50 protein-coding genes, 1 tRNA gene and 4 pseudogenes (2 of these 55 running past the window's edge) are annotated in these 57,325 nt (G+C 64.6%); 36 read left to right on the top strand and 19 right to left on the bottom strand.

Features of this window, described 5'->3' with window-relative positions; genetic code table 11:
- Together ACVWWN_RS30565 and ACVWWN_RS30560 are read left to right on the top strand one after the other, a co-directional pair.
- Positions 1–587: the end of a sensor histidine kinase gene (locus ACVWWN_RS30565; protein ID WP_457147193.1), read on the top strand. Its footprint begins 769 nt before the window's first position; 587 of the gene's 1,356 nt are visible here — the last part of the coding sequence; its start codon lies off the left edge, out of view; its stop codon occupies positions 585–587.
- A gap of 90 nt (positions 588–677) precedes the next feature.
- Positions 678–1,859, top strand: coding sequence for a DUF2235 domain-containing protein (locus ACVWWN_RS30560; protein ID WP_457147192.1), 1,182 nt, complete (start codon positions 678–680; stop codon positions 1,857–1,859).
- 16 nt (positions 1,860–1,875) lie between these two features.
- Here ACVWWN_RS30560 and ACVWWN_RS30555 read toward each other — a convergent pair whose 3' ends face one another.
- The gene (locus ACVWWN_RS30555) at positions 1,876–2,421 is read right to left on the bottom strand and encodes a YbaK/EbsC family protein (RefSeq protein WP_457147191.1); all 546 of its coding nucleotides are present in this window, start codon (positions 2,419–2,421) and stop codon (positions 1,876–1,878) included.
- A 9-nt stretch (positions 2,422–2,430) separates the two neighbouring features.
- Positions 2,431–2,625 (bottom strand): hypothetical protein, encoded by a 195-nt coding sequence (locus ACVWWN_RS30550; RefSeq protein WP_457147190.1) that lies wholly within the window; start codon positions 2,623–2,625, stop codon positions 2,431–2,433.
- Positions 2,626–2,644: 19 nt separating this feature from the next.
- Between ACVWWN_RS30550 and ACVWWN_RS30545 the strand changes: the two genes are divergently transcribed.
- The 3 genes from ACVWWN_RS30545 to ACVWWN_RS30535 all read left to right on the top strand — a co-directional run bounded on the left by ACVWWN_RS30545 (position 2,645) and on the right by ACVWWN_RS30535 (position 4,325).
- Positions 2,645–3,004, top strand: a complete 360-nt coding sequence (locus tag ACVWWN_RS30545; protein ID WP_457147189.1) for a DUF488 domain-containing protein — start codon at positions 2,645–2,647, stop codon at positions 3,002–3,004.
- Between the two features lie 61 nt (positions 3,005–3,065).
- Entirely contained in the window at positions 3,066–3,440 is a 375-nt protein-coding gene (locus ACVWWN_RS30540; protein ID WP_457149341.1) for a hypothetical protein, read from the top strand.
- A gap of 12 nt (positions 3,441–3,452) precedes the next feature.
- A complete protein-coding gene (locus tag ACVWWN_RS30535; protein WP_457147188.1) occupies positions 3,453–4,325 on the top strand; it encodes an LLM class F420-dependent oxidoreductase in 873 nt (290 codons plus the stop codon).
- Here the strand turns inward: ACVWWN_RS30535 and ACVWWN_RS30530 are convergent, their stop codons facing one another.
- The 4 genes from ACVWWN_RS30530 to crcB (ACVWWN_RS30515) form a co-directional block, all read right to left on the bottom strand.
- Positions 4,326–5,747 carry a CYTH and CHAD domain-containing protein gene (locus tag ACVWWN_RS30530; protein WP_457147187.1) on the bottom strand — a complete coding sequence of 474 codons (1,422 nt, stop codon included), beginning with the start codon at positions 5,745–5,747 and terminating at the stop codon, positions 4,326–4,328.
- 305 nt (positions 5,748–6,052) lie between these two features.
- Complete coding sequence (locus ACVWWN_RS30525) at positions 6,053–7,114, bottom strand: DUF190 domain-containing protein (protein ID WP_457147186.1); 1,062 nt, start codon at positions 7,112–7,114, stop codon at positions 6,053–6,055.
- Entirely contained in the window at positions 7,111–7,476 is a 366-nt protein-coding gene (crcB, locus tag ACVWWN_RS30520; RefSeq protein ID WP_457147185.1) for a fluoride efflux transporter CrcB, read from the bottom strand. The genes ACVWWN_RS30525 and crcB (ACVWWN_RS30520) overlap by 4 nt, the downstream gene beginning before the upstream one ends.
- Positions 7,473–7,871, bottom strand: a complete 399-nt coding sequence (gene crcB / locus ACVWWN_RS30515; protein ID WP_457147184.1) for a fluoride efflux transporter CrcB — start codon at positions 7,869–7,871, stop codon at positions 7,473–7,475. The genes crcB (ACVWWN_RS30520) and crcB (ACVWWN_RS30515) overlap by 4 nt, the downstream gene beginning before the upstream one ends.
- A gap of 71 nt (positions 7,872–7,942) precedes the next feature.
- Between crcB (ACVWWN_RS30515) and pgm the strand changes: the two genes are divergently transcribed.
- From pgm to ACVWWN_RS30500, 3 genes are all read left to right on the top strand, one after another.
- Positions 7,943–9,577 (top strand): phosphoglucomutase (alpha-D-glucose-1,6-bisphosphate-dependent), encoded by a 1,635-nt coding sequence (pgm, locus tag ACVWWN_RS30510; RefSeq protein ID WP_457147183.1) that lies wholly within the window; start codon positions 7,943–7,945, stop codon positions 9,575–9,577.
- Between the two features lie 71 nt (positions 9,578–9,648).
- Positions 9,649–10,866, top strand: coding sequence for an MFS transporter (locus ACVWWN_RS30505; RefSeq protein ID WP_457149340.1), 1,218 nt, complete (start codon positions 9,649–9,651; stop codon positions 10,864–10,866).
- A gap of 56 nt (positions 10,867–10,922) precedes the next feature.
- Positions 10,923–10,995 (top strand) — tRNA-Ala (locus ACVWWN_RS30500).
- A gap of 78 nt (positions 10,996–11,073) precedes the next feature.
- Here ACVWWN_RS30500 and ACVWWN_RS30495 read toward each other — a convergent pair.
- The gene (locus ACVWWN_RS30495) at positions 11,074–12,255 is read right to left on the bottom strand and encodes a tyrosine-type recombinase/integrase (protein ID WP_457147182.1); all 1,182 of its coding nucleotides are present in this window, start codon (positions 12,253–12,255) and stop codon (positions 11,074–11,076) included.
- Complete coding sequence (locus ACVWWN_RS30490; RefSeq protein ID WP_457147181.1) at positions 12,252–12,929, bottom strand: hypothetical protein; 678 nt, start codon at positions 12,927–12,929, stop codon at positions 12,252–12,254. The genes ACVWWN_RS30495 and ACVWWN_RS30490 overlap by 4 nt, the downstream gene beginning before the upstream one ends.
- A 48-nt stretch (positions 12,930–12,977) precedes the next feature.
- Between ACVWWN_RS30490 and ACVWWN_RS30485 the strand changes: the two genes are divergently transcribed.
- From ACVWWN_RS30485 to ACVWWN_RS30465, 5 genes are all read left to right on the top strand, one after another.
- Positions 12,978–13,199, top strand: coding sequence for a helix-turn-helix domain-containing protein (locus ACVWWN_RS30485; protein ID WP_457147180.1), 222 nt, complete (start codon positions 12,978–12,980; stop codon positions 13,197–13,199).
- Between the two features lie 46 nt (positions 13,200–13,245).
- Complete coding sequence (locus ACVWWN_RS30480) at positions 13,246–13,530, top strand: hypothetical protein (RefSeq protein ID WP_457147179.1); 285 nt, start codon at positions 13,246–13,248, stop codon at positions 13,528–13,530.
- Between the two features lie 114 nt (positions 13,531–13,644).
- Positions 13,645–15,207 (top strand): hypothetical protein, encoded by a 1,563-nt coding sequence (locus ACVWWN_RS30475; RefSeq protein ID WP_457147178.1) that lies wholly within the window; start codon positions 13,645–13,647, stop codon positions 15,205–15,207.
- Between the two features lie 435 nt (positions 15,208–15,642).
- A complete protein-coding gene (locus ACVWWN_RS30470; protein WP_457147177.1) occupies positions 15,643–15,918 on the top strand; it encodes a hypothetical protein in 276 nt (91 codons plus the stop codon).
- Between the two features lie 52 nt (positions 15,919–15,970).
- Positions 15,971–16,771, top strand: coding sequence for a hypothetical protein (locus tag ACVWWN_RS30465; protein ID WP_457147176.1), 801 nt, complete (start codon positions 15,971–15,973; stop codon positions 16,769–16,771).
- Between the two features lie 338 nt (positions 16,772–17,109).
- Here ACVWWN_RS30465 and ACVWWN_RS30460 read toward each other — a convergent pair whose 3' ends face one another.
- The 3 genes from ACVWWN_RS30460 to ACVWWN_RS30450 all read right to left on the bottom strand — a co-directional run bounded on the left by ACVWWN_RS30460 (position 17,110) and on the right by ACVWWN_RS30450 (position 23,409).
- Positions 17,110–20,253 (bottom strand): DEAD/DEAH box helicase family protein, encoded by a 3,144-nt coding sequence (locus ACVWWN_RS30460; RefSeq protein WP_457147175.1) that lies wholly within the window; start codon positions 20,251–20,253, stop codon positions 17,110–17,112.
- A 92-nt stretch (positions 20,254–20,345) separates the two neighbouring features.
- Positions 20,346–22,541, bottom strand: coding sequence for a site-specific DNA-methyltransferase (locus ACVWWN_RS30455; protein ID WP_457147174.1), 2,196 nt, complete (start codon positions 22,539–22,541; stop codon positions 20,346–20,348).
- Positions 22,477–23,409: a hypothetical protein gene (locus ACVWWN_RS30450; RefSeq protein WP_457147173.1), complete on the bottom strand. Its 933-nt coding sequence runs from the start codon at positions 23,407–23,409 to the stop codon at positions 22,477–22,479. Before ACVWWN_RS30450 ends, ACVWWN_RS30455 begins: the two co-directional genes overlap by 65 nt.
- A 409-nt stretch (positions 23,410–23,818) precedes the next feature.
- On the opposite strand from ACVWWN_RS30450, the gene ACVWWN_RS30445 reads away from it, so the two are divergent.
- Positions 23,819–25,498 (top strand): hypothetical protein, encoded by a 1,680-nt coding sequence (locus tag ACVWWN_RS30445; protein WP_457147172.1) that lies wholly within the window; start codon positions 23,819–23,821, stop codon positions 25,496–25,498.
- Here ACVWWN_RS30445 and ACVWWN_RS30440 read toward each other — a convergent pair.
- Positions 25,492–26,565: a hypothetical protein gene (locus tag ACVWWN_RS30440; protein ID WP_457147171.1), complete on the bottom strand. Its 1,074-nt coding sequence runs from the start codon at positions 26,563–26,565 to the stop codon at positions 25,492–25,494. The genes ACVWWN_RS30445 and ACVWWN_RS30440 overlap by 7 nt on opposite strands.
- A gap of 686 nt (positions 26,566–27,251) precedes the next feature.
- Between ACVWWN_RS30440 and ACVWWN_RS30435 the strand changes: the two genes are divergently transcribed.
- The 7 genes and pseudogenes from ACVWWN_RS30435 to ACVWWN_RS30405 all read left to right on the top strand — a co-directional run bounded on the left by ACVWWN_RS30435 (position 27,252) and on the right by ACVWWN_RS30405 (position 33,593).
- The gene (locus tag ACVWWN_RS30435) at positions 27,252–27,395 is read left to right on the top strand and encodes a hypothetical protein (RefSeq protein WP_457147170.1); all 144 of its coding nucleotides are present in this window, start codon (positions 27,252–27,254) and stop codon (positions 27,393–27,395) included.
- Between the two features lie 225 nt (positions 27,396–27,620).
- Entirely contained in the window at positions 27,621–27,818 is a 198-nt protein-coding gene (locus ACVWWN_RS30430) for a DUF433 domain-containing protein (RefSeq protein WP_457149339.1), read from the top strand.
- A 61-nt stretch (positions 27,819–27,879) separates the two neighbouring features.
- A pseudogene (locus ACVWWN_RS30425) lies at positions 27,880–27,972 on the top strand (hypothetical protein); the annotation flags it as partial.
- Between the two features lie 588 nt (positions 27,973–28,560).
- Positions 28,561–29,805, top strand: a pseudogene (locus ACVWWN_RS30420) (acyltransferase family protein); the annotation flags it as partial.
- Between the two features lie 129 nt (positions 29,806–29,934).
- Positions 29,935–31,446: pseudogene (locus ACVWWN_RS30415) on the top strand (adenylate/guanylate cyclase domain-containing protein); the annotation flags it as partial.
- A 929-nt stretch (positions 31,447–32,375) separates the two neighbouring features.
- Positions 32,376–32,846, top strand: a pseudogene (locus ACVWWN_RS30410) (DUF222 domain-containing protein); the annotation flags it as partial.
- Positions 32,847–33,311: 465 nt separating this feature from the next.
- A complete protein-coding gene (locus tag ACVWWN_RS30405) occupies positions 33,312–33,593 on the top strand; it encodes a GlsB/YeaQ/YmgE family stress response membrane protein (RefSeq protein ID WP_457147169.1) in 282 nt (93 codons plus the stop codon).
- A gap of 407 nt (positions 33,594–34,000) precedes the next feature.
- On the opposite strand, the gene ACVWWN_RS30400 is transcribed toward ACVWWN_RS30405, so the two are convergent.
- Positions 34,001–34,369 (bottom strand): hypothetical protein, encoded by a 369-nt coding sequence (locus ACVWWN_RS30400; RefSeq protein ID WP_457147168.1) that lies wholly within the window; start codon positions 34,367–34,369, stop codon positions 34,001–34,003.
- A 726-nt stretch (positions 34,370–35,095) separates the two neighbouring features.
- Positions 35,096–35,854, bottom strand: a complete 759-nt coding sequence (locus ACVWWN_RS30395) for an ANTAR domain-containing response regulator (RefSeq protein WP_457147167.1) — start codon at positions 35,852–35,854, stop codon at positions 35,096–35,098.
- A gap of 98 nt (positions 35,855–35,952) precedes the next feature.
- Between ACVWWN_RS30395 and ACVWWN_RS30390 the strand changes: the two genes are divergently transcribed.
- Positions 35,953–36,483, top strand: a complete 531-nt coding sequence (locus tag ACVWWN_RS30390) for a MarR family winged helix-turn-helix transcriptional regulator (protein WP_457147166.1) — start codon at positions 35,953–35,955, stop codon at positions 36,481–36,483.
- Positions 36,484–37,233: 750 nt separating this feature from the next.
- On the opposite strand, the gene malQ is transcribed toward ACVWWN_RS30390, so the two are convergent.
- The 3 genes from malQ to ACVWWN_RS30375 form a co-directional block, all read right to left on the bottom strand.
- On the bottom strand, positions 37,234–39,246 hold the full coding sequence (gene malQ, locus ACVWWN_RS30385; protein WP_457149338.1) for a 4-alpha-glucanotransferase: 2,013 nt from the start codon (positions 39,244–39,246) through the stop codon (positions 37,234–37,236).
- A 182-nt stretch (positions 39,247–39,428) separates the two neighbouring features.
- Entirely contained in the window at positions 39,429–39,998 is a 570-nt protein-coding gene (locus tag ACVWWN_RS30380; protein WP_457147165.1) for a DUF2231 domain-containing protein, read from the bottom strand.
- Between the two features lie 100 nt (positions 39,999–40,098).
- Entirely contained in the window at positions 40,099–40,878 is a 780-nt protein-coding gene (locus ACVWWN_RS30375) for a methyltransferase domain-containing protein (protein ID WP_457147164.1), read from the bottom strand.
- Positions 40,879–41,134: 256 nt separating this feature from the next.
- Here ACVWWN_RS30375 and ACVWWN_RS30370 point away from each other — a divergent pair, with 256 nt between their 5' ends.
- The gene (locus ACVWWN_RS30370; protein WP_457147163.1) at positions 41,135–42,379 is read left to right on the top strand and encodes a glycosyltransferase; all 1,245 of its coding nucleotides are present in this window, start codon (positions 41,135–41,137) and stop codon (positions 42,377–42,379) included.
- Positions 42,380–42,581: 202 nt separating this feature from the next.
- Here ACVWWN_RS30370 and ACVWWN_RS30365 read toward each other — a convergent pair whose 3' ends face one another.
- Positions 42,582–42,836: a hypothetical protein gene (locus ACVWWN_RS30365; RefSeq protein ID WP_457147162.1), complete on the bottom strand. Its 255-nt coding sequence runs from the start codon at positions 42,834–42,836 to the stop codon at positions 42,582–42,584.
- A gap of 47 nt (positions 42,837–42,883) precedes the next feature.
- Positions 42,884–44,362 carry an FUSC family protein gene (locus ACVWWN_RS30360; RefSeq protein WP_457147161.1) on the bottom strand — a complete coding sequence of 493 codons (1,479 nt, stop codon included), beginning with the start codon at positions 44,360–44,362 and terminating at the stop codon, positions 42,884–42,886.
- Between the two features lie 177 nt (positions 44,363–44,539).
- Here ACVWWN_RS30360 and ACVWWN_RS30355 point away from each other — a divergent pair, with 177 nt between their 5' ends.
- From ACVWWN_RS30355 to ACVWWN_RS30295, 13 genes are all read left to right on the top strand, one after another.
- On the top strand, positions 44,540–45,631 hold the full coding sequence (locus ACVWWN_RS30355; protein WP_457147160.1) for a dipeptidase: 1,092 nt from the start codon (positions 44,540–44,542) through the stop codon (positions 45,629–45,631).
- Between the two features lie 236 nt (positions 45,632–45,867).
- Positions 45,868–47,238, top strand: a complete 1,371-nt coding sequence (locus ACVWWN_RS30350; protein ID WP_457147159.1) for a LytTR family transcriptional regulator DNA-binding domain-containing protein — start codon at positions 45,868–45,870, stop codon at positions 47,236–47,238.
- 114 nt (positions 47,239–47,352) lie between these two features.
- Positions 47,353–49,503 carry a catalase/peroxidase HPI gene (katG, locus tag ACVWWN_RS30345; RefSeq protein WP_457147158.1) on the top strand — a complete coding sequence of 717 codons (2,151 nt, stop codon included), beginning with the start codon at positions 47,353–47,355 and terminating at the stop codon, positions 49,501–49,503.
- A gap of 431 nt (positions 49,504–49,934) precedes the next feature.
- Positions 49,935–50,396, top strand: a complete 462-nt coding sequence (locus ACVWWN_RS30340) for an MSMEG_3727 family PQQ-associated protein (protein ID WP_457147157.1) — start codon at positions 49,935–49,937, stop codon at positions 50,394–50,396.
- Between the two features lie 12 nt (positions 50,397–50,408).
- Positions 50,409–52,094, top strand: a complete 1,686-nt coding sequence (locus tag ACVWWN_RS30335; protein ID WP_457147156.1) for a PQQ-dependent dehydrogenase, methanol/ethanol family — start codon at positions 50,409–50,411, stop codon at positions 52,092–52,094.
- 49 nt (positions 52,095–52,143) lie between these two features.
- Positions 52,144–52,251, top strand: coding sequence for a pyrroloquinoline quinone precursor peptide PqqA (pqqA, locus tag ACVWWN_RS30330; RefSeq protein WP_457147155.1), 108 nt, complete (start codon positions 52,144–52,146; stop codon positions 52,249–52,251).
- 72 nt (positions 52,252–52,323) lie between these two features.
- Positions 52,324–53,226 (top strand): pyrroloquinoline quinone biosynthesis protein PqqB, encoded by a 903-nt coding sequence (gene pqqB, locus ACVWWN_RS30325; protein WP_457147154.1) that lies wholly within the window; start codon positions 52,324–52,326, stop codon positions 53,224–53,226.
- Positions 53,227–53,235: 9 nt separating this feature from the next.
- Positions 53,236–53,955 carry a pyrroloquinoline-quinone synthase PqqC gene (pqqC, locus tag ACVWWN_RS30320; protein ID WP_457147153.1) on the top strand — a complete coding sequence of 240 codons (720 nt, stop codon included), beginning with the start codon at positions 53,236–53,238 and terminating at the stop codon, positions 53,953–53,955.
- The gene (gene pqqD, locus ACVWWN_RS30315) at positions 53,942–54,220 is read left to right on the top strand and encodes a pyrroloquinoline quinone biosynthesis peptide chaperone PqqD (RefSeq protein ID WP_457147152.1); all 279 of its coding nucleotides are present in this window, start codon (positions 53,942–53,944) and stop codon (positions 54,218–54,220) included. Before pqqC ends, pqqD begins: the two co-directional genes overlap by 14 nt.
- Entirely contained in the window at positions 54,213–55,349 is a 1,137-nt protein-coding gene (gene pqqE, locus ACVWWN_RS30310) for a pyrroloquinoline quinone biosynthesis protein PqqE (RefSeq protein ID WP_457147151.1), read from the top strand. Before pqqD ends, pqqE begins: the two co-directional genes overlap by 8 nt.
- Positions 55,346–55,885, top strand: coding sequence for a manganese efflux pump MntP (locus tag ACVWWN_RS30305; RefSeq protein WP_457147150.1), 540 nt, complete (start codon positions 55,346–55,348; stop codon positions 55,883–55,885). Before pqqE ends, ACVWWN_RS30305 begins: the two co-directional genes overlap by 4 nt.
- A 291-nt stretch (positions 55,886–56,176) precedes the next feature.
- Complete coding sequence (locus ACVWWN_RS30300; protein WP_457147149.1) at positions 56,177–56,686, top strand: VOC family protein; 510 nt, start codon at positions 56,177–56,179, stop codon at positions 56,684–56,686.
- A 122-nt stretch (positions 56,687–56,808) separates the two neighbouring features.
- A protein-coding gene (locus tag ACVWWN_RS30295) for a mandelate racemase/muconate lactonizing enzyme family protein (protein ID WP_457147148.1) crosses the window boundary here: on the top strand, positions 56,809–57,325 show its 5' portion. It continues 644 nt past the right edge of the window; the window shows 517 of its 1,161 coding nt (coding positions 1–517); the start codon lies at positions 56,809–56,811; its stop codon lies beyond the right edge, outside the window.

Below are 57,325 nucleotides of genomic sequence, written 5' to 3'. Positions count from 1 at the left end.
ACCTCGAGGTGCTGTCCACCCTGGAGCTGCCGGACGAGCAGCGCAAGGAGTTGCTCGGCGACGTCATGCGCACCCAGAGCAGGATCGAGGCAACGCTGACGGCGCTGGAACGGTTGGCGCAGGGAGAACTGAGCACCGCAGATGACTTCGTTCCCGTCGATATCACCGAGTTGCTCGACCGCGCCGCGCACGACGCGTTGCGCAGCTACCCCCAGGTCCATGTGGCTCTGCTGCCCTCGCCCACGGTGCTCATGGTCGGTCAGCCGGCCGGGCTGCGGCTGGTCATCGACAACGCCATCGCCAACGCGGTCAAGCACGGGGGCGCCACGGAGATACGTTTGAGCGCAGTCAGTTCCGCTTTCGGCGTGGAGATCACCGTCGACGACAACGGCTCCGGCGTGCCGGAGGGCGAACGCGCGGCGGTCTTCGAGCGCTTCTCCCGGGGTTCGACCGCATCGCGTTCGGGATCCGGGCTGGGCCTGGCGTTGGTGGCCCAGCAGGCCGAGTTGCATGGCGGAACCGCATCGTTGGAGACCAGTCCGATTGGTGGAGCGCGGCTGATGCTGCGTCTTCCCGGCCCAAGCTGAGTGCCGAGTACCGCAGCACCGAATTCGAGTAGGCCACTACTCAAGACGTCGTCAGGCAATCGGGCGAAACTTGTCGCCAAGGGGGAAGCGATGTCGAAGCGTCTAGTGGTCTGCTGCGATGGCACATGGAACACACCGGATCAGCGCAGTGCAGGCAAGTTGTCATCGACCAACGTGACCAAGGTTGCGCTGGCAGTCGCACCCGAGGATGGTCGGGGTCGCGAACAGCGGACCTTCTACCATCGCGGGGTCGGCACCAGCAGGCGCGAGCGCATCCGTGGCGGCGCCTTCGGCGCCGGCTTGTCGCGTGACATCTGCGACGCCTACCGGTTTCTTGTGCGCAATTTCGAACCGGGCGATGAGCTGTTCTTCTTCGGCTTCAGCCGCGGCGCGTTCACTGCCCGCAGCACCGCCGGTTTCGTCCGCAACTGTGGCATTCTGCGGCCGTCCGAGATCGACCGCGTCGACGAGGCGTACGCCTTGTACCGCAGCCGACGAAGTACCACGCATCCGCGCAGCGTCGAATCGACCTTGTTCAGGCAGTCGTACTCGCATGAAACGCGCATTCGATTCATCGGGGTGTGGGATACCGTGGGCGCGTTGGGTATTCCTTTCGAGGGTGTACGTTTGGTGAATCTGCTCAACCGGCGGTGGCAGTTTCACGACGCCAGCTTGAGCGCGATCGTCGACTCGGCGTTTCAGGCGTTGGCGATCGATGAGAAGCGCGGCCCCTTCCGCCCGTCGCTGTGGACTCAAGAATCCGCGTCGCGCACGGGGCCGCGGGTAGAGCAGGTGTGGTTTCCGGGCGTGCATTGTGACGTCGGTGGCGGATACCCCGATCACGGGGTGAGCGATATACCGCTGTTGTGGATGGTGGATCGGGCGCAGCGTTGCGGTCTGGCGTTCGACCCTGAGGCGTTCATGCGCCAGTCTGGTGCGGACGGCTCGTCATGCGCCGACGATGCGACCGTGCGTTCACGCACGTATGTCGACCCCGATCCGCTGGCCGACATCCACGAGTCCCGCAAGGGCTTCTATCGATTGATTCCTTCCTGCCCGCGGCCGCTCGGCGTCGGCACAGGAAGTCGCGAAAGCGTGGCATCAACTGCGGTACAGCGGTACCGGGACAGTGTGGCGTATGCGCCGCCGGGACTCCTTACCTACCTAGACGGCAAGCCCGAAATAGTCGATGTCGATTACGGCCGGACGGGCACTGGGGCGTCGGTCCGCCATAAGGCGGCGTACGCGCTGGGTGGCGGGCCGTTGCAATAGCACGACGAGTCGCCGGTCAGCCGGGTTTCGTGAGGTCCATGACCTCGGCGCCGGTCAGCGTAGCCAGGAGTGCGGTTTCGGCCAACAGCTTCGAGCCGCGGACCCCGCTTCCGATGATGACCCGCGGCTGATCGATCACCTGGCGGTCGATCAGAATCGGCCAGCCTTGCGGCAGGCCGATCGGCGTGATCCCACCGTATTCCATTTCGGTGTGCGATACGGCGGCCTCCATTGCGGCGAATGAGATTTTGCGGGCGTCAAGGTGTTTGCGGACCACCCCGTTGATATCGGCACGTGTGGTGGCGAGAACAAGGCACGCGGCGTACCAGGTTCGCTCAGCCCGCCTCGCCTCGACGACCACGCAGTTGGCCGAAACGTCCAGGCCGATGCCGTACTGCTGGCAGAACGCCGCCGTATCGGCCAGCCCGGGATCGATGTCACTGACCCACAGTCCGTCCGGGGCGCCGTCTGCGAGCAGACGCCGCACAGGCTCGCCCACCAGATCGGGGGCACCGGCAACCGGGACGAACGTCAGCTTGCCTAGTTCCACGGTGGAGTTCACGATCACCCTTCAGTCGCTGTTGTCGGACCGGTCGCCGATGAAGTCGAGTAGCCGCGGATCGTCGGAGGTGAACCTGTCCATCTCCTCGCCGCCGTCGCAGCGCAGCAGCGCCACGGTGATGCCACGATCTGTCCGCGCAAGCACCTGCCAGACGGCGCCGGCATCCTGCCAGCGTTGAAGTTCGGCGACCCGATCGATGTCCATTCTTCTACGATTGCACCGTATGAGCACCCGTGCGCGCATCACGCTCGCGCGCGTCTATACCGACCCGGAGCCTCAGGGCGGTGAGCGGGTGCTGGTGGATCGACTGTGGCCGCGGGGCTTCCGCAGGGGTGATCCGCGGGTAGGTCGCTGGCTACCGAAGGTCGCCCCATCCACGGACCTGCGGCACTGGTATTCACATCAGCCCGAGCGATTCGACGAGTTCGCCGCACGCTATACCACCGAACTCGACGAGGGGGAAGCGGCGGCGGCGCTGGCAGAATTGCGCGCCATGGTGGACGACGGCCCCGTCACGCTGGTCACCGCGACCCGTGACCTCGACGGCAGCCACGCCGCGGTTCTGGCCAAGCTGCTGTCGTAGGCTGATGGCCGTGGAAGCAGCCCCGGCTGTCGCCGCCGCCGCGATTTTTCTGTGGCTGGGCATGGTGCTGGCGATCTCCTTCGTCGAGGCCCCACTGAAGTTCCGTGCCCCCGGCGTCACCCTTCAGATCGGGCTCGGCATCGGCCGCCTGGTGTTTCGTGTGCTCAACGGCTGCGAACTCGCGCTCGCGGTGGTCGTCGCCGCGTCATTCGCGATTCGACCACCGGGCATCACAATCGGCGTTGCCGCCGCCGTCGCCGCCGTGACCCTGCTCGCGCAAGTGCTGCTGGTGCGCCCGCGGTTGGCCCGGCGATCCGATGCCGTCCTGGCGGGTGACGGCGGTCCACGATCGCACGCGCACTGGGCATATATCGGCCTGGAAGCCGTCAAGGTGATCGGGCTGCTTATCGCGGGCATCTCGTTGCTCGCCACGTGAGACGATCGCTCGATGCGGCTGGGTTTGCACGCGTTGGGCATCGGCGCAGGCGCCAGGCGGGCGGTGATCGACGCGGTCGCCTCCGCCGCCGAGCGGTGCGGATTCGCCACGCTGTGGTCCGGCGAGCACGTCGTGATGGTGGACCGATCGACGTCTCGCTATCCGTATGCCGATGACGGGCAGATCGCCGTCCCGGCCACCGCCGACTGGATCGATCCGATGATCGGGTTGAGCTTCGCCGCCGCGTCCACTTCGGCGATCGGCATCGCGACCGGGGTGCTGCTGCTGCCGGAGCACAATCCGGTGCTGGTCGCCAAGCAGGCGGCGAGCCTGCACTCGCTGTCCGGCGGCCGGTTCACGCTCGGCGTCGGCATCGGCTGGTCGCGCGAGGAATTCGACGCACTCGGCATCCCCTTCGAGCGGCGGGCCCAGCGCACCGAGGAGTATGTCGCGGCGATGCGGACGCTGTGGCGCGACGACGTCGCGTCGTTCAACGGTCAGTTCGTGAACTTCGACTCGGTGCGGGTCAACCCGAAGCCTCATCAGCGGCGCAGTGTCCCGGTCGTCCTCGGGGGTAACAGCGATGCGGCGTTGCGCCGCGTGGCAGGGTGGGGCGACGGTTGGTACGGGTTCAATCTTGACGACGTGCGCTTCGCGGCCGAACGCGTCGAATTCCTCCGCGCGCGATGCACTGACCGAGGCCGTGATCCGGGCGAACTGCGGTTGGCTCTCGCCCTGCGCGATCTGCACATCCGCGACGTCGGTGCATTGTCCGATCTCGGAGTCGATGAACTGGTCATCGTCGACGCCCCGCCCGAGGACGCCCGGGTGGCCGCCGAATGGGTGTCGGCGCTCGCCGATCACTGGATGCCCGCGTTGCGCTAGTTATCCGAGACCGCGGACCTTGCGGCGTGCCTCCTGGGCCAACTGCTGTTCTCTGGCGTAGAGCAGACCGTAGGTGAACCCGTTCTCCCCGTCGGTGGTTCCGGCCGTCCTGGCCAACCGCATCAACGTCGCGGAGGCCACCACGCTGTCTTGATGGTCGCCGAGAACCGTCTGGATCTTCTTGTAGCTCTTGACCGTCTTCTTGGCCTTCTTCTCCAGGGGCTGACGGAGTTCGGCCGCGTATCGGGCCCGCTTGGCCGCCTTGCGTGCACGGTGCAGGAAGGCGGCGTCGTCGGCGTGGGTGTCGAGCGCTTCGGCGAGCCGCTCGTCGGCCTTGCGCTCCGCGCGGCGGGCCCGCTTTTCGAGCGCGGAGGCGGTCGGCGAATCGATCATCGGGGGAGTAAGACGCCACTGCTGCAGGGCGGCGAGCAGGTCGAGGTATCGCTGGGACGTCATGGCCTCGGCGACCAATCGGCGGGCAGGCAACTCGATGGACCGCAGATCGGTGGTGATGCGGTTGGCCACCGGCCCGAGCACGAGTTCGGCCGGCCACTCGGTGAGTGCCTGCCGGAACCGGCGGCGCTGGACGTGACAATCGCGGACCTCGCCCAGCAACCCGGCGAACCACTTGAGTTCGGCGTCGATATCACCGACCGCGGTCGGGTCCAGCAGCTTGCCGAACACGCGGACGGTGCTGCGCAGGCGGCGGATGGCCACCCGCGTGTCGTGAATGGGGTCGCTGCCCCTGCGCAGCGCAAGATCTCCGGCGAAGACCGCATCGATCTGCGTGGTCATGTAGTCGACCAAGCCCCGGCCGGCCGGGGTGTCGACGGCAGTCGTCGACATCGGGGCGGGGCGGACCCTGGCGAGCTTGTTGGGATGACGGGACGGCCGAGCGCCGGCGTCGGAAAGCCGTTTGACGAGGCGGCGCGCGATCGCCGGTGTTTCGTCGCCGAATTCGATTTCGATCTCTCGCCAGGCGAGGAGCCGATCATCCATCGACGCGCGGACGTGATCGTCGTCCACCTCGGTCACCAGCCGGTCCTGCGTCGGTCCGACGACGCGGTGCCGGTCGCGCACAGTGCGGATCGTCGCGACGTTCGTCAGCGGCTTGCCCAACGTGATGCCGGTGAGCAACTCGACCAATTCCGCGGGCGGGGTGTCCGACAGCGCGGTATGGATCTCGGTGCGCCCATCGGCGCCGGGGACCTTCAGCTGCCAGCCGTTGTCGTCCTCGCCGTCGCGGCGCCGCAGCGTCATCCCGTGGGACTGCAGGTCGCCGTCGGCGGTGTCGTAATAGGCGCTGCTGAGCTCGACGGTCGTCGGAACGACTTGGGTATCCGGGAGGATGTCATCGAGGCGGGGGAGAGTGAAGCGCTCGTCGACCTCGAACTTCAATTCGCGTTCCAGAAGTACCTTCATGCTCGACAGGTTTTCCGGTCGGGGCGCGGGCGAAACCTGCCAGACCAGCGTGAGGAGCCGAAGCGGGCCCCGTTCGCGCACGTAGGCTCGTCGCAAGGTGGGCCAAACCGACGGTGTCGCAAGATGGTTTGCATTTCGGCCGAGCCCCACTGCCGACGCATCGTGTTCGACCCGGATCACCGTAATGCGGTTGCCCGCCGGGTCTGTGAACTCGCCGGCTGTATTTCCTCGGCGAAGCGGGAGCTGGCGAACCGACGAATCACCCTCTACGCCTTACCCCGACGCCCCGGCGATCAGTAGCGCGATCAGTAGCGGTAGTCGGCCGGTGACAGCGTGCCGAGGCGCCTGCCATCGTCGATCGAGACCAGCGCGGGTACCAGTTCGCTCGTCACCAAGCCGTGCCGGCCGGTCAGTTGGTCGACGACGCCGAAAATCCCGGCGATCCGCTCCGGGGTATCGATGACGATCGTGGTCACTGGAACCCGGCGGCTCACCTGAATCAGCTTGTCGCCGTGAGGTTTATGATCGCCGTAAAATCCCCAGACTCCTCGCAGGACGGTCACGCCTTGGGCGGCTTGCGAATCGAACAGCCGCCGGACGATGGCGCGGTGAACTGGGACACTGTCATGCAGCGTGGCTTCGGACGTGTAGATCATCAGCTTCTGCCACAGCCCCCGCCCCGCGGCGTCGGTGGCAGGCAGGGCAGCCGGGGGCGCCAGGATCCGGCCGTCACGCTTGCACAGTTGTGTGCGCTCGATCGTGATCAGGGCCGCGGGCAGCTGTGCCCGGAGTTCGGCCACGGCGGAGTCCACCTGTGTGCCGACGCCGATGGCGATGACCATCATCGGAACATCGATGTTGCGACTGAAGAATCGCGCGCGTCGGCGCGCTCCCAGCGTGGTGCCGTCGACGCCGAGAAACGCTGCGGCGCCGGCGAATCCATGTCGGTAGAGCAGATCGCAGGCCACCACGTGAGCCGGTTGGCCGGCTATCCGATCCTGCCTTCCCAGGTACACGGTGAGCTTGGCCGTGGCTGGAGCCGCCGGTGTCGACGCTTGGACGAGCCGGACGCGTTCGAGCGCGACCAGTCCGCGGGGTGTCATCGCCGCGACTTCGTCGGCGAGGGACGCCATCTTCTCGGCGGTGTCGAGTGCGATGACCGTGTTCGGTGGATCCTCCGAAAGGCTGAGCGTTCGGTCGCTGCGCAGGGCGTGGTGCGGGCCGTAGCTCGCCGTCCCGCGCAGCACGATGCTGGTCGCGACCGCATCGGCGGCATAGCGGCTCATCAGCGCGTCGGCGAGAAAGCGGCCGTGGGCACGCGATCGTTCCGCGAAGTACGCCGTCAGCTTCAGGTGGTCGGCGGTCATGCGCGGCCGCCCAGCCACAGGCCGAACGCCGCTGCCGCCAGTCCGAGTGCGACGCTGACGACGACATTGGCGACCGCCGGCCAAATCTGGCGCTCTTCGCTCAGCCGCTGGGTTTCCAGCATCCACGTCGAGAAGGTCGTGTAGGAACCAACCAGGGCGGTGCCGGCCAGCAGGGCGAGGTGGGGGCTGAGGGCGAGTCCCGAGATGGCGCCCAGCACCAGCGCGCCGCTCAGGTTGACCGCGAGCGTGCCGAACGGGAAGGACGCGACGATGCGTGACGACACCGCGCGGTCGACCAGGAAGCGCAGCACCGCCCCGACGCCGCCCAGCACGATCACGCCTGCCCATACGGCTACCGTCATCGGCGGATCCGCACTCGCCGCACGAGCGCCGTCGATGTGTAGAGCGCGACCAGGCCGGCGGCGATGCTGGCGGCGGTGTAGCCGGCGGCCAGACCGTAGTGATGGTGCTCGATCATCGTGATCGTCTCGACCTGCATGGTGGAAAACGTCGTCAGCCCGCCGCACAGCCCGGTGCCGAGCAGCGGACGCCGATAGCTCGACACCGGCAAACGCTCGAGTAGGCGGGTGACGAAGTAGCCGAGCAGGAAAGCGCCCACGATGTTGACGGTGAAGGTGGGCCACGGCCAGCGGCCGGGGTCGGATCCGGCGAACTCCTCCAGAGCCGCCCGGGCCAGGGTGCCGAGCGCACCGCCGGCGAACACCGCGGCCAGTTCTCGGCCGTCGAAACTGAACATGAGTCAAAGTATCGCCATCAAGCTTGGAGACCGGCGTACGGCGCGAATGTCGGTGGAGCAGAATCGGCACCATGGCCGCCAACCCCCGCGCCGGTCAACCGGCGCAACCCGAAGACCTCATCGACGTAGCCCAGGTAGTGACGGCGTACTACACCGTCCAACCAGACCCGGACAACGTGGACCAGCAGGTGATGTTCGGCACCTCCGGACATCGGGGGTCCAGTCTCGATGCGGCGTTCAACGAGGCGCACATCGTCGCGACCACTCAGGCGATCGTGGAGTACCGGGCCGGGCAGGGCACCACCGGTCCGCTGTTCATCGGGCGCGACACCCACGCGCTGTCCGAGCCGGCGTGGGTATCGGCGCTCGAGGTGCTGGCCGCCAACGATGTTGTCGCCATGATCGATTCGGCCGACCGCTACACCCCGACGCCCGCCGTCAGCCACGCGATTCTGGCGTTCAACCGCGGCCGCGAGGGTGATCTCGCCGACGGCATCGTCGTCACCCCGTCCCACAACCCGCCGCGCGACGGCGGCTTCAAGTACAACCCGCCCAACGGCGGCCCGGCCGACACCGATGCCACCTCGGTGATCGCCAAACGGGCCAATGAAATTCTGCGCGACGGGCTCAAGGCGGTGAAGCGAGTGCCACTGGCACGCGCCTTGCAGCGGGCGCAGCGCCACGACTACATGGACGCCTACATCGCGGATCTGCCCAACGTCGTCGACCTGCACGCCATCCGTGCCGAGGGCATCCGAATCGGCGCCGACCCGCTCGGCGGGGCCAGCGTCGACTACTGGGGCGCGATCGCCGAGCGGCACGACCTGAACCTGACGGTGGTCAACCCGCTCGTGGACGCGACGTGGCGGTTCATGACGCTGGACACCGACGGCAAGATCCGGATGGACTGCAGTTCGCCCAATGCGATGGCCTCGCTGATCGCCAACCGCGACCTCTATCAGATCGCCACGGGTAACGACGCCGACTCCGATCGGCACGGCATCGTCACACCCGACGGTGGGCTGCTCAACCCGAACCATTACCTGGCGGTGGCCATCGACTACCTTTATGCGCACCGCCCGGAGTGGCCCGGTTCGATCGCGGTGGGCAAGACCGCGGTGAGTTCGTCGATCATCGACCGGGTGGTCGCGGGACTGGGACGCAAGCTGCTCGAGGTACCCGTCGGCTTCAAGTGGTTCGTCGACGGATTGATCAGTGGCACCATCGGTTTCGGTGGCGAGGAGAGCGCGGGCGCGTCATTCCTGCGCCGCGACGGGTCGACGTGGACCACCGACAAGGACGGCATCATCCTGGCGCTGCTGGCGTCGGAGATTCTGGCGGTCACCGGCACCTCACCGTCGCAGCGCTACGATGCGCTGGCCGAAAAGTACGGTGCGCCAACGTACTCCCGAATCGATGCGCCGGCCAACCGCGAACAGAAGGCGAGGCTGGCCAAGCTCTCGCCCGAAGAGGTCAACGCGACCGAGCTGGCCGGGGAGCCGATCACCGCCAAGCTGACGACGGCGCCCGGCAACGGCGCACCGTTGGGTGGCCTCAAGGTGACCACCGAGAACGCGTGGTTCGCGGCGCGCCCCTCGGGCACCGAAGACGTCTACAAGATCTACGCCGAGTCGTTCCGTGGCCCGGATCACCTGGCCGAGGTTCAGGACGCCGCGCGCGAAGTGGTGAATAAGGTCATAGCGTGAGTCCGCCCTCCGCGGAGGGCGACTGTCAGGAGCGAGAGAACTCCAGCGCCACTAGAGAATCCAAGGAGCGGCTGCCACGCGAAGTTTGGCTGCTGATCGCGGCGAACGTGGTGGTCGCGCTGGGCTACGGCGTGGTGGCGCCGGTCCTGCCGCAGTATGCGCGCCACTTCGGTGTCAGCATCAGCGCGGCGACCTTCGTCATCACCGCCTTCGCGATCATGCGGTTGTGCGCCGCGCCGCCCGCCGGCGTGCTGGTTCAGCACATGGGGGAGCGGCGCGTCTACATCAGCGGACTGCTGATCGTGGCGTTGTCGACCGGGGCGTGCGCGTTCGCGGCAACGTATTGGCAACTGCTGCTGTTTCGTTCACTCGGTGGGCTGGGATCGGCGATGTTCACCGTGTCGTCACTGGGCCTGATGATCCGCATCTCACCACCGGGTGCGCGGGGTCGTGTCGCCGGCATGTTCTCCTCGGGTTTTCTGGTCGGCTCGGTCGGCGGCCCGGTACTCGGGAGCCTGACCGTGGGCCTGGGATTGGCGGCGCCCTTCCTGATCTACGGCGCCGCGCTGTTGATCGCGGCGGCCGTGGTGTTCGTGAGTTTGCGTCATTCGGCGGTGGCGGCACCCGAACTGAACACCCAACCCGCTGTCTCGGTGCGCGCGGTATTTCGTCACCGGGCCTACCGCGCGGCCCTGTTCTCGAACTTCGCGACGGGGTGGGCCGCGTTCGGGCTGCGGATCGCGCTGGTGCCGTTGTTCGTCGTCGAGGTGCTCGACCGCGGCGCCGGCATCGCAGGGTTGGCGCTGGCGACGTTCGCCATCGGGAACGTCTCCGCGGTCATCCCCAGCGGCTACCTGTCGGACCGCATCGGACGCCGTAAGCTGCTCATCATCGGACTCACGGTGTCGGCGGTCGCGACAATCCTGGTGGGCTACACGTCGTCGCTTCCGGTGTTCCTGGCGGCGGCGTATGTCACGGGGGCGGCGACCGGCGTCTTCGTCGCTCCACAGCAGGCCGCGGTGGCCGACATCGTCGGGAACAAGGCTCGGGGCGGTACGGCCGTCGCGACCTTCCAAATGATGGCCGACCTGGGATCCATCATCGGCTCGCTGGTCGTGGGTCAGATCGCGCAGCACCTGTCGTTCGACTGGGCATTCGTCGTCAGCGGTGTCGTTCTGCTGCTGGCCGCTGCGGGGTGGATATTCGCCCCGGAAACCCGAGGCCACACCCCCGCCGAGCACACCCCCGCCCGTGCGCTGGGTCCGGAGGCTGGCGGAGAAGTACCGTGAGCAGCGGTTTTGAAGGCCAACCGCAGGTGGTGTAACTTCGATGAGCACGACTTCACGGGGCTATGGCGCAGCTGGTAGCGCACCACACTGGCAGTGTGGGGGTCAGGGGTTCGAATCCCCTTAGCTCCACAAATAGAAACCCGCTCCGACCATTGGCCGGGGCGGGTTTTTTGTTTGCGGGGCGGCGTCCTATCCCGCCCGATTGTCCTAACTCTGTCCTACGGCTGCCGAGAACACCGCCGACGCGGCGGTCAGCCGGTCGTCGGTCACGCGCCCGTAGACGGCCTGAGTCATCCTCTCGGTGTGGCCGTGCCACGCGGCCACGACGTCGGCGGCGACGCCCGCCGCGCGCATCCGAGAGATATTGGAGTGCCGCAGCTTTCCGAGCGTGATCGCCTTGAGGCCAGCCGCCTTGCGCTGGGCGGCGAACTCACGGCTGTAGTCGCGCACCGGCAGCGGCGTGCCGTCGGCCCGTGAGAGCAACAGGTCGGCGTCGGCCAGTGGTCGGCCCACGGCTAGGCGCTCGCGCAGGTGCGCCGAGCGCATGGCCTTGATCATTGCCAGCTCGCGCTGAGGCACCGGCAGATCGCGGGCGCTGCGGTCGGTCTTGGTGGGCACGATCATGTCGCGCCCGTTGACGTCCACGCGGGCCTGTCGGATGCGCAGCGCCCCGGTCTCAAGGTCGAGGTCCGACCATCGCAGACCGCCGACCTCCTCGCGGCGCAGCCCGAGCAGCGTGAGCGCGTAGCACCCGGCCAGGCGGTGGGCGGCGACGTGATCGAGGAACTTTCCCATCTGCTCGGGCGTCCAAATGTCGTCGGCGGCGGTCGCGGTGACGGCCTTTTGCTCAGGCGCGGCGAGGTCAGCCGAGGGGTCATAGGTCAGCCAGCGCATCCGTTTGGCGTGCATCATCACCGACTTGAGCCGGACAATCGCGCGGCGCTTGGTGGCCGGTGCCAGCGCCTTGCCGCCCTTGCCGGTCAGCGTGGCCGACCAGTCGGCGAGCGCGGCGGGCGTGAGCTTCTGGACCGGCACCGCCCCGAACGCGCGGCGGGCGTAGGCCAGTGACTCGCGGTCGGCCCGAACCGTATTCGGCCCGATGGACGGGTCAGCCTCGCGCAGCTTGAGCCAGTGGTCGGCGACCTCATCGAACGTCTGGCTCGACTTGGGTGCCCACGTCGCCGCGCCCCACTGCTGGCGCTGCTCGGTGACCCACTGCGCGGCCTCGCCCTTGGTGCGAAACACCTTGGTAGGCCGGACTTGCTTGCCGATCACAGGATCGGTACCCAGCGTCGGGCGAGCGCGCCATCCCTTACCGCCGGGTAGGCGCTTGATCGAGCTATCGGTGCGCTCGCCACGCTGGCGGGCCTGGCTGTCGTCGGTGCTCACCGGTCAGTCTCCTGATCGCGTCGGGGTTTGCGGGGCTGGCGTAGTTCGTCGCGGGCGAGTAGCGGCGGGTCGGCGTCCTTGCATCGCTTGATCCACCCCTTGACCGTTTCGTCGGACACGTCGTGACCGAGGGCCGTGGTCGCCCGGTCGGCGACGCGGCGATACACGCCGCCGCCCTGCACGCTTTCCTCGCGCGCCCATGCCGCGACCTGTGCGAGGAACTGGCGCGGCAACGCGGGCCGACCCGCTCGGCGCGGTTTGGCTAGCGCGGTTCCCGTCGGGGCGTGCTTGGCCATCGCGTCGATGACGCCGTCGGTGAACCGAAACCGCTCGATCCAATCGTGGCCCTTAGTCGTGCCGGTCGCGGCGTCGAGTGTTTGACGTAATTTCTTCGCGGCGTCTGCCGACTGAGGGTTGTCGTGCATCGCCGCCGTCCGTGCGAGCCTGTCGGTGTTGATTCGCTTGAGGCTGTTCGAGGTGATCGGCACGTCGTCGAGCGAGGTCACGCGCAGGTCGGTGATGACCGGACCGTCGGCAGTTTCGCGCCACGCGACCTCATAGGTGTGCGCGTGATCGTGGCACGTAATCGTCACTGGCCGCGGGTCGTCAGCGTTGACCTCGACCCCGACCACCTCGCCCGCTCGGCGCGGTGAATAACTAGGTTTGGTCGCCATAAATTCTAACCCTAGACGAATCTTCACTACGGTTCAATACTCAAAGGCATGGAGATAACCGCAACCGCCCCGAACTTAACCACATTGGACGAATTGCGCGGTGGTCCACCGACTCTCAGCATCGAGCAGGCCGCTCAGTACCTCGGCGTGAGCCGGGGCTACGGCTACACGATGGCCCGTGAGGGTCGGCTACCCACGATCAAGCTCGGCGCGCGCCGGGTCCGGGTGCCCGCCCTGGCGCTGCTCAAGATGCTCGGCGGCGAGGACTGATCGGGCGCGCGGAGACGCCCGGCAGCAGAACTAAGGAGGAAACACCGTGACTATTACCGACAGAGATGATGCGGTCTCGGACGCCGAAGAGATCCTGATGCGGATCAACGATGTAGGCGAGACCCCGCTGTTAAGCCTGCTCGATTGGACGGCTAAGCATCACGTCCTCGACCCGACGATCGTTGCGCGATTGGAGGCCGGGGCGCAGGCGATTGGGACCCTGACTTACGAGACCGCCGACGCGGTGCACGACCTGATCGAGGTTACGGGACTGCAGTTGCCCCAGCGGCCCGAGCGGGACACCAGGTGGCCGTCGGGCCGCACCCGATAGAGCCAATGAGGCTGCCGCGCACGGGACTGACGCCCGACGCCCAGACATGCGAGCGCCCCGCCAGATTAACCAGTCCGACGGGGCGACTTACCGAGATGAAAGGCAGCCCAGCCAGTGACCGCCAGGTCTCAGACTACCGCGCACAACGGCAGTCCCTATCCGAACGAACCCGCCTCATATAAGCGGGCCAAGGCCGCGCAGGCGCGTGATGACAAAGACCAGTGCGCGGCGGACCAGTACCGGGCGCGCAACGCCGCCAACGTGCCGGACAGCGCGACCGAGGCAGCTGACGCGCTAGCCGACTTGCGGCGCGTGATGGCCGACAACGCCGACGTTTTGAGGTCGAGCGGTGTGCTGGCCCATATCGCCCGATTCGCCGAGGCGCGGGGCGCTGAACGGTACGGCGTGCTGTTCGGCGTCGCCATGCGCGCCGTGCTGGCCGTGCCGCCACAGGTGGTACTGCCGCCGACCATCGGCGGCGAGGTGTCGCTGAACCTGCTGCTGGCCGTCGTGGGCAGCAGTGGCGGCGGCAAGGGCACCACGGACAAGACAGCCGCCGCAGCGGTGCGGCTATCGGTGGGCGGCAGCCGCACGGTGCCGGGGTTGCCGATGCTGCCCATCGGCACGGGGGAGGGGATTAATCGGACCTACGCGCACGCCGAGCGCGACAGGCTCGGCAGCGGCCAGGTGGCGCTGCGCTGGCATACCGACCGCGCCCTGTTCGGCTGCCGCGATATCGCCACGCTCGACGCCCTGACCGCGCGTCAGGGTTCGACGCTGGTGCCCGAATTGCTCAAGGCGTACATGGGTGAGGAACTTGGATTCGCCAACGCGGACAAGGACCGTCGCGTCATCTTGCCGATGCACACCTATCGGTTGTGCCTATCGGCGGGCGTGCAACCCGACAACGGCGCGGTACTGCTCAACGAGCAGTCGCAGCGCGACGGCGTGCCGCAGCGGTTCCTGTGGTCGCCCGTCAGGCCCGGCACGGCCCGACCGCGCCGCAGCGCCGAGGCCAAGGCCGTTGACCCGCTAACCGCCGAGGTGCCCGACTTCGGCATCGACCCGATGCGGTTCGACGTCGGCGAGGACGACGACGCCGACCCGTATGACCCCGCCGCTCAGACCTTGGTGCGCATCGGCGTCGGGTCGAGCATCGCCCAGCAGATCATTGACGCCGACGCCGCCAAAGACCTCGACCCGTTCGGGCGCAGCGCCGATCCCCTGGCCGGTCACCGCCTGCTGGCGCAACTCAAGCTCGCCGCCGCCCTGGCGGTGCTGCACAACCTGCCCTACGTCGGTCCCGAGGACTGGCAGCGAGCCGAGCGGCTGATGGCGGTCTCGGCAGCCGTGGCCCGAGTCGTGGACGCCGAGTCTGGTTCGGCTGCCGAGCGCGACGCCGCGCGACAGGGAAAACTCGACGGCCACCGCCTCGCCGCCGCCGACGACGCGCGCAACGCCGCCGCGCTGCACCAGGTCATGGGTCGCATTACGCGCTACGTCGGCGAGCAAACCGATTGGGTGTCACAGAGCGCCATTCGCCGCTCGATCACCGCCAAGCTGCGCCCGAACTTCGAAGACGCGGTGCTCGCACTTATGGGTAACGGCACCATCACGCAGCGCCGCACCGAACGCGCCGGTCAGACGGTTGTCGAGTACCGGACCAAGGCGGCGTGATGACGACCGGAGGGGTGGCACACATGGCACGGGAGTGGCACCCTGGCCGGCTGGCATATGTGCAGGTCAGCGAGGGGTGGCACGGGTGGCACGGGTGGCACGCTACGAACGGGTTCTCATACTCCCGTATCTCTCTATACGGGTTCGCCCTTTTCACTTCTCTAGCTAACTATCTGACGTCGGTTGAGAGGCCGCGTTCGCGTGCGACAGGGTGCCACCCCGTGCCACCCCTGCCACCCCTGCCTGACCTGTGGTTTTGGGGTGCCACCCCCAAGGTGCCACCCCGGCCTTGGAGTGCCACCTCGGAGAGGCGGCGGCGATGGCCTAACCGACGCCGATTAGCCCGCCAAAGCCTCGGCGGCGGGCGGCGACACCGACCCACAGCACACCAACCGGCGACCGTCGCCGGGCCGAACGAAACGAGGAGATACCGCGATGATCAGCCATGACGAGACCACCGACGACCAGATTGACGCCGCGCTGTTGGCGGCGCTCGCCGACGCGGGCCGCGAGAAACTGCACCCGTGGGCCGTGATCCGGCGGCGGCTGCCCGGTTCAGACGACCGCAAGAGTGAGCGCCTGATCGCGCTGTGGTTTGAGGGCCGCACCTACGTGATCAAGGTCAAGGGGCGCAACTACGTCGGCCTCGGCGACGCCGACGACGTGCGCCTGGCGGGTGCGAACCGTGCCCGAGTGCCGTTGGTGCTGTGACTAACCCGCTGTCCGGCCAATGGCCGTCCGACCGAGAAACGGAGAACCGACCATGACCAACAACGCCGTGCGCCAGCCCGACGAGCGCCAGCGCGCCATGCGTGCGGTCGAGCTACGGGTGCAAGGGCAGACCTATGTCCAGATCGCCCTCGCGCTCGACTACAGCGACGAGAGCGGCGCACGGCACGCGGTGTCGCGCCTGCTCGCGCGCCGTGAAGCCGAGTCGATTGACGAACTGCGGGCGGTGCACTCGGCGCGCCTTGAGGGCGTGCTGTCGAGCTTCTGGCCCGCCGCGACGGCGGGCGACACCGACGCCGCCCGAATTGTGCTGCGGACGCTCGACAGCCTGGCCAAGCTCTATGGCCTCGACGCCCCGGCCCGTGTGGCGGTGGGCGCGACGGTCACCGACACTGCCGGGTTCGCCAATGAGGCCGCGCGACTGATCGAGCGGATTGCCTCGATGGGCGGCACCGATGACCTGCTGCGGTCGCTACCCAACGGCGCAGGTTACGCGGTGATCGCTGAGCGCATGCAGACGGCGTTGCCGGTCGGCGATGATGCTGCAGCGCAACATGTTTCGTTCGACCGCGTCGAGTTCGAAGACGACGGCGCCGAACCGTGGTCGAACATCGGCGGGCTGGACGCTGAGCCGGTCACCGTGGCCGAGGTCGAGCCGCGGGTCACGAAGGCCGAGCCTCTGGCCGTCGCCGAGGCCGACCCGCTGCCGGTCGCCGAGGTCGAGCCGGACGACGCCGAGGCCGAGGCTGAGGTGCGACCGTTGGCGCCGACGGGCAACCCGTGGGCGCGGCGGCTCGGCGACCGGTACGACCCGCTCTCCGGGTGGCGGCGGTAGCCAACTCGGCGGTGATAGGACAAAGCTAGGACACCGGACGCGGTTGACTCGATCGTTAGCAAAGCCGCTCGACAGCATAGGCAATGGAAGCAGCCGCGACGGCCTCGGTCAGCAATTGACACGGCGGCGGATTGTCACCACACTAGCGGAGTGATCCACGGTGGACTGGTGCCGCTGATCGGCTTGTATCAACACCGGGCCGTGCGACGTCCTACAGCACGATTGCTACAAGGGAGCCCACCGAATGGTCCGCCAATCTTTGACCGAGGCTGACGTCATCGAGGACCTCCACCGCGAGTACGTCAACCTCGGCGAAATTTACACCCACGGAGCCGGTGTTACTCAGCGTCTCCCACGATTTTGTTAAGTAGCTTCTCGATGTAGCTGGCCCGGTCCTCTTGTTGAAAGAGGACATTTCGCGCCTCAAAGTGCTGTTTCGTCATGCCGTCGTTCCACCATGCCACTTCAGGGACGCGGGTGTTAGAGATGATGAAGGAATTGAGAATGACTGCTGGGTCGCCTAGCCTCTGTTGTATTTCTTTGATGGTGATGTGGAATCGAATTTTTGGATCATCAGGTCCGTCCAGGTTCCGTAAACCCTTCGGATCGATAAAGGTCACAAACTGGCGTCCGCTGCCGTCGAGCAGCCACAGGATGAAGTCGGGATAGAAGTTGCCTGCTTCGAAGAAACCGATACCCCGTCCGCGACTCATATTGCGGAGCATGTAAAGCTCTTTGCCTTCGAGAAAGTCTTTTCTTTCTTTACAGAAGGTTTGTAGATCTAGAACGAAGTCGCGTTCTCCGCCGTTCTGCAATACGACGGGCGTAACTTCGATGAGATTGTTTCCGACGTAGACTAGTGGCTCATACAGATGACGTCCGAACGCGATTGCATACAGAGACTGGAATTCAACATTCCGCAAGTTGCCCGTCTCGACAAGCCCCTTGATTTCTTCCAGTTTTTGGACGATATCCTCGCGCGACTGTTCAATCAGCAGTCGGTACTCGTTGATGAAGTTGGGGTCATCTCCGGACATCTCTAGGTACTGCAAGTGAGCGCCCTCGTATTCCTGTCTCCGGTACTTGTAGTAGCGGTCGAGGTATTTCTTCAGTAAGGAGGTCGCCACCTCCTGCCAACGCCGGACTTGATTGAACGAACGAAAGTGCATCTCTTCCCTGGGGATGCGCAATACGTACGAGTCTTTTCGGGAAAGGAGAGTTGGCAAGTTGCCGCGCGGCAGCGTGAGGTTGTACCAACCTCGTTCATCCTTGAATTGCTGCAGTTCGGAGTAGATGGCATCAAAATCCATGAACGCCAAATGATCGGCCTCGAAGAAACCCCGGTCACGTTCTGCTACTTGCGCGCTGCTTCCGCCAACGCTGCTGACCATCGCCTGCAGCTTTGGGTACCAATCAAGAACGACGGGATGTTGGATCAGATGATCGGGAGGTTCTGCCAGAGCCGGCCTAGGACCGTCAGCCTTGAAGTCGATGCCATCTCGGAGGCGAATAGTCTTCAGTTTCTTGGTTCCAAGGTTCTTGATAACCGGCAGAACGACCTCGATTCGGTCCTCGTTTGCCGGTAGTCCCTCATCCTCCAGGTACTCCTTGAACTGCCGGATATAATCCGCGCGGATGCCGAAAATGTTGAGCGTCTCTAGAGTTTCGATGTTCCGCGGGGCATTCTCTGCTATAAGCCTTCGGCTGCGCTTAAGCGAAAAGTCTTTGCCCTTGAGGCGCACACCGCGTCCAAACAGCTGAATGATCTGTGGTCCTTCGTTTCGTCCGACGTTCATCAGGCCCATGGTGCTGACCCGCCAGCTGGACCATCCCTCTACGAATTTTTTCGAGCCCACCAGAACATTGATCGGTGAATCGGAGTCATTTAACTCTCGAAAAAGCGATCCAGAGAACTCCCTTTCGCTGACCACAAGCTCCGCTTGCTCGCTGCACAGCTTGCACAACGCTGTGGCGTCGCCAACGTTGATCAGTCCGAAAGCATCGTTGTCGCCCATCCGCAGCGCGACTTCGCCGTCCGTGCCTTTCAGATTCTCAACGTGTAACGCAGCTGTAGCCGGGGCATTGAAGAGTTCTTTTAGGATGTCGTCGAAGATTTGATTGGGTTCGAGTCCGAGAGTGGTGAGATAACGGAACGTACCCTCGAACAAATCTCGGCCTTTTGCGTCTAGTAGCCCCGATCTTCCTGAGATCAAACGCTCCAAAGATGACACGCTCTCACCGCGTTCTCGCACGAAGGCGGCCAAGAACAGCAGAATGTCCACGACATCGGAGACCTTCCGCCGATTCTGTGTGCGGACTGCGTTAACGCTGCCGCCCACCAGAATCCAAAGTGGGTGTTCGAGTAGGAAGGGCCGAAAAGCACTGGTCTGCTCGCGGTAAAGCTTCACCTGTTGGTAGAACGACAAGAGGCACGCGGTCAAGTATTGATGACGCACGTTCTCATCTGAGTCGTCGCCCAAGTTAAGAATGCGGTAATCCTTGCCGTAACCGTCTCTGTAGAAATACTTGTACGAGTAGTCGAATAGGATGCTCTTAGCGTAGGTCTGCTCTAACGTGCGGTTTCCGCTGGCTTTCATCGCCTGGCCAAAAGTAGCGGAGTACTCGAATGCGAATCCATGCTCACTAAGCTGGTTTCGCTTCTGAATCCAGACCCCGGTCTCGGTACCGCTCGTTCCCCGATGCCCCTCGTCTACAAGCACTAGGTTGTTTCCTTCAAAGGCGTCAACCGCGACGGTCTTCTCGCCCATTTCTTCCCTTAGCTTGTGGATGTCCAAGATCTCCACAGCATGGCCCGTGAAGAGACCACGGCCTGACTTCGAAAAAACTTCGGCGTCGATGCCAGAACGCTGGAACTCTTCGAGATGCTGGTGAGACAGTCCTTCGTTGGGCGTCAGCAAAATTATCCGGTCCACCTGTCTGCTGCCGTGCAAGCTCCGGTAGTGCTGATATTGCAGGATGTTGATGTGCATCAGAAGTGTCTTGCCGCTGCCGGTGGCCATCCAAAAGGCCACCTTGTTTAGCTCCTGCGCTGTATAGGGTTCTATCTTGCTTGCCTCGGGCACCGGGCCTACGGGCGATCCCGCAATCGCGTAGTCACCTTGGTTGAACGCGTGCACATGAGCATTGAGCTGGGCGAGCAGCGCGTCCTGGTCGCGAAAATAGCGGTCCAGATAGATCTCTGCGAAAAGCAGCGCCAGATACTGGAAGTACTTCGGGTATAGGACTGAGCCGCTTTGGTTGCGCCTCTCGGTGATCCGCTTCCAATGCCGCACGATGTTCTGGTCGTAAGCGAGCAGGAGATCGTGCGGCAAGTCTGAACTATCGAAAAGTAACGTCAGGTTGTGATGAAACCGGCTGACGTTGTTCTCGTCGAAACCCTCGTACTCCGGGGCGCTGAGGTTGGCGACGAGTTGCTCGAAGCTTCCCGCGCCGAAGAGTCCGAGGAGCCACTGGTGTAGCACCAGCCTCTGTTCGAATCGCAGAGGCCGCTGCTCGTTGGCGCGCGTCCTTCGGCTGACACTCTTGCGTGGTCCTCTAGGCATCCCCATGCCTCCTAGACCGTCTCGAACATGAGCCGACGGCATTCGTCCTCAGTCAACCGAACCTTCCACGTCTGGTCGGATCGCCGGAGATTCTCTAGGGAGTTGTCACCATTGACGAAAATTACGTCATAGTCTTGATTTGCGCTGTTGTAGCCCTCCTGGCGGAACCATTCGTCGAGGGCATCGCTGCTTATCTCCTTCGTATTGCGCCACAGGACGAGTACGCTTCCGCCCTGCGCGTTGGTCCCGGCCACGACTCGCACGCCCCGAACTTCCCTGATCGACTTCACACGAAGTCCTAGCAGGTAGTTGAAAGTCTCAACGAGGTCGATCACCGTCGGACTTGTCGCTCCCGCACTCCCAGTGGCAATGTCAAGTTGGTAATTGAACGGGTCTGAGAACCATTCAACGTTCAAAAGAGAGGAACTTCCCCGGCTCTCGACATCGAGCATGTACCGGAGCGCGTAATCCTCCCGAAAGTTCGACTCTTGGTCGAGGAGAGCTTGCTGCGAATCAGTGCGTTTCAACAGCAGATTGTTGAGCGTATCTTCGTAAGATTCGAGCTTGAGCACCTTAATGATTTTCGGGCTACGCTCAACCTCTTCCTGGGTGGGTAAGCGCAGAGGCTTTCCATCTTTCCAGTCCGGCGTGTACGTTGCCTTTTTAATCCGCGGCACAAGGACGGACTCGAAGTAATTTCCCATCTCAATGAGAATGAACTTTCGCTCTCCGTCATCCTCGCGATTAACCTTTATGATCGCGTGGCCCGTTGTGCCGGTACCGGCGAAATAGTCGAGTGCAGTGTCACCCTCTGACATGCCGATTCTCACGACATTTTCTAGCAGTCCCAGAGGCTTTGGGAAACCAAATTCCTTGAGCCCTAGCGCACCTAGTTCGACAGTTCCCTTTTCATTGATTACCTCGTTACTCGTCCAAATCGACTTTGGTGCCTTGTTCGCTTTCCGCGACTTCTCAAAGATCCGCCACGCGCCAGCGCGGGTTTGCTTAGCTATGACAACTCGATCGCCCTGCTGGCTCGCTGTTTGCACTTTTCCAACTGACCATCGCCAGCATGAATCTTCTCCGGCACTGTTCTGAGGATAGACAGGAATTTGATATTCCGAGGTCTCCTCTACGGAGACCAACGAGTAGCCGAGCTTTTCGTATTGTGCTGACGACGCATAGATGGGGAAGTACAGGTTTGGCCGGTTGAACCTGCCAAATCTAGGATTACGGTTCCTGAGCTCCCAAAGCTCATAACGCCCGTACTGGTCTTCAACGCCCTCTTCAAGATCGCGAGGAAGGCCACCAAGTACTGTGCTGTCGTCGCTGTCGTAAGCTAAAAGATATTCGTGAGTTTTTGCGATCGACTTGTATGTCTGACCGCGCTTATTTGATTGCACAATAATTTGTGATTCGAGATTCGCTTGACCAAACTCTCCATCGAGGACTGCACGCAATCGAGGCATCTCATTGTCATCGCAACTCGCAAAGAATGCCGAGCCGATGCTCATCAGTGGTCGGGCGGAAGCTAGGGTTTGCGTGAACATCGCAAGCCAACTTGAGTGTTGATAGTCGTCTTTGTACAGGAAGTCATCGTTACCGGTGTTGTAAGGCGGATCAATGTAGATAGTGTTTACTTCGTTTCCGTAGCGTGCTGCCAGTAGAGATAACGCTTGAAAGTTTTCACTTTCGATTAGAACGCCGTCGGTCTCGTCGTCGAGGTTTGGGATTGCCGCGGTAAGGCGCGCTCTGAAGTCATCGGAAAAGTGACGGGTATCTACGACCAGTGTTGCGTGTTGCTCGAGAAATTCGATTGTTAGAGGCTCGCTGTAACCCTTTGTGACCAGGTCCTCGACTGTCTCATCAATGGCATATAGGAATTTCCACTCCTCGCGCTGAGCCTCATTCGCAATCACCTCTTCAATGATCGAGTTACGAGTCGGGTCATCCTCGATGGCAAAGAGTCGGTCAAGAGTGACGCAGAAACGCGCCTGCACAACAAACTTTTTCTTCAGCCAGAGCTTTCCTTGAAAGTTCTCGATCTGCGCCAGGAAGTCGATGAGCTTATGTGCGATTCGGCGGATAGCTTTGATTTTCGATAGGTATTGTTCCACGCGGGGTGCTGTTCCACCCTCGACATCATCGAGGTGCATGACTTCGTTCTTGATATAAAAGTCCAGCTCGCGCCGTAAAAATTGGCTCAAGTTCTTTGTGGATGAAGTAGTCAAACGTATTCCGCGCAGTGTAGTCGTATAAGTGTTTCTCAACGAGCGTTCGGTCAGGATTTTTCTCGGTGGGCCGGTGTAGAGCCAACTCCCGAATCCATTCTTGAAATTCCTCTACCTGCTGCAACAAGCGTTGGACAGTCGCGGCATTTAGATCGGCCTGTTTATCGGTATGCGGACGGTACTCAAATTTAATGACAAGTTCGCCATTCTCCTCAGCTAGTGCCTCATCCTGCGGCAGGATGAACCGACGCTCTTTACCGTTCGCCGCCCGGTTATTGTCTTTTTCGGTGTCCGCCTCTACGAGTTTGAAGTGGACACGCCTGCCGGAGGGCAGGTTGAAGGCGTAGTCACGGAGGTACTCGCTCGACTTGATGTAGTACTGGTCGCCGTTAGCCCAGTGCAGTTTCACCTCCTCGCCCTCGTAGGGGATGGCGTAGACACCTTCCTTGTAACGGCGAAGGGAGATGAAGTCGCCATCTTGGTAATACCGGCGAAAGAACGTGTAGAGGTGCGAGTAGACCTCAGCTTCGAGGGCACTGACGTCCGGGACCTGGACGAGCCTCGCGCGGAGGTCCTTGACCTTTTGGGTTGTCTCGGGATCGACGCCGAGGTCCTTTGCCTTCTGTATTGCGTCGTCGAGCTCTCCGGCGACAACAGCGCGATTCTCAACCTCGTAAGCCTCGAAAGCGTCGCGGACCTGGGGGAGCAGACCCCCGTCGAGGAACCCAAGGATCTCGTCGCGCTTGGTATTCATGATTCGGTAGAAGCCGAAGTCCAGATCCGCCTGGTCCAGTTGAAAGATCTGAGCGAGCAGGCGCTTCAGTCTTTCGAGGTTCTGAGACATCGTCGTCCTCTCTAGCCGCGCTTGGCGGGTTGTGTGCAGGCGGGGCGTTGGACCGCTGCCTCAAGTTGTAGTGCAGTCGTCCGACGTAGATGTGATTCTCCGGCATGGCGGACCCCGAACTTGGCGGCTGGGTGCCTAGGCGGATCTTTACCGCATCTTCAGTTCGGTCCAATTCGACATGGCGCTCGAACCTACCCGCGTTAGCGCAGGCGCGGGCGGAGCGGTATCGGACAGCGTTTCAAGCCGCCGCGCTGTAGTCGTGGTGGGTCGTATCAGTGCGGCGTCTGTAGAGCTCGGGTTTACCGACGGGCGGCGGCCAGGCAGCACTCAGCCTGGCGGACGAAATCGATACGCGATAGCCCGCGCGTCTGCCTCAAGGTTGTCGGCGCGCGTTTCTAACATCATCACCATGACCGACGCGGGTGACTCGCCAGAGGAGAGCACAGCTGGCGAAGCGTCGCAACAATCCGCTGCCGCCCGGTCGAGCCGCAAGCCCGCCCGGGACGAGTGCGACCGCATCATTTTCGAACGCATTGAGAATGTGCTCTTCTGGCTTCGCCGTACGCGAGCCGCCAAGCTAGCGCCTGATCGATTCCTGACGCCGCTCGATTATCTCATCAACCTGAACATGCAGTACCGCAGCCACCGAAGGGCGTTAGCGGGCTTCCGGTGGGGTGATGGGGATGAGTGCACGGTTCCACCCACTGATCACGTCGGAATCCCATCGCTGTTCGTCGTCGAGCTCTTTCCACCAAGTGCTAAGGAGAAGCTGGACCGAGCGATAAGGCGAAACCGCTGGGACACAAAACAATTGCGAATGTATGGGCGTCACTACATGCCCACGCCCGATGAGGCTCGGTCGGGAGACCGCTGGTCCTGGTGGAATCTCGGTGAGGTCGTGCGTCGAGGCAGCAATGTCACCGTCGGCGACGCCGTCCGCCGCAAGATGCCCACGGAGTTCGACAGGGTCGAACTCAAAGCCCTGCAGATCAGCCAGGGCATCACGGCAGTCATGGCGAAATTCGACCTGAATGACGCCGCGATATCCCAACTCGACGAGGCTTGGCACCGTGATTACCAGCCTGAAATGTATTGGGGTGAGAGGGGTGGAGAGTGGCCGCGCCCTCTGGACCCCGATTTTGTGGCTTTTCGGAGAGTGCAAGAGGAACGGGGTCGCCTACACGCTGCTGCACGAAAATGGTTCTCCGCAAAATGGCCAGGGTTCTTTGCAACAAATGGACAGCCGCAGCCTTTGCTCGACATCGTACTGTTCAACGAGATAAGCGCTTACCCCGATACGCGTCCACCAAGAGGAGTTGACGGAGCTGTCCGCGCCCTTGGGTTGCCGCATACGGTCTACGTTCAGAGATCGACCACGTTCCCGGCAATGACCATCGGAGAACGACATATACGATCCGATTCAGGCATGGAAGATCGCCGCACCTGGGCCCTTTGGGGTAATCGCACCGAAATCCTCGACGGCCTCTCGAACACGCTCGAATCTCATGGACTTGGTCAGCATGACAGTTCAATCGCGCACTACGCCCAAGAGGCGATCGAGGACTACTTCCTGCGACTGTCGATCAGCGAAATGCTGGAAGTGTGCGACGCGCGTTACGCATCGATGCGAGACGCTGCTCGCCAACACGGCCAGTTGGAACGTCTGCGAGCCAGCCTGCTAACCCTCAGCGTCGATATGAGCAGCATTGACCGAGATATCCGCGCGTACAACGCGCGCGGCTGGCAGCGAGATCGCGCACAGTTCTTCTTCGAAGACTCGCCATATCTCGTCGCCGAATATAAGGAGCATGGCCACGCGTCACGTGAACCGATCAACCTGAACGAACGTCTGCTGACTGAACAGATGCGAATGCTGGAAACGCTTCGGGCCGCGGACAACGACTACCGCGGCATCCTGACTGCTGCGGCGTCGCTGACATCTTCGCTCAAGTCCATTCGGTTGGCTTGGGCTGCGGTGTGGGTAGCGATAGCGTCGCTCGGCGTCGCTGCGGTCACATTGCTGATCACAGACATTTCGATGCACAACCTTTGGGGCGCAATTGCCAACTGGCTTGGGCTGCTTCACTGATTCCGACCGGCATTTCTAGCCGCAATCGCTCGTCGTGCGGCCGCAAGCTCATGTCCCTCGAACGCATCGTTCGCATACTCAATCGCCTCGGTAAGCAGCTCGTTGACACGCGCGGCCATATCCTCCGGACACCGGAGGGTCTGTGTCTCACCTTGTCCACCCGAATTTCCCTGCGTGAAGCGAAACCCGAACTCATCCAGCTTGTTAGAAAAGTGATCCTTCCAAAAGGGAGGTCCACTCGGAGCGAACTTCACCGTCACTTCGACCTCGCCGGGAGTCTCTGCACTCGACGTGGCGACCGGGTCGCCGACGAGTTCAATTCGTCTCCACGTGACGACGGTGCGCACTTCGAGAGCTTCGAGGAAGTCCTCATCAGACTCGGGCGGTATGACGCCCTCTGCGAACCGACCACCGTGCCGCCAGGCTTCAACCGCCGACAGCCGCCGTATCTGCTGCCGAGGCTGAAACCTGTCGGCTTCGCGGACTGGAATGGCCTCAGTCGTGTAAATCGGCTGGATGCTGCCGCCGAGAGATTGACGCCATCGCCGACCGCCTGAGTCTGTGTACTCGACCGCGAACTTGACTCCGCGCCAGTCGGAGGTGTGCATCGTGACGAGGGTGAACCAAGCTTCATGGTCAGTGGAACTGCGATATGGCATCAGCAATTCAGCGGTCGGGATGAACTCGTGGAGTCTGTTCTGAGCCTCGACAAGGTCGGGTGTCCGCCGCTCGATGCCACCGTCAGCCCCATATGGTGAATCCACGAACGGAACCGACACGTCAAAAAACACGTCTTTACTACGGTTCTCGATTCGGAACGTTGCCAACGATTGAATGCCGCCCGGCACGTCCACTTTATAGATGACCAGCAATCGGGCCTGCGCCATGTCGTTGTTTTCCCTGACGCGGGCTGCCTCCTGACGGTCCGCGCGCGCCGTCCGCTGGCGACGGCGATGCTGAAAGCGGCGATGAGGAACGCGGCGGCTGTGGCCAACCCGCCTGCCCAGGTGCCCCACGCTTCGAACCAGCTGGACGTGATGTCGTGCGGCGAGAGCTTTGCCTTGCACACGGTCAGCATGACGAAGACGTAGAGGAACAGCAGCACGACGAGACACGTGCCCCACAGCACGGTGCCGAACTGTCGTTCTTCGGGCAGCCGCCCCTTGTTCGAGTCGCGTTTCACGCAGCCTCACCGCCGCACGCGATGGGGGAGGAATTGGTCTCGACCCTGCCGGAAATTCGAACCCGAGAAATTGACACCCGCACAGGATGTCAGCAGGTACCGACGGACCACCGAACGCGTGTTCGGCGTGTCCTACTGGTGTCCTAACACTCTCGATCACGGGCTAACCCGCACTAGACGAAGCTTCACGATGAGCAACGGCTGACCTGGATGGATCGACACGCAGTAGACGGCCCGTCACAGACCAGCACATCAACAGTCACACTGGCAGTGTGGGGGTCAGGGGTTCGAGTCCCCTTAGCTCCACTTAGAAACCGCAGGTAAACGGCATAGACGCCACGCTGGCAGGCCACGTCAACAGTCGCCGTCACATTGGGGGTTATTCTGCCCGCGTGCTCGTCGCCGCCGTCGAGGCCGCCGCCACCGCGGACGCTGAGGCGGTGGCCTGATGATCACCACCTGCTCGCTCCCCGAGGTCGTCGCTGCGAGTAATGCGCCGTCGGTGCGGTGGCTGCGGAAGGAAATCCGCGGACGCCGTGTGACCGCACGAAAGATCGGCCGCACTGGCGCATGACCGATGAGGACGTCGCCGAGATGCTCAACGCACGGCGCAACACTGAGCTGCAGGCCGACCCGGTGGCTTGCGGGCTAACCCCGACGTCGCGGCGGCGGGCACGCAGGCGGGCGGCGATCGAGTCGCTGCGCCGCACATAGAGACGCGATCACCCATTGGCGTACCTGAAGACGTTTCTAGACGTCCATGAACGCGCCTCACAATCAGCGGGGAAGACGTTGGACTACCCGGCGAAGAGATCGTGGTGCGTACCGGGCAACGTCTACTCGGCGATGCAAGTGGCCGGCCGATGTCGCGATCCTTGACCACGACGACGAGGGTGACCAGCTCTTCGCCCAGTGCCCGCTGGACAGTGACTTCCGGACATCGTCATCAACCCGGCGCGCTTGAGCGGTCAACTTACGTTTGTTGGCAGTCGAGTGTCACCGGTCATGATCGCCGGAATGGCCAGGGGCGGCGTGCCGCCCGAGGACCTCGCCGCCGACTACGGACTGAGCCTGCATCATGTTCAGCAGGCGCTCGATTACACCGAAAGTATCGACTCGCGGCGGCGTAGGCGCTGAGCGATCAGTGATAGCCATCGGCGACATCAAACACGTCGTCGATGAGAACGTCGGCGACCGCGGCTGGGTGATGATCACCAACGGTCGTCGCCTGCGCACGCGACCCGTAGAGGCTGAGTTGGCGATTGCCCACAAACTGAAAGTCGTTCACCTGACGGCAAAGTCGCAAATCAAGCAGCGTGGGACCAGCCGAAGCTTCTGGGCTTTGATCCGGGAGTTGCTGAGCGCCAACGTGGTTCAGCCACTCGTCGAGCGATTCGTCGACTTGGCAACTCGGCGGCTCGCCGCCGTGCTCGCGGATCGACCACCGCACCGCAGCCAGCAGGCGCGGCTCCGCCTCGAATGGTGCCGCGGTTGCGCATGACAGGTGCCTAGTTGCGCGAACGAAGGAACCCGCACTGAAACGCCGCGACGAACGGTGTTGGCGGCTACCGCTCGACCTTGTCGACAGGCGCACGGTCGCAGGCCCGTCGAGGCATGTGCAGTGGATGTTGAGGGGCGGGTCGAAAAGCGTGGCGTTTCCAGGTCGTGTGTCCGTTGCGCCCGGCCGACGCAGGCTTTGATGTCCGAAAAACACCTCGTTGGGGCCAACGTGCCGTTTCGGGGGGCCGGGCCAGTCACCGTTGGTCATACGCGTGGTCTCCGCTGAACTATCACGGTGTCAGCAAATATCTGAGACTCGGTCGCACCAGGAGGCCGATACACATTTAGTCATTGCCGAAACGATCAATACAAACGGTAGATGGACTTCGGATCAGTTGTCATCGCAAGATCTTGCCGCAGCTGCTATCCACCACTGTGCAGATTTAGCAAGCTCGATGATAGGGAAACCCGCATCCACGGGAGACGCGACGCCTACGCTGTGGAGTCTCCGGGGGGTCAGATTCGCGGAGGGCATAGAGCGACGGCGCGTTGGGGGCGTGGCAATCGACGAACGGCAAGACGACGGGCGCCGCTCGTGGGCGGTGGAGTGAACGCGCGCCCCGCCGCTCGGCTGCGCGGGCTCGACGGCATTCGCGGCCTCGCCGCGCTGTTCGTCGTCCTGCACCACTGCTGGTTGCTCTCCTTCCCCGGCTACCCGAGGAATACGGGCCCGTGGTGGCTCGGCTGGCTCATGTACGGGCACTTCGCCGTGGTCATCTTCATCGTGATATCCGGGTTCTCGCTGTCCGTTGCCGCCGCCCGCTCGGAGTGGCAGCTGCGGAGCGTCCGTGAGTTTGCGCGCAGACGCTCGTGGCGGATCCTGCCGCCGTACTGGGCCGCCCTCGCGCTTAGCCTGGCGGTTGCCTGGTGGGTCGTCGCCCAACCGAACAACGACGCGCCTACGGCGAAGTCCGTCGTCGTCTTCGGGTTCCTGGTCCAAGACGTATTCGACTCGCCGAGCCCCAACGGCGCCTTCTGGTCGATCGCCGTGGAGGCACAGCTCTATCTCCTGTTCCCTCTGCTCCTCCTCGTCCGGCGACGGTGGGGCGCCGTCGTCGTCCTCGCGGCGATGACGGCGATCGTGGTGGCGATCGCCGTGGCAGCGCCGCACGAGTCACACGTCCAGATGCTCATGCGGCTGACGCCGCAGTTCGCCCCCCTGTTCACGGCGGGCATCGTCGCCGCGGGCATCCTGGTCGCCTCCGACCGCGCGCGGCGGCTTGCATGGCACTGGGCGGCGCTGGTCGCGGTCGTCCCGGTCCTGGTGCTAATCGCCGCACGCGGATCGGTGTGGACCGTCGGCAACTTCGTGTGGGTCGATCTCCTGCTGGGGCCCGCGACGGCACTGCTGCTCGTGGCCGTGGCAGTCGGTCGGCCGAGGCCCTTCGGGCGCCTGCTGGAGACGGGGGCGGTGCAGCGTCTTGGCGGTTGCTCGTACAGCCTGTACCTGACCCACGCGCTGATCGTGCTGACCGTCCATCATCATGTGGTGCGACGCCTCGGTGTCGGCGCGGGAATGCCGACCTTCCTCGTCACGCTCGCGATCGCCGTGCCGCTGGCCGTCGCGTTCGCACTGTGGTTCGCGTCGCTCTTCGAGATCCCATTCCAGCGGCACCGCAGCTGGGCCGCGTGGCGGGAAATGATTTCGGCCCGGTGGCGTGAACGGACTCCGTGGGGGGGAACGGAGCCGGGAGGAGCCTGGCTGCTCGGCAAGGCCTCCGAAAGCCAGTCGCGCCGGCGCGTCCGCATTCAGATCATCATGGGCCTGTTCATCGTGATGGCGAACCTGCTGGGCATCGGTGTAGCCCTGCTGCTGGTGACCGTCGCCTTCCCGGTCCCGAGCGTCTTCGCCGACGCCCCGGCGTGGATCACGTTCGCGGTGGCCCCGTCGTTCACGGCCCTGGGCCTGGCGCTGGGGACGGTCTGGATCACGCGGCGAACGGTCAACGCGCTGAGGTGGTCGATCGAGGGGCGGACACCGACGTGCGAGGATCAGCGCAACACCTTCCTGGCCCCGCGGCGGGTGGCGACGATCCACCTGGTCCTGTGGGGAATCGGCTCGGCCCTCTTGACGACGCTGTACGGGTTGCAGGACACCGCATTCATTCCCCGGTTCCTGTTGTCGGTCGACGTCCCGGGTGTCGTGGTGGCCACCGCGTGCTACCTGCTCACCGAGTTCGCGTTGCGCCCGGTTGCCGCGCAGGCGCTAGAGGCCGGTCCACCGCCGCGCCGGCTCACCGCGGGAATCATCGGCCGGGCCATGATCGTGTGGCTGCTCAGCACCGGCGTCCCGGTGATCGGCATTCTGCTGACGGGTGTGTTCGCGCTGTCGTTACAAGACCTGACCGGGGCGCAATTCGCCTACCCCGTCATGATTTTGGCCGTCATTGCACTCGTGATCGGCTTCCTGCTGATATGGCTTCTGTCCTGGCTCACGGCCACGCCCGTGCGGGGCGTGCGGACCGCGCTGAAGCACGTTGAGCAGGGTGACTTGGACTGCAATCTGGTGGTGTTCGACGGCACCGAACTGGGTGAGCTGCAGCGCGGTTTCAACGCGATGGTCGATGGATTGAGGGAAAGGGAACGGGTTCGCGACCTGTTCGGCCGCCACGTCGGTCGTGAGGTGGCCGCTGTGGTTGAGCAGGAGCAACCGAACCTGGGAGGCAAAGAACTCCATGCGGCAGTGGTATTCGCGGACATCATCGGCTCCACGCAGTTGGTCAGCGGCCGCACCGACGTTGAGGTGGTCGACGTGCTGAACCGGTTCTTCGCCGTGATCGTCGAGGAGGTGGACCGCCACCGGGGTTTGGTCAACAATTTCGAGGGCGACGCCGCGCTCGCGGTGTTCGGTGCGCCCGTCGCGCTCGAGCACCCCGAAAATGAAGCGCTGGCGGCGGCTCGCGCGATCGCACGGCGGTTGACCGACGAGGTGCCCGAGTGTCCGGCCGGCATCGGTGTGGGCGCGGGTCAGGTGGTGTCCCGCAACGTCGGCGCCAAGGAACGTTTCGAGTACACCGTGATCGGTGAACCGGTCAACGAAGCGGCCCGGCTGAGCGAACTGGCCAAGTCAACCCGCGGCCTGCTGGTGGCGTCCTCGGACGCGGTATCGAATGCCACCGCAAGCGAAAGGACGTATTGGTCTTTGGGCGACACGGTAACGCTGCGCAGCCACAATAAGCCGACCCGGCTTGCGCTGCCGGTCTAGTCCCCGGGAGTGTCGGGCCATGTAGAACGCATCGAGCCAGCGTTCGGAAAACCACTGCGTCAAATTCTGTTCGCTGTCCGCCGGTACCACTTTGGCATCGGGATCGACGAGATCAGTTGGACGGCTACGTTGATGATGGCGTCAATGTCGACATCGATGATGTCGACATGCCCCCGGCTGGCTGACTGGCCGGCTCGATGTGCAGCTTTCGCAATTGATCGAGTGTGGTCAAACACCGCGACGAGGAAGCTGATTGTCTGGCTGTCCAAGCACTGCGAGTTCGATTGGACCCCAGACTCAATAACGAAAACGGAGCGGCAGAGGTCTATCTCATACTGGGTAGACGTGCTCGTCGGCGTGGTGACATCCCAGCGGCGAGGAGTGCCTAATCTGCAACCCTCCCCATTTCGTATCGCGTTCCCTATGCGCATGGGCTGTGCGGGATCCACAACGGTGTATAGGTCGCGCATTCTTCGGCATCAAGGTTGTACGCCATGTGTCGAATCCCCTTAGCTCCACCCTTGAATCCGTTCTGGCAGCGTCGGAGCGGGTTTTGCTTGTCAGCCGGATCGGGCCGCTTGAGGCTTTGTGTGCTAACTCTGGCGAGAAGCCGTTCGCGGCTGCGGTCCCGCGGTCGTCGGTCGGTCGCCCGTGGACGGCCTGGGTCATGCGTCCGGCATGGCCGTGCCAGGCGGTGACCACATCAGGCGGCGATGCCCTCCATATCCGGGAGATGTTGCTGTGCCGCAGCTTGCCGAGCGTGATCACCTGGTGGATCGTCGTAGCGTGTTCGCGTGCCCGAGATTCTCCAGCACGCCGGCATCGCGAAGCCGGCTGATGGCGTCCGATCGGGTTGGGCCTGTTGGCATCTGATCCCGGCCGGGTTGGAGTGGCCCGAATTTGTCGGACCTGGCTGCGATGATGGGGTTATGTCTTCGACCGCGTCGCTTGAGGTGCCGGTGGTGCGGGCTGGCGAGCGTGTTGAGGTGTTGTTCGGGGAGTTGTCGGAGTTGGCGGGGCAGCGCAATGCCATTGATGGGCGCATTGTGGCGATCGTCGCGGAGTTGGATCACGACGGGTTGTGCGGGTCGACGGGGGCGCGGTCGATCGCGGCGTTGGTGGCCTGGAAGCTGGGCGCCTCGTCGGGCAACGCCGCCACGATCGCCGCTGTGGCGCACCGGTTTCCGCGCTGCGGGCAGGGGATGCGGGAGGGTCGGCTGTCGTTGGATCAGGTCGGGGTGATCGCCGGCGGCGCCGCCGATGGCTCCGATGGCTCTGATGAGCATTATGCGGAGTTCGCCCGTGTCGCCTCGGTGTCGCAATTGCGCACCGCGGTCAAGCTCGAATCCCCACCCGACCCCGACCCCGACCCCGAAGCCCAGCCCGACCCGCGGCCCGAGCCCTATACGGCCTGTTTCTGCAGACGACGGGGGAACCGACCATGGGTGTCATGGCGGTCCTGCTCTTCGCGACCGGGCTGTTTCTGAACGCGGTTCAACTTATGTTGCAGGCGCTCACCGCGGACCTCGTCCACCAGGCGAACCGCGGCACCGCGTTCGGCATGTGAAACCTGATCGGCGAGATCGGCGCGGTCGCGAGCCCTGTGGTCAGGGCGCGCTGCGCGACACGACCGGCGGTTGGTCACCGCGATCTACCTTGATGCGGCGCTCGTTCTGGGGGTGGGAGTCGAGCTGCAGCGGGCGCGTAGCTGGTCATAGTCAGCCACGAGCGGCGGCGGGCTGAATTACCTCCATAAGGGTGTACCAGCACGCCCGTAAGGAGTGTGAACTAGTGACAACGTCGGGCAACCGCCCGACCGGCCGGAATACCGCGTCCACGGGCGCGAAAACTGGAAGGCGCACGCCATGCTCGGACTCATCGTCACCGTAATCCTTGTGGGACTCATCGCGGGAGCGCTTGCGCGCCTGCTGGTTCCAGGCAAGCAACACATGTCGATACTGATGACCATCGTCTTGGGCGTCGTCGGATCGTTCGTGGGCGGCTTCCTCGGGTTCTTGATCTTCCATAAAGACGCGTCGCAGGGTTTTCTGCAACCGGCGGGCATCATCGGCTCCATCATCGGAGCAGTCATCGTCCTGCTCATCTGGACTCGCGTCGGTACCCGCCACTCGATGCGTAGCCGCTGACCCACCGGCAGCGCACAACCGGCCCGGGCGCGCCCGGGCCGGGTGTCGCCGCACGAATGCGTTAGTTGCGGTCCACAGGACGCGTTGGGTGGCGGTCATCGAGCATCGGTCGACGTTGGGTGGTATACGCGACCATGCGTGAACTGACGCGAGTTGTATAGAGGATCCGCTTGCCGTCGGTCGGCATCGCTGAATTGATGCGTTGACGGTGACATAGATACCGTCGGGGTTGCCGACGTCGGCGAGTGGTTTCAAGAGGATGTGACTGGCGGGAACTCGGCAGCGGACGTGATGGGATGACCTCGGGCGACCCGAGCACCGGTGTACGGCCGCACGTCCTCACCCGGTGGGTGAACATGAATTGTCGAAATAAGCCGACGACGATATCCGTCCTTCGACGTTATGAGTCAATCGATGGTTGCTTCGGGTTTGTTCCATTTCCACACGGGTCGGGCATAGAGCGAGGCCAGGCCCGCTCGGATCACATTGTTGGTCGAGGGATTTTGCGTGCCGGGATCGGGCTTTGCGGTCTGGGTGACCAGCCAGCGGCAACCGGCGTCGGCAGCGGCCGCGGCACGGCTTGCAATCAGCGCAGATTGGGCACCGCGGTTGCGATAGCTGGATAGTGTGACGCCGCTATTGAACACAGCGACGTCCTGCCAGATGAACGAGCTGGCGGCCGCCACCATCTGGTCGCCGTCCCAGGCGGCGAACAGCTGGACCTCGTCGCTGTCGTAACCAGGTCCCAGCATGTCGCTGAAGTCTTCCTCGGGCATCCCGAATCCACGCATGGTGAACCGTGTCCATTCCACGGCGTTGGTCGCCCGGCCGACGTGCAAGTCCGTCGACGCGGTTTGACGAAAGTCCTCGACTGAGCAGATGTGTTGGTAGCGGGCCGCCGCCCGACCGCAGCGCATGCCGGTCACATATCTCGGCCCAGTCAGCGGGCAAGAGGGTCGGCGCGATTTGGATCAACACCCCGGGGTTATTTTCTGCGATGAAGAAGTCGATGACTTGGTCAACTAGCGCTGCGGTAACAGGTTCATCGATGCCAAATGCCAGTGCGTTGCTCCAGTAGTTGGTGGCGTCGTCGCGTACCGACGTGACGACGCCTCCGCTGAAACGGGCGGTCGCAATGCCGAATCGCGACCTGACCGCATCCGGCGCAGTGGAGATTAACCGGTGAAATAGCTCCGACTCCGCGCGTTCGGCACGCTCCGTTAATGCATCAAAGGTCACGGAATTTTCTAAACGCTGAACTGATCGTCCTCATTCAACACTGCACTCTCTGCAGTTGTGCATTCACGCAGAGCTTCCGATCCAGCTCGCCTACAGGGTCGGCCCCGCCGGCTGGCTCTCAACCGGCGGGGCCTGAACGGATCAAGTGACCGGTCACTTCCTCCGTTCTGGTGACGTCGTTCCCACGCGAGGCGGCGCCAAAACGTCGGCTGGGCGAGGCCGGAATGTCCTGTGGGGCAGAGCGTTTATCGCCTGTGGTGTTCTCAGCCACGGGTACTACGTCGGGGCAGCTCGGCGAGAATTCGATGTGCGATGTCTCGAAGCTTCACGTTTTCCCGCTGCGACTGTTCGACCAGCAGTGCGAAAGCGTCGTCGGCGGTGCCGCCGTACAAGGAACGCAGCACTCCCTTGGCTTGGTCGATGTCCGCTCGCGACACCAACGCCTGCTCCAGTTGGCCGACGGTTTCACGAAGCCTCTGCCAGCGGCGGGCCTCTGTAATGGCCTGGTTGGCCGCACTGGTGTAAAGACTCATCACTTTCTCGTCGACCACATCGAACGCCGCCGTGGAGCGGCTGTATGCGTTCAAAGAACCGACCAACTCGTCTTGCCCCCCCGGCGCCGACGACGCGATGATCAACGGGATCGACAGAGTGGCGTGAATGCCGGCGGCGCGGGCGGCCGTGACGAACTCCGGCCACCGCTGTCGGTCTGTTCGCATCGCTACGCGGACCGGTCGGCGATACTCTGCCGCCTCCAGACACGGTCCCCGCCGGGACAGGTACTGCTGCTGGTCCAAGGCGAGCACGTCATCATCAGTGTGAGCCACCGTGCGCACCGGTGGGTCGTGCAGTACGGTGATCGACACCGCATCCGCATCGGCCACGGCCGCCACCGCATTACGAGCTACCTGGTGCAGGACCACGTCGAGAGATTCCTCAGCCGCCACAACATTGTTCAGCGCGCTGATTGCGTTGGCCACTGCGTCCAACCTGTCGGACACGTCAAAGCGTTCACCGCGCATCGTCTCTCCTTTCGGCGGTGAGCAGTACAACATCATTTTATTTCACTAAGTTAAGCTTCGAAAAGATAGTCGTCGAAATCACGCGAGGAACACTGCTCATGAGCGGACGTGCGGTAGCCGCACAGGTCGGTGAGCGAGCGAAACTTGAGTCGCTGCTGTCGGCGGACCTGCAGGCGCTCAACGCGCAGGCCGATCGAATCGGCCGGTTCTTCGCCGACCTGCACGACCTCAGCGCCACTGAGTTCCACGCGCTGCTACACATCATGGTTGGCGAAACGTCGGGCGCTCCGCTCACCGCCGGTGGGCTTCGCCAGCGGATGGGGCTGACCAACGCCGGCGTCACCTATTTGGTTCGGCGCATGATCGCGGCCGGACACATCCGCCGCGACAGCGACCCCGTCGACCGCCGCAAGGCGATCTTGAGGTACCAACCTCATGGCATTGATGTTGCCCGCTCGTTCTTCAGTCACGTCGGTGCCGCCAACCGGGCCGCCCTTACCCCCTTCACCGACGAGCAGCTCGAGACCGCACATCAGGTGATGAGCACGCTGACCACCGCCATGGACCACTTCCGGGCTCAGCTGGAAGCCACCGGGTCCGTCGGGATCTCCGACACAACTAAGCGATGAGCGTGCGGCGACACCAACTTCACGGTCATTACAGAACTCGCCCAGTCCACAACGCCCATCCGCGTGTCCGTCGAGAGGCGCTGCGCGAATAACGACTGCCCCGACAGCAGTCGGTAGCTCGGCGCCCAGACATGTCTGCCGCCGTGCATTGTTCGACGCGGTGGGTGCGGTACCGGTTGGCGGCGCGGACCGTGAGGTAGTCGCCGTCGGGATCAGCTTTTGGCGTAGACCCCACGATTCTTCGGCGGAAACTTTCGACAGCAGCGCATTTCACGAGTTGACAGCAACACCGGTGTTGCGGAGGTGTGGTTCGCGAGACGGTGGGTCAGCGGTCGGCCCACCTGGGCGTTGCTGTTCCGCCACCGACCGCCGACCCACCTAGCGCGGAACGGGAGGTCTGGCGCTCGCTCGCGATCCGTCTGTACCCGCAGCGATCACGGCAAAACACAATTGGGCTGACGCTCGAGGAGACGGTTCGGTCCGAGTTGTCGTCCCATTTGTTGATGTTCTCATCCCGGTCATCGTGATCGGCGTGAGGGTACCCGAGGCCCGCAGTTCACGCGGTTGAGCGCTTTGCCTGCCGCATGCGGCTGTCGACTTCGCGCTGCCGTCCGGTGTTGCGGTGTGGATGACGTGGCGCGGTCTCGGTGTCACGCCAGGAGCGTCGAACGAGCTTGGAGTACGGAACCCGCAGACGGGTGAGCATGGTGCACCGCAGGACCGTCGCGAGCCGTTCTCGGGAAAGACATCTCAGTTGGCACTGGGTGGCCGGAAGGCGTCGGTGATCGCGGTGATTCTCGGGTCGGTGCGCAGTTGCTCGAGGGTTTGCGGCAACGGGAGACGCCAATTGGGGTATTCGTCGACCGTTCCGGGCAGATTGGGTTGTCGAGGCTCGGCGAGCACGTCGTAGGGAGAGATGAGCTTGAGCCGGCTTGGGGTCGACGCGAGCAGCCGGTGCATTGCGGCGATGATGGCCCCCTCGTCCGGTCCGTTGCCGGACGTGCTGTCCGCGGGGGGCAGCAGTCCTTCGGAGCGCAGCAGCGCCAGCCATTCGGCACGTTCCTTTTCGGCGGAGGCTTGTTCCGCCGGGACATCGTCGAGGAGACCGAGGTCGGCGCGCACCCGCACGTGTTCACCGCGCAGATAGCCCGCCGCGGTGGGCAGGTCGTGCGTGGAAAGGCTGGCGGCCGCCCGCGACGGCCACTCTGCCGGCGACAGCAGCGGTTCGCCGGGTGCGGATTGGTCGCGGGTGAACCAGGACACCGCGCATCCGAGCATCCCGTTGTCGGCCAGTGCTTCGGTGACCTCCGGTTCGACGGTGCCCAGGTCCTCCCCAACCACGGTGGCCCGCGCCCGGTGGGCTTCCAGGGCCAGGACCGCGATCATGGTCTCGGCGTCGTAGTACACATAGGTGCCACGGTCCGGGTCGTCGCCCGGCGGAATCCACCACAGCCGCCACAAGCCGGCGACGTGGTCGATCCGCAGACCGTCCGCATGGGCCAGCACGGCCCGCAGCATGTCGCGCAGCGCGGCGTATCCGGTGGCGGCCAGGCGATCCGGTCGCCACGGTGGCAGGCCCCAGTCCTGCCCGCGCGGGGTGAAGTTGTCCGGCGGCGCGCCGATGCTCACGCCGGTGGCGAGCACGTCGGCCAGCGCCCAGGCGTCGGCGCCGTCCGCGTCCACTCCCACCGCAAGGTCATGCAACACGCCGAGGGCCATGCCGGCGTCTCGGGCCGTGTCCCGCACGGCGGTCAGCTGCTCGGCGCACCGGTGTTGCACCCAGGCGTGAAACGCCACCCTGGGCGCCAGCTCTTGGCGTGCCGCCGTCACGCCCGGCCCGGTGACATCGCGCAGTGCCGCGGGCCATCGGCTCCACCGGCCGCCGTGGCGCTCGGCCAGCGCGCAGTAGGTAGCCCAGTCACGCAGCCCGTCGGACGAGGGCGGTGCGTCGAGCGGATTCGGCCGGCCCTCGGCGCGCCAGAGCAGCTCGAGCGCGGCCCGCTTGGCCGCCCACACCAGGTCGTGGTCAATGCGCTCGGTGCCGGCCGAGACCCGTAGCGCGTCGACCTCGGCGCGGGTGTCCGGGTCGGCTCGACGGTAGGCGTCGATGTCCTCGATCCGCACTGCGAGCGGGTTGGCGAACCGTCGACTCGACGGGGTGTAGGGGGAAGGTTGCACCGGATGCGTGGGGCCAGGCGCGTGAAGGGGGTTGAGCAGCACCGCGCCGGCACCGTGTTCGGCGGCGGACCATCTCATGAACTCCTGGAGATCACCCAAATCGCCGATGCCCCACGAACGAGCCGAGCGCAACGCGTAGAGCTGCAACATCCAGCCCCAGGTGGCCGGCGCCGCAGGCACTTTCGGCGGCGCTGCGACCAGGGTTCCCTCCTGGCCGTCGCGGGTGTGCATCCGATACCAACCCGGTGTCAGGTCGCCGGGCAGTTCGTCGCGCACGTCGATTCGCGCGCCGTCCTCGGCGACCAGAAAAGCCACACCCGGCAGCGGCTGGGGGCGTCCATCGAGGCGCACGGCCACCGTGGCCGCCAGTACGCCTGCGCGGTCGCGCTCGACCAATCTCGTCAGTTCGCGGCGTCGGTCGGCTTCCGTGCCGGCATCGACATCGAGTAGGCCGAGCACCCGAATGACGACATCGGCGTCGATCTCCACCGGCTCCCGTCGCTCGTTACGAAAGAAGGTGGCCACCCCGTGTGCGGCGGCCAACCGGCGCAGGTCCTCGGGTACCGGTTTGGGATGGGCGCTCACCGTGATCCCATCGCCGGGACGAGAAGGCACGGGCCTGACGAAATGCCTGCGGAAGTAATGAAGGGGGGCAGAGAGCGTCGCCGTGGTGAGAGCATCGCGCCGCTATACCCGAGGCCTGGCCTACTTACACCGATCGTCGACCCGACCGCGTTTTGGAAACACACGCAGTTGCGCAGAATGGCTCACGCGGCGCGCAGATACTGAAACGGACTGCGATGTGTGGCCGCCCGTAGCGGCCGCCATCGGAACATGCCGGCGCCCTGTGCGTAGGACAGGTGACCCCCGAGCGCCCCGCCGACGGTGACCGCTACGACCCCGAGCAGGGAATAGACGCGCGCTGCCCGGCGCCGCTGTTTCCGGTAGGCGCGGTAGGCCAAGGAAAACATGGCCACGCCCACCACGTTGGATGATGCATGCACCAATCCGACCCGCTGCTGCCGCCGGTCGAGCAGCGGGTAATCGGCCCATCCGGCGAGCGCCGTTACCGGCGTCGCCGCGAGTCCGAGCGCCACCAATCGGCGGGCAGTCGTGCTGTCCTTGAATACGAAGTCGAAGACCGCCGAGGCCATCCACGTGCCGATCGGCAGCGTGACCAACAGCGGGTGAACCGGGTGTCCGAGCCACGACCCACGTAGTGCTCCGGCCAGGCCGCTGCGCTCGGTGAGCCGTCCGGCAACGCGGGCGCTGGCCGCCGCCGGCGCATCAAGAGCCGACACCTCTTCGACGCCGCCTAAAATGCGATGCAGATTCATGTAGGTGAGTTACCCCGTCAGCAGATGTCGAATCGCCGCACGTCTCGTGCGAAAGTTCGCAACTTCAGCACCGGGGATGGTGCCACGGCGGCGGCGGTGGCTAGGCGGTCGCGATGACGATATAGCGGTTCAGGCTGTAGAAGAACTCGCCCGCATCGCTGCGGTCCTGCAGGTCGGCCACCCAGGCGGCAGCATCCGCCTCGGTCAGGTCGTGGTGGCCGGGCACGTATTTCGCGACCGCGCGCATGTCGAACGCACTGAACGAGTCCTCGGTGAGTTCGGTGTTGAACAGCACGTGCACCCGCTGCGCGGTCACGGTGAAGCCGGCGGCCCGCATCAGTCTGGCGAGCACCCTGGGCAGGTGCGGATGCACCAGGTGGTCGTCCCACGCCGCCGTGATGCGTCGATTCAACTCCCGGTCGCCGGTGTGCCACACCAGCGAGTCCCAGTCGGTGTCGAGGATCAGAGCACGCCCGCCCGGGCGTAACACGCGGTGCAGTTCGTCCAGCGCCCGCGGCAAATCCGCCACGTATTCATAGACCTGGGTCGAGACCGCGGCGTCGAAGGTGTTGTCGGCGTACGGCAGCTCGAGTACATCACCCTCGTCGATCTGCACCCACGGTTTGTCGGCGCAGCGGTGCGCGGCGATCGCGTTCATGGCGACGCTGGCGTCCAAGCCGTGCACCGCGCCGTCCCGGCCGACCGCCGCGCCCATCTCCGAAACCAGGTAGCCGGGTCCGGATCCGATGTCGAGGACACGCTCACCCCGCTTCGGGTCCAGAAGCTCGAGCACAAACCGGCGCTGCTCCGCGATGTCCGGCGTCGCGTACATCGTGTCGATCAAGCCGGCTTGTTCGTCGTCGAAATCCAGAATCGTCACACCAGAAAAACTGCGATGTGGACTTGCCTGATACCGATGCACAAACGTGTGTCTCGTCACAGGCTTCTGATCTGGCGGGCGAACCGGCGCTAGCGGTGCTCGTCGTCACGCGAGTTAAGCCGTGCTATCCATGAGTTTGGGTGTCGCATGGGCGGCGGGACTACGTGACTTCCTGCCCGAGAGGCAGAGCAGAGGGTAGTCGCAGGTCGACGCCAACGGGCAAGGCCGCCCGAATGAACATTTGGAGAGGTTCTGGATGCATGTCGCAATTTTCACCGATCTTCACCCCGACAGCCTCGGGGGTACGCAGGTGTCGGTGGCCAGTCAACGTCGCGCGTTGGAGCAGCGCGGGCACCAGGTCACAGTGTTCACGGCACCGCTGCCCCAGACGGTCGATCCTGATCCTTGCGTGGTCGAGTTGAGACCGGTGCCTGTGATGGCTCCGCTCATGCGCAAACTGGGCAGGCACGACGACTTCATGTTCGTATGGCCGTCCAAAACGAACCGCGCGATCATCAATGAGGCCTTCAGCGTCCGCGAGCCCATCGACCTCGTGCACACCCAGGGCGATCTAGGTGTAGCGATTGCGGGCGTGGAAGCCGCCCGCCGGCACGGTCTTCCGGTCGTTCAAACAAAACACACCCGTTTCGACGTCTACTTCGAGCAAGCCACTGCTACTCCGCTTCCGCTGGCACTGTTGTTCGCCTTGATGCAGAAGCGCCATCTCCGTACGGAATTCGACCTCGTTCGCGTGAAAGAAAGCGCAGCCTCACGTCTGGCTTGGCGTCTCATGGTGGCGCATGCGCAAGCTGTGGACCATGAGATCACACCGACGAGTCACTTCGCCCTTTCGTTGGCTCGGCGAGGGGTGAATCGGCCGATATCCGTTATTTCCAACGGTGTTGACGATGACGACATCGATCGGGCTAGAGCAGTCGACGTGGTCACGCCGCCTGACGGCGAGCCGCTTCGACTCATCTGGTGTGGACGCCTGTCATCGGAGAAGCGAGTACTTGCAGCAGTACAGGCTGTCGCACTGATTGAGCACGCTACGCTCGACATCTACGGTGAGGGTCATCTGGAGGCTTCCCTTCGCAAGACGATCGAATCCGCCGGGCTTTCCGAGCGAGTTCGCTTGCACGGCAGGGTCGATCGCGAACGATGCCTCATCGCAATGAGATCAAGCGACGCTCTACTGTTCACATCCTGCGATTTCGACACGCAGGGTTTGGTGCTGCTCGAAGCGGCGTCTATGTCCCTACCCACCATCTACTGTGATCCCGCCCTGAGCGAATCGGTTCCAGAAGGCGGCGGACTTCTCAGCGCCGACTCGTCGCCTGCGTCCCTGGCCGCCGCTATCCGTGTGCTTGCCGATGACCGTAAAAAATTGAGGAAGATGACCGACATTGTCACCACACAACGGGACACTGCACGACAATCCCTCCACACCGACAAGATTGTGGCTGTCTACCGCAGCCTGGTAGACCGAGTGCCAGCGTAAATTCCAAGCGGAAATTGCGAGTCCTGGGCGGAGCGCACCGTCGAAACCCACGATGTCGGGCAGAAGGCCCCCACCAGGCCGGCGAAGAAGTGCCGACAGCCGACGAACAACGCCGAGCTTGGCCGAGACGTGCTGACCAGAACAGTTTCCGTGGGAGTCGCCGGCCGGACATGTGCACAAGGCGTTCAGCGAGATGACGCCGTCAGCGCACTTCTGTCAACGACTCACGCAATGTGGTGACTTCGGCGGCGACGAAGGGGGGCAGGTCCTCGAGCGCTGGTGGCTGCGATCCGGTGCGGATAGCGGCGGCCAGTTCGCCGAGAGCTGCGATATAGCGATCAGCACCATCGGTTCCAAACGATGGCGCGCGTGGCGCCATGGCCGGATCGTCGCTGGGGTGTTCCATTGCCCAACAGGCCGCGAGGGTTCGATACGCGAGCTGCTCGGTTGCAGCCACTGCCGGCCATAATTGCTCGGCCGAGCTCCGTTGCCGCGCCGATCCGCTCACGGCGGCGTCGTAGGCCTCCGACACGGCGATGGTGGCGACTTGCAGATCACGACGCGCGGCTCGGGCGGGCAACGACATGGCGTCCTCAACCGCAAGATGCGCAGACGTCGCAGCGACGGCGTCGAGGCCGTTGGCACTGCGTCGGCGAGGCGGGTGGCTTCCTGATGGCGCGCCATGACGAGGTAGACCCCAAGTCCGACCACGCATCCGATCAGTGTGTCGACACCGCGGTCGAGCAGCAGGTCACCGACATCGACCTGGCGGGAACCGGACGAGATCGTCAACGCCGTCGCGGTGATGAACACCGCCGCCAAGGCGTAGTTGCGGACCACCAGCATCTCGATGGCGAAGTTCAGCAGGGCCAGTACCACCGCCAGCCACAGTCCCTGCGGGTGCAGCACGAGAATCCCAGCGGCCAGTCCCAGCCCGACCCAGGTGCCCAGCATCCGCTCGATGCCACGTTGCAGTGTGCGGATCCAGTCGGCGCCCTGATGCAGCACCAACACCGCCGCGGCCATTGCCCAGTAAGCGTGCCCGAGACCCAGCATCGATGCGGTTGCTCCGGCGACAGGCACCCCGATGGCGACGCGAAGCATCACGTGCAGGGTGTGTGAGCCAGGGCTGATGGCTTGCCGCAGCACGCTTATCGTGCGGGGACGGCCCAGCGGAATCCGGTCGATGTCACGGGTGGCGACCGCATCGGGTGATATGCGCAGCGCTGCGAGCCGGCGGGCGGTCTGTGCCGCCGTGTCAGGCATGGACCGATGATTGGCGGCGGCCCTCATCGCGTCAGCGAACAGCACATGCACGGCGTGGTTGGCGCCTCGCAGCCGGTGCAAGACGCTGCTCGGTCGCGGATTGAGGGGCTGGAAGTTGACCAGCACATTCCACGACTGATGCAGCGCCGTCGCCGCGTCGTGCCGGGCCACGCCTTCGTCGCGGGTGCCAGCCGCCTCGATGAACGCCGCGACCGCCTCACCAGCTGCGGAGACGGCGGCCTTTTCCGGCCGCCGAAAGTCGATCAACGCCCCCGCCATGTGCACCACCCAGGCAACAGCACCGCCGGCCAACACGAGCAGGCCGATCCGCCAGGGGGTCAGGTGCGCAGCCGATACCCCGATTCCCGCGGCGCACGCGACGACAAAGATGTAAGCGCCGGGCGGCCCGACCGCTAGCGCATTGCACAGCAACACGGCAGCCACGCCGATGGCGGAGACGGTGAGCACGCCGAGCCACGGCACCTGCGCCGCCCAGACTCCCAGCGCCACCGCCGCCGCGAGGGACACCGCGATGACCGCCAACTGAAAGGCACGGTTGAGATACGGCCGACCGCCACCATAACGCGAAGTGAAGGCGCCCAGAGTGGCGATCAATCCGGCCGCAACGTCGCCGGCGACGCACCCCACGATGACGGGCGTCGCCGTGCTGATCGCCGCACGAATTCCGATCGGCCACCTTCCGTGCGCACGGCGCATGGTGAAAAGTTGACGGATCGGCCCACTCGCCGGCACTGGACCATTCAGCGGCGCGTGCATACGGTCGGGCGGCATGGATCAGCTTTACCCCAACGCGCCACAGGATGGTGACGGCGTTGAGATTTTCACACCAACTGACGGCGCCGGCCCGGCAGGGGAGTGATCGGAGGAGACACGATGGTGATGCTGATCGACGGCCACAACGATCTCGCCTGGGCGATGCGCCAGCAGTACGACGCCGACCTGGGCGCCGTCGACCTGACCGCGGTGGTGCCGGATCTGCACACCGACTTGAAGCGACTGGAGGCCGGCGGGGTGGCCGGGCAGTTCTGGTCGGTCTACGTGTCCCCGGAGCTCTTCGTCGGTCCCGCGGCAGTGACCGCCACGCTGGAACAGATCGATTTCGTGCGGCGGCTGGTGGCCCGCTACTCCGACCGGCTGGTGCTGGCGACGACGGCCGACGAGGTCGAGGCGTCCGGCGACCGGATCGCCTCGCTGTTGGGGATGGAGGGCGGCCACTGCATCGACGGTTCACTGGCGGTTCTGCGCATGATGCGTGCGTTGGGCGTGCGCTATTTGACCCTGACCCACAACAAGAACGTGTCCTGGGCCGACTCGGCGACCGACGTCCCGGTGCTACACGGATTGTCGGCGTTCGGCGAAGACGTCGTGCGTGAGATGAACCGGATCGGCATGCTCGTCGATCTCTCGCATGTGTCTGCCGACGTCATGCTGCACGCACTGCGCGTGACCGCCGCCCCGGCGATCTTCAGCCATTCCTCCGCCCGCGCGGTGTGCGACCACCCGCGCAACGTGCCCGACGACGTGTTGGCGGCTCTGGCGGAGAACGGCGGTGTGTGCATGGTGACGTTCCTACCTGCGTTCGTCTCACCCCCGGTGGCCCGGTGGCACGCGGAGGCGAGGGCCGAGGCTCGACGCCGCAGGATTCAGAAGAGCGATCTGGCGTACGACGAATTGATGGCGGAGCTCGCCGAGCAATCGCCACCCCCGGTTGCCACGTTGCCCGAAGTCGTGCTGCACATCGAGCATGTGCGTGAGGTCGCCGGCGTCGATCATGTCGGCATCGGGGGCGACTACATGGGGTCCGAGGCGATGCCCGAGGGCCTGGAGGACGTCTCTGGATATCCGCGGCTGTTCGCCGCCCTCGCGGAGCGGGGATGGTCCGGCGCTGACCTGGCCAAACTCGCCGGTGAGAACGTACTCCGCGTCCTCAGAGCAGCCGAGGATGTCGCCGACCTGGCCGGCTAGCGTTGCCGGCGGCCGAGTTGGCAACCCTGGGGCTCTCCGGTCGGGCCGGAGCCGTCGTTGAGGCGCCTTGCCGAAAATGCTTGCGGCCGTGTAGATATGTGAGAAGCGTCACGATAATGGCTCGTGATCGGTGGAGGTAGGCGCGGAGTCCCACATTCGGGCGCCCGGGGTGCCGTCCACCGAGTCGAGCAGACCAAGGGCGGTCTTCAATGTCAGGTGTCCAGCGACTCGAGCCAGTGTCCCGCAACGCGAACGAGGCCGCGGTGTACGGCGCGTGGGAACGCTTCGTGCAGGGCGAGGATGACATCCGGGGCGTACGGCCAGAAGTGGCGATCTCCTGGCATCGATGTCGTGATGAATACCGCGTCGACCCGTACCTGTCCGAGGCGCCGGCGGCGGTCTCGGAGGTCGCCCATCCGCTCGAACACGATGTCGTATTCGCGGAGCTGGGGTTTCGCGCCGCCGCCATGGTGCACGAGGTGGCGAAATGCGGAGGGATTGTGACAGTCGCCGACGCCACCGGCAGAGTCTTGGCCGAGTGGGGCGACAAGGCGACCTGTTCCATCGCCGCCGAGGCCGGCCTCGCGCCGTGGTTCTGCTGGTCGGAGCGTGCGGTGGGCACGAACGGCATGGGCACTGCACTCGGAACGCAGCACCCGGTGGTGATCCGGCGTGGAGAACACTGGTGCCGGGCCTTCCACGAGTGGACGTGCGTGGCCGTCGCGGTGCGCGACGTGGTGAGCAAGGAGCCGATCGCGGTCCTGAACATCTCGTGTTGGCGCAGTGACCTGCCGGCGAACGCCCGCGGGTGGCTGGCCAACGCCGCCGCCTACACCCAGAGCAGATTGCGCATGCGCGCCCGCGACAGTGGCGCCGAATTGCTCGCCGCGTACAACCACGCCCGGGTACGGTCCCCCGAGCCGCTGGTCGCTGTCGACACGTCCGGCAAGGTGGTGATCGCCGATGACACGGCGAGCGTGCTCCTCGGCGTGCCCGGCAACGCTCCGGCAGTCAACCCGGCGGTGCGCTGGAATCCCCGGCTGCCCGCGTTTGTCGAGGCCGCCCGGTACGCCAGCAAGCAGGCGAGCCACAACCCCGATTGGATCGGGGCGACGCAGATCTTCACCCACCTGGCTGACGAACCGTCGCCGATCAGAATTCGTCCGTTCTTCCAGTACGGCAATCTGGTCGGACACCTGATCTCTTTTGGTGCCCCCGACGGCGAGCCGTTGTTGCCGGAGACGGAAGCAGGCGCGCACTTTCAGGGACAACCCCGCCGGGTGGTCGGCGTCCGCGACAGCCGGATGGTGTTACTGCGGTTGCCAGAGGTCACGTTGGCCGAGTCCGACGGCAACGAGGTATGGCTGTCCACGGACCAGGGCAGGCTGCGGGCGGCCTCGCCCGGCCTCGACCATCTGGACGGCGAACTGGCCAACGCCGGTTTCCTGCGGGTGCACCGCCGCTACGTTGTGAACCTGAGCCGTGTTCGGGAGGTCGAACGGCGGGACAGGGGCGAGTTGGTTGTGGTCATGGACGACGACGCGAACACGATTGTGCCGGTGTCCCGGCGGAACGCGCGCGCGGTGCGCCGGGTGCTGGGCATCTGAGGTTCGAGAGCGGCCGGAAGGAGTGCCATGCCGGGGAACCCTGACGCTTACGTCCACAGGACGTACGACCAGACCGTAGGCACAGGCCGATCGGTCAGGCGTCGCGAGTGCCCGATGGCAAGCGTCGGCCAACTCGACCGGTGGCCCGGCCGGCTCAACCTGAAGATCCTGGCTCGTTCCGGCCGCGCCGCCGGTCCGTGGGGTGAGGACTTCGACTACGCCAAGGAATTCTCGTCCCTGGATCTCGACCAACTGGCCCGCGACGTGGACGAGGTCCTGACGACCACGCAGGACTGGTGGCCCGCCGACTTCGGCCATTACGGACCGCTCGTGCTGCGGATGGCCTGGCACTGCGCCGGCACCTATCGCCTCGGTGACGGTCGGGGCGGTCCGAGCGCGGGGATGCAGCGCTTCGCGCCGTTGAACAGCTGGCCGGACAACCGGAACCTGGACAAGGCGCGCCGACTCCTGTGGCCGGTGAAAAAGAAGTACGGACGCAAGATCTCCTGGTCCGACCTGATGGTCTTCGCCGGCAACCGTGCGCTGGAATCGATGGGCTTCACGACGTTCGGATTCGCTGGTGGCCGCCCAGACGCGTGGGACGCCGACGAGACCTACTGGGGCCCGGAAAACACCTGGTGCGCCGACGAACGACACAGCGGCGTCCGGGATCTGGACGACCCCCTGGCGGCCACCGAGATGGGGCTCATCTACGTGAATCCGCAGGGTCCGGCCACGGTACCCGACCCGGTCGCCGCGGCGCGCGACATCCGTCGGACGTTCCGCCGGATGGGGATGAACGACGAAGAGACCGTCGCGCTGATCGCGGGCGGGCACACGTTCGGCAAGTCCCACGGAGTGGCCGACCCGGGCGCCTGGCTCGGGCCCGAACCCGAAGGCGCACCGCTGGAGGCGCAAGGCCTGGGTTGGGCGAACGGGTTCGGTACCGGCAACGCTGCCGACACCATCGGCAGTGGACTCGAAGGGATCTGGACGCCGACACCGACCACGTGGGACAACAGCTTCCTCGAGACGCTGTTCGCGTACACGTGGAATGTGGCGCTCAGCCCCGCCGGGTTATGGCAGTGGGTCCCGAGCGACGGCGCCGGGGCCGGCCTCGTGCCGGATGCCCACGACCCATCCAAGACCCATGCCCCCACGATGCTCACCACGGATCTCGCGTTGCAGGAGGACCCGATCTACGAGGCGATCGCCCGGCGCTTCCTGACGAATCCGGACCAGCTGGCGGACGCGTTCGCGCGAGCCTGGTTCAAACTCACGCACATCGATATGGGCCCGATCCAGCGCTACCTCGGGCCACTGGTCCCGTCCGAACGCCTGATCTGGCAGGACCCGGTGCCACAAGTCGATCACGCGCTTGTCGATGCCGACGACATCGTGATGCTCAAGAGCCGGCTCCTCGACTCGGGCCTGTCGGTTTCCCAACTCGTCCTCACGGCGTGGGCCTCGGCTTCGACGTTCCGAAACAGCGACAAGCGCGGTGGGGCGAATGGGGCGCGCATCCGTCTCGAACCGCAGCGGAGTTGGCCGGTCAACGAGCCCGAGACGCTCGTGCCCGCGCTGGAAACGCTGGAAGAGATCGGGAAGCAATTCAACGACTCCCAGCCGGGGGACAAGAAGATCTCGATGGCAGATCTGATCGTGCTCGGTGGATGTGCCGCGATCGAACAGGCGGCCGCCAGGGCCGGTCACGACATCGAGGTACCGTTCCGGCCGGGACGTACCGACGCCACCCAGGAATGGACGGACGTCGAGTGGTTCGCCGCGCTCGAGCCGACCGCGGACGCATTCCGCAACTACGTCGGCAATGGCAATCGGCTGCCGCCGGACCTGCAGCTCGTCGACCGCGCGAGCCAGCTGACCCTGAGCGCCGCCGAAATGACAGCGCTGGTCGGTGGGCTGCGTGTGCTGGGCGCCAACCACGACCAATCCCCAGCGGGCCCGTACACGTCGGCACCCGGCGCTCTGACGACCGACTTCTTCATCAATCTCCTCGACACGGGCACCGAATGGGTACCGAGGACAGGGAACGCCGGGAGGCCGACGACCTACGAGGGCCTCGACCGGCGCACCGGCGAGGTCAAGTGGACCGCCAGTCGCGTCGACCTCGCTTTCAGGGCCACCTCCGGGCTGCGCGCACTCTCGGAGGTCTACGCCAGCCAGGACGGTGAGGACAAGTTCGTCGCCGATTTCGTGTCCGCGTGGGTCAAGGTCATGAACCTCGACATGTTCGACCGGTCCTGATCGCGTCTCAGCGTCGGCGACCCGTTTGGCCGTTCGGTCCACTTGGCAAGGACTCACTGTGCCCGAGGCTCACGGGATCTCGACGATGACAACTCCCAGGTATGACCGAGATCTCAGTACGAGCGGCACCTCGCGACGTGCGAACGGCACGGTGTGACGGTTCAACGGTCATGCCTACACGCGGAGGTTCAATCGGCATACAGTACACGGTGTCGCGGTCGAACTGGCCGCTGAAAATAGCGAATTGACCGGTAAGCCAGGGCATTTCGCGATGCTCTGCACAGAATTCCGGCCGATGTTCGGCAATACCGAGAGGAGATGCGCACCGAGGTTCGCGCACGGACTGACAGTGAACGCGGTCAATGAGAAACCGCGCATGAACGGTTTTCGCACACCAACAGGAAGTTCCATTGACAAGGAGGTGAGGTCCCATGACGACGGCTAAAGAACGGCCCGACTTACTGCGCGAGCTCGGCTTGGACATACAGAACCACGGAGCCCTTGGTCGGGTTTTGTGCACTGGATCCATCGCTGAGGCCACCGAAAGGCCCGACGGCACGATGGAGGCGACGATCCGGATCAGAGAAGACGAACTCTGTTGGGATCCCGCGATTCTGGTCATGCCGCACGGCGGTTTCATCGAGCTCACGGTTATCAACGACGACAAGAACACGCACGCGGCGTTGTTTCCGAGCAATGGTGACAGGAAGTTTCTCTGGCTGCTCAACCACTCGAAGGGCAAGGCGAACCTGCACCTCGACGGCCCAGGCTACTACTGGTACAGCTCGCCAGGGGGCAACGACGAAGGCCGGGGACTGACCGCCGCCATCGTCGTGCTCGGCGAAGTGCCGCCGGAGGCCCGTCTCGACCGTCCCGCTCAGCCGCGTCCGTAGGAAGGAACGAATATGACCATCGAATACGTGGACGCCGGCGAGGCGATCGACCAGTCAGCGCTGAGCCCCATCCCCGGATCCGCGCCCGCGGTGACGACCAACGTCGACTACGAACGCCTGCTCAATGCACGTTCAGAGTCACACAACTGGCTGACCTACTACGGCGCCTACGACGGCCAGCGGTACAGCCTGCTGGACCAGATCAACACCGAAAACGTCAAGCGCATCGGCCCGGCCTGGATGTTCCAGGCCGGCGCCTCCGGTCACATGGCGGGCGCTTCGACCTATGCGTTCGAGGCGTGCCCGCTCGTCGTGGACGGCGTCATGTACGTCACCGGCTGGGACGGCTGGTTCTGGGCGCTCGACGCGAGGAACGGCCAGCAGCTCTGGCGCTACAAGCACGCAACGCCCTTCGATGTCTCGCTCTGCTGTGGGAACGTCAACCGCGGTTGCGCCGTGGCAGGAGGCAACGTCTACTTCGTGACGCCAAACGCCCACTTGCTTGCGCTGGACGCCACGAGTGGAAAGATGGTCTGGGAGAAGACCATTGGTGACGTGCGTGCGGGGGAGAGCGCCACACTCGCTCCGTTGGTGGTCAAGAACACGCTCATCACGGGCAGCTCCGGCGGCGAGTTCGGCGTGCGTGGCCACATCGACTGTTGGGACCTGAAGACCGGTGAGCACATGTGGCGCACCTACACCGTGCCCAAGCCGGGTGAGAAGGGTTCCGAGACCTGGCCCGCCGACGGTGAGGCCTGGCAGCGCGGCGGCGCGAACCACTGGGTCACCGGGACCTACGACCCCGAGACGAATCTGTACTACGCGGGCACCGGCAACCCGGCGCCCGACTTCGACGGCGCTGTGCGCGAGGGCGACAACCTCTACACCGACTGCGTCGTCGCGCTCGACGTCGACACCGGCGAGATCAAGTGGCACTACCAGTTCACCCCGCACGACTTGTGGGACTACGACTCCACGATGGAGATGATCCTCTTCGAGCGGGACGGCAAGAAGCTGCTCGGTCACTTCGACAAGAACGGCTACTTCTTCGTGGTGGACCGCACCAACGGTGAGCTGCAGCACGTCACTCCCTTCGTGGATCGGATCGACTGGGGCGTCATCACCCGCGACGGCAAGGTGACCCCGCGCAAGTACCCGGACAAGGAGGGCGAGCCCGTCCACTTCTATCCCGGCCCGGCCGGCGCCAAGGAGTGGACGCACGCGGCCTACAGCCCGAAGACCGACATGTTCTACGTCCCCGTCGCCGACGTGGGCGCCACCGCCACCCGTCGTCGCCGCGAATTCAAGGAGAGCATTCCGTACTGGGGCGCTGCCGTTCAGGTGGACATCGATGACATGGCCGGTTCGGTCAGTGCCTTCGACTCTCACGGTGAGGAGAAGTGGCGCTGGCGTCTCGACTACCCGATGGCCGCGTCGGTGCTCGCCACCGCGGGCGACCTGGTGTTCGCCGGCACCCCGACCGGTGAGTTCGCCGCACTCAATGCCAACACCGGCGAGAAGTTGTGGGAATTCAACTGCGGCAGTGGGCATCACGGCAGCTGCTCGACCTACAGCGTCGACGGCAAGCAGTACGTCGTCGTGCCGGTCGGCTGGGGTGGCTGGCTCGAGGGCATACTCCCGGGGATGCTCGGCGCGGGGCACGGCAGCGCGTTGATCGCCTTTGCTCTGCCCGACTGATCCCCATCCGCCACCCCGTCCAGAAAAACCGACAGAAAGAGGAAACACTATGGAACGACAGATCGCCGACAGCACTCTGCAGAAGTGGGAGTCCCCCACGGTCACGGAGATCCGGGTGTCCGCCGAGGTGACCGCCTACGCGGACATCTGGCGCTAGTCGATCGCGGCGGGGCGCCGGGCCGATGCTTGCCCGGCGCCTCACCGACGACCCGGTGGAGGACTGATCACCGTGTGGGTGCGAGTGCTGGGATCGGCTGCCGGTGGAGGGTTTCCGCAGTGGAACTGCACCTGCCCCCCGTGTCGTGCGGTGCGAACCGGTTCACGGCCCTGCGTGCCGCGCTCCCAATCGTCGATCGCGGTCAGCGCTGACCGGCAGACGTGGTTCTTGTTCAACGCATCACCGGACATTCAGTCGCAGATCGAGTCCTTCCCCGACCTGCATCCCGACGAGGGCCGGGTGGTTCGGCTGCAGGCCGTGCTCCTCACCGACGCCGAGCTCGACCACACTCTCGGCCTGCTGCTGATGCGGGAGGGTCGCGGTCTGGAGGTGCATGCGACCGAATCGGTGCACGAGACCCTGACCACGGGGTCGGGGGTGCTGAAGACGCTCGAGGCCTATTGCCCGGTCAAGTGGCAACCGGTGCTACCAGGCGCCGAGGTGCCGCTCGGCAATGGGTCGAATGGGTTGTCCTATTGCGCATTCGACGTCCCCACCGATAAGCGGATGCGGTTCCCCAGCCCATCGACGCACGGCCGAGTCGTGGGCTACCGCATCACCGACGCCGGCACTGGCCGAAGCCTGGTCTACCTGCCGTGCGTACAGCAGCTCACGCCCGACATCCTCGAGCAATTGGCCGGCTGCTCCGGGTTGCTGATCGACGGGACCTGTTGGCGAGACGACGAATTGCCACGCCTCGGCCTGGCCGACAAGACCTCGCGCGGCATGGGGCATGTGCCGATCGACGGCCCCGGCGGCAGCCTCGAGCTGCTCTCACCGTTGCCCATCGACCACAAGGTCTACATCCACATCAACAACACCAACCCGATCCTGCTCGAGGACTCGCCGGAACGGCGGGTCCTCGACCGACACGGCATGCAGGTTGCCGCGGACGGGCTGGAGCTAGCAATCTGAGGAGCGATGATGACCCCGCGCACGCGAGGAGCGATAAAGACAACAGCATTGGCGCCCGGCGACTTCGAGAAAGCGCTGCGCGCCCACGCCAAGCACTACCACCACCAGCATCCGTTCCATCGGCGGATGAATGACGGCGGATCGAGCCGGGACGAGATCCGGGGCTGGGTGGGCAATCGTTTCTACTACCAGGCGAACATCCCCCGTAAGGACGGGGCGATCCTCAGCAGCTGCCCGGACCGAGAGATACGCCGCCGCTGGGTCCAGCGCATCATCGACCACGACGGCACGACCGAAGGATCCGGCGGGATCGAGTCGTGGCTGCGCCTCGGCGAGGCCGTCGGCCTCACCCGAGACGAGATCGAGGACGAACGACATCTGCTCCCGGGTGTGCGCTTCGCCGTGGATGCCTACGTCACCTTCGCGCGGACCCGGCCGTGGGTCGAGGCGGTGGCATCCTCCCTGACCGAGCTGTTCGCCCCCGATCTGATGGCTGACCGGCTCGCCGCATTCGAACGCCACTACACCTGGATCGACCCTGGAGAGCTCGCCTACTTCCGGTCTCGACTCACCCAGGCGCCCCGCGACTCCGAACACGGTCTCGAGGTGGTGCGAACGCACTGCACCACCCCGGAGACACAGGCAGCGGCGCTCGCGGCGCTGTCCTTCAAGTGCGACGTGCTGTGGAGCATGCTCGATGCCATTGACCAGGCCTATGGCAATCATTGATGACTCCGCTCGGCCCCGGTTGGCGCCGCACGTACGGCTCAGGTTCGACGCCGCGCGCGGGCAACACGCGCTGCTGTCACCGGAGACGGTCTGGGTCATCAACGACACCGGCGCCGCGATCGTCGAGCTGTGCGACGGCAGGCGCACCGTTGCCGAGATCCACTCCGAGCTGCAGAGTCGGTACGACCAGGTCGCCGACGGCGACGTCCACCGCTTCCTGGCCGATCTGGTGGCCAAGCATCGCATGGAGGTAAACCATGGATAGGCCCTTCGCACTGCTCGCCGAGCTCACCTACGCCTGTCCGCTGCACTGTCCCTACTGCTCCAATCCGCTCGCGCTCGACGAGTACCGCGACGAGTTGACGACCGAGGAGTGGCAGCGGGTTCTTGCCGAGGCCGCCGAGCTGGGCGTGCTGCAGGTGCACCTCTCCGGCGGCGAGCCGATGCAGCGCCACGACATCGTTGAGCTGGCGCGGTGCGCCAATCAGCTTGGCCTGTACACCAATCTGATCACCAGCGGGCTGGGCTTCTCCGACCGTCGTGCCGAGCAGTTGCGCGACGCGGGCCTCGACCACGTACAGATCAGCATTCAGGCCGACTCGCCGGCGCTGTCCGACCGGATCGCCGGCACTGCGTCGTTCGAACGCAAGCTGGTGGCGGCGCGGCTGGTGAAACAGCTGGGCTGGCCGCTCACCCTGAATGTCGTCCTGCACCGGCAGAACATCGACCGTATCGGCGGCATCCTCGACATGGCGCAGGATCTGGGGGCCGACCGTATCGAGCTCGCCAACACGCAGTACTACGGCTGGGCGGGGTCCAACCGAGCCGAGTTGCTCCCGAGCAGAGACCAGCTGGAGCGGGCGCAGTCGGTCGTCCTGGCGACCCGGGAGCGGCTCGGGGACCGGATGGAGATCATCTACGTCATCCCCGACTACTACAGCCAGTACCCCAAGCCCTGCATGGACGGCTGGGCCCGCCGCCAGCTCACCGTGGCGCCCAACGGCGACGCGCTGCCGTGCCCGGTCGCTCAGGAGCTGGTCCGCGGCCTCGACCTGCCGCGCGCCAGCGTGCGCGAGCACGCCCTGGAGTGGATCTGGACCGAGTCGCCATTGTTCAAGCGATTCCGCGGCCAGGAGTGGATGCCGGACCCGTGCCGCAGTTGCGACCGTAGGGAAATCGACTTCGGCGGATGTCGTTGTCAGGCCTTCGCGCTGACCGGCGACGCCGCCCGCACCGACCCCGTCTGCCACCTCTCCGCCGACCACGGTCTGGTCGCGGCGGCGGTGGCGGCGGCCAACGACCCGACGCGGCCGCGGGGCGTACTGATTCCTCGGCCGCATCCGGGCCGCACCGTATCGCGGGCGACCGCGTCGACGTCGGAGGTACAAGCGTGAACTCGCTCTTCGCCCTCATCCCGATCGCGTTCGTGCTCAGCCTGGACAACTTCCAGTCGTCCATCGGACTGGGGACGACGAAGCCGCGGTGGCGTCGGATCGTCCAGGCCGCCATCGTGTTCAGTGCGTGTGACGCCCTGGCACCGTTGATTGGTGTCTGGGCAGGCAACTTCTTCAGCCGATTCGTCGGGCCGGTGGCGGAGTACGCCGGGGCCGCCGCGCTGGGGGCCTACGCGCTCTACCTGGTGGTGCATGCCATGCGCACGGAGGAGGCCGGTGACCTGGACCATCCCCTGGCGATTCTGGGGATGCCGCTGCCGTTGAGCCTCGACAATTTGGTCGCGGGCGCGAGCCTCGGTGTGGTGGGCGCCTCGGCGGTGACCGTGGCCGCGGTGTGCGGTTGTGCCACCTTGATCATGTCCGCGGTGGGGCTGACATTGGGCAGACTCGCGGCCAGCAAAGTGCGGATCCGCTCGGATCTGTTCGGCGGCCTGGTGCTCTTGGGCATGGCCGTCCTGATGGTGGTCCGGGCGTGATGAACCGCGCAGCGGTCACCGAGCAGGACGGCAACAGCGCCCGTCCGCCGTGCTATCACTGCGGGGAGCGGTACACGTCGGTGAATGCCGTTCGACACACCGAGCCGGTAAGCTGCGACGTCTGCCCTCGCTGCACCGCGATGCCCGCCTGCTACACGTGTCGAAACATGTATTGCGCCTGCGCGGTACACCAGCACTGAAGGGCGGCCATCACGAAGTGCATCCTGGAAGATGTCACGAAAGGGGGCCGGAGTACGCCGCCGCGTTGCTCGAGTCGATAGAGTTTCTGCCATGACGACGATGTCCGAGCACGAGCGTTCCGAGCGGTTCGAGGCGCAACGGCAGCGCATCCGCGAGCAATATCTGCGTCCCGCCGATGAGCGCTCGCCCTCGTCTGCGCGGGGGTTGCATCACACCGCCCTGGTGAGCAGTGACGTCGAGCAGACCGTGCGGTTCTACCAGGATCTCCTCGAGTTTCCGCTGACCGAACTGATCGAGAACCGAGACTATCCCGGCTCGTCGCACTTCTTTTTCGACATCGGCAACGGCAACCTGCTGGCGTTCTTCGACTTTCCCGGTCTCGATCAGGGTCCGTACCAGGAGGTCCTCGGTGGACTGCACCACCTCGCGATCAGCGTGGAGCCGTCGCGCTGGAAGCGGTTGCGCGACAAGCTCACTGCGGCCGGCGTGGAGTTCGCCGAGCACAGCGGCGTCTCGCTGTATCTTCGGGACCCGGACGGTGCCCGCATCGAACTGATCGCCGATCCGCTTGGCGAGATGTACGGCACCAAGGTGCTGTAACGCGTCAGATCGTCACTGCGACAATGCCGTCATCGCAGCGGGCGGCTCTGGTGGGTGGTCGGCCAGCTATGCGTGGTGCCGTTGGCAGCGAGGCCTGCGCGGCTGAAACGGAAGGAGGCGGCATGTCCGAAACCGCCAACCAAAGAATTCTTGTCGCGACCATCGAGACGATTCCGCTGCGAATCCCCTTCAAGACCGGCGGCCACGCCGACGCCTACCTGTGGGGCGACAGGCTCACCGCCGAAGAGTCGCTAATCGTCAAAGTGACAACCAATACCGGCGTGGAAGGTTGGGGCGAAGCGTTCGGGTTCGGCGCTGTCGCCTCGGCCAAACTCGCCGTCGACGAGTTGATCGCGCCACTGTGCATCGGCCAGGACGTCACTCGCATCGAGCCGTTGATGCTGGCGGTGCAAAAGAAGCTGCACCCTTACGGCCGCGGCGGCGCCCTGACCTACGGACTCTCCGCTATAGATACCGCGCTGTGGGACATCGCAGGCAAGCTCGCCACGGCTCCCGTCTCGCAACTTCTCGGCGGCGGCGTCTCCGACATGCCCTGTTATGCAAGTCTGGCTTGCTATTCCGATCCCTCAATCGTGCGCGCCCAAGTCCGCCAGGCCATTGATGCTGGATTTCGCGCGA

The organism is Mycobacterium sp. URHB0021 (assembly GCF_054057895.1).
This window is presented reverse-complemented; position numbering and strand designations above follow the sequence as displayed.

Excerpts from the sequence above, each read along its gene's own strand:
- ACVWWN_RS30560 (WP_457147192.1), top strand. The coding sequence starts at position 678 with ATGTCGAAGCGTCTAGTGGTCTGCTGCGATGGCACATGGAACACACCG.
- ACVWWN_RS30550 (WP_457147190.1), bottom strand. The coding sequence starts at position 2,625 with ATGGACATCGATCGGGTCGCCGAACTTCAACGCTGGCAGGATGCCGGC.
- ACVWWN_RS30545 (WP_457147189.1), top strand. The coding sequence starts at position 2,645 with ATGAGCACCCGTGCGCGCATCACGCTCGCGCGCGTCTATACCGACCCG.
- ACVWWN_RS30540 (WP_457149341.1), top strand. The coding sequence starts at position 3,066 with ATGGTGCTGGCGATCTCCTTCGTCGAGGCCCCACTGAAGTTCCGTGCC.
- ACVWWN_RS30535 (WP_457147188.1), top strand. The coding sequence starts at position 3,453 with ATGCGGCTGGGTTTGCACGCGTTGGGCATCGGCGCAGGCGCCAGGCGG.
- ACVWWN_RS30530 (WP_457147187.1), bottom strand. The coding sequence starts at position 5,747 with ATGAAGGTACTTCTGGAACGCGAATTGAAGTTCGAGGTCGACGAGCGC.
- ACVWWN_RS30525 (WP_457147186.1), bottom strand. The coding sequence starts at position 7,114 with ATGACCGCCGACCACCTGAAGCTGACGGCGTACTTCGCGGAACGATCG.
- crcB (WP_457147185.1), bottom strand. The coding sequence starts at position 7,476 with ATGACGGTAGCCGTATGGGCAGGCGTGATCGTGCTGGGCGGCGTCGGG.
- crcB (WP_457147184.1), bottom strand. The coding sequence starts at position 7,871 with ATGTTCAGTTTCGACGGCCGAGAACTGGCCGCGGTGTTCGCCGGCGGT.
- pgm (WP_457147183.1), top strand. The coding sequence starts at position 7,943 with ATGGCCGCCAACCCCCGCGCCGGTCAACCGGCGCAACCCGAAGACCTC.
- ACVWWN_RS30490 (WP_457147181.1), bottom strand. The coding sequence starts at position 12,929 with ATGGCGACCAAACCTAGTTATTCACCGCGCCGAGCGGGCGAGGTGGTC.
- ACVWWN_RS30485 (WP_457147180.1), top strand. The coding sequence starts at position 12,978 with ATGGAGATAACCGCAACCGCCCCGAACTTAACCACATTGGACGAATTG.
- ACVWWN_RS30470 (WP_457147177.1), top strand. The coding sequence starts at position 15,643 with ATGATCAGCCATGACGAGACCACCGACGACCAGATTGACGCCGCGCTG.
- ACVWWN_RS30465 (WP_457147176.1), top strand. The coding sequence starts at position 15,971 with ATGACCAACAACGCCGTGCGCCAGCCCGACGAGCGCCAGCGCGCCATG.
- ACVWWN_RS30450 (WP_457147173.1), bottom strand. The coding sequence starts at position 23,409 with ATGTCTCAGAACCTCGAAAGACTGAAGCGCCTGCTCGCTCAGATCTTT.
- ACVWWN_RS30445 (WP_457147172.1), top strand. The coding sequence starts at position 23,819 with ATGACCGACGCGGGTGACTCGCCAGAGGAGAGCACAGCTGGCGAAGCG.
- ACVWWN_RS30435 (WP_457147170.1), top strand. The coding sequence starts at position 27,252 with ATGACCGATGAGGACGTCGCCGAGATGCTCAACGCACGGCGCAACACT.
- ACVWWN_RS30405 (WP_457147169.1), top strand. The coding sequence starts at position 33,312 with ATGCTCGGACTCATCGTCACCGTAATCCTTGTGGGACTCATCGCGGGA.
- ACVWWN_RS30400 (WP_457147168.1), bottom strand. The coding sequence starts at position 34,369 with ATGCCCGAGGAAGACTTCAGCGACATGCTGGGACCTGGTTACGACAGC.
- ACVWWN_RS30395 (WP_457147167.1), bottom strand. The coding sequence starts at position 35,854 with ATGCGCGGTGAACGCTTTGACGTGTCCGACAGGTTGGACGCAGTGGCC.
- ACVWWN_RS30390 (WP_457147166.1), top strand. The coding sequence starts at position 35,953 with ATGAGCGGACGTGCGGTAGCCGCACAGGTCGGTGAGCGAGCGAAACTT.
- ACVWWN_RS30380 (WP_457147165.1), bottom strand. The coding sequence starts at position 39,998 with ATGAATCTGCATCGCATTTTAGGCGGCGTCGAAGAGGTGTCGGCTCTT.
- ACVWWN_RS30370 (WP_457147163.1), top strand. The coding sequence starts at position 41,135 with ATGCATGTCGCAATTTTCACCGATCTTCACCCCGACAGCCTCGGGGGT.
- ACVWWN_RS30360 (WP_457147161.1), bottom strand. The coding sequence starts at position 44,362 with ATGCGCCGTGCGCACGGAAGGTGGCCGATCGGAATTCGTGCGGCGATC.
- ACVWWN_RS30355 (WP_457147160.1), top strand. The coding sequence starts at position 44,540 with ATGGTGATGCTGATCGACGGCCACAACGATCTCGCCTGGGCGATGCGC.
- katG (WP_457147158.1), top strand. The coding sequence starts at position 47,353 with ATGGCAAGCGTCGGCCAACTCGACCGGTGGCCCGGCCGGCTCAACCTG.
- ACVWWN_RS30340 (WP_457147157.1), top strand. The coding sequence starts at position 49,935 with ATGACGACGGCTAAAGAACGGCCCGACTTACTGCGCGAGCTCGGCTTG.
- ACVWWN_RS30335 (WP_457147156.1), top strand. The coding sequence starts at position 50,409 with ATGACCATCGAATACGTGGACGCCGGCGAGGCGATCGACCAGTCAGCG.
- pqqA (WP_457147155.1), top strand. The coding sequence starts at position 52,144 with ATGGAACGACAGATCGCCGACAGCACTCTGCAGAAGTGGGAGTCCCCC.
- pqqC (WP_457147153.1), top strand. The coding sequence starts at position 53,236 with ATGACCCCGCGCACGCGAGGAGCGATAAAGACAACAGCATTGGCGCCC.
- pqqD (WP_457147152.1), top strand. The coding sequence starts at position 53,942 with ATGGCAATCATTGATGACTCCGCTCGGCCCCGGTTGGCGCCGCACGTA.
- pqqE (WP_457147151.1), top strand. The coding sequence starts at position 54,213 with ATGGATAGGCCCTTCGCACTGCTCGCCGAGCTCACCTACGCCTGTCCG.
- ACVWWN_RS30300 (WP_457147149.1), top strand. The coding sequence starts at position 56,177 with ATGACGACGATGTCCGAGCACGAGCGTTCCGAGCGGTTCGAGGCGCAA.